This window comes from Streptomyces sp. NPDC003300 (assembly GCF_040610915.1).
In the GTDB taxonomy this organism is placed as follows: Bacteria; Actinomycetota; Actinomycetes; order Streptomycetales; family Streptomycetaceae; genus Actinacidiphila.
On sequence record NZ_JBEXNE010000015.1, the window covers coordinates 1 to 56481 of the forward strand.

Genomic DNA, 56481 nt, shown 5'->3' on the forward strand with positions numbered 1-56481 from the left:
GGAAATGCGCGACGGCCGCCAACGGGCGGTGGCCGCACGGGAGATGTGCACAGGAGCGAGTAGCTGACACCGGGGTCGGCCGCCGCCGTGGGTTGCGGGGGCGGCGTGCGCGGGCCGGCCCCGGATGTGACGGGCGCGGTACGGCGGAGCGGTCCCGACATGGCCGCGAGCGGTACGGCGGTACGGTCCCGGCATGGCCGCGCCGCCCTCGCCGCGGGTGGTCCGTGGCGAGGGCGGCGCGGTCGACAGCGGCCGGGCGGAACGGTGTCAGGCCGGGGTCAACTCCGGGGTCGGCTCCTGGACCGGGGTCAGTCCGTGGGCCAGGCCCGACAGCGGCCGGGTGCCGCCGAGTTGGTTCAGATCGGCGCCCTCCCAGCCGCGGGCGCGCAGCTCGGTCAGGACCCGCGGCGCGCGCAGCATCCGGCCGCCCGCCACCGTGTAGGAGGCGTCGAGGTCCACGGCGGCCAGTCCGTTGACCTTGGCGACGACGGCGGCCAGCGCGTCCGCGGCCACCGCTTCCGTACGCGCCGCGCGGGCGCCCTCCCCGGCCGTCACCCGGAAGAGGTCGGGGCGGCGCGCACCGGGCAGCGCGGAGCCGGTGTCCAGGCAGTGCAGCCGCAACTCCCGCTCGTCCAGGGGCCGTTCCGTGGTGACCTCGGCGAGCAGCCGGCCGTCTTCCACGGACACCCGCGCGGACCGTACCGCCGGATGCGCCAGCAGCACGCGCTCGGTCGCGTCCAGGTCCACCGCGTCGGGTCCGAGCCGGGCCAGGCGACGCGGGGCGGGGGCGGCGAAGTCGAAGAGCGCGGCGGCCTCGTCGAGCCGCAGGTCGACGGCCGCGTCGCGGTGCGCCTCCAGCAGCCGCCCGTACCCGCGCAGGAAGTGCTCGACGGCCGCCGCGTCCATCACGTCCGCCCGCGCGTTGAGGCCGACGGTGACCCCGTCGTCCCACTCCCCGACCCGCAGATAGGTGTCGGTCTCGGACAGCGCCCACGCGGTCGGCTCCGGTGTCCGCAGGAGGCGTTCCTTGCGGGTGCCGCAGCTCTTGGTCCCGTGGTTGAGGAAGTTGACCTCGGAGGAGGTCCTGATCGGCGCGCCGCGCCGGAAGGCGTCCTGGGCGACCAGCTCCACGATCTCGTCGTACGGCGCGTACGCGTGCTCCTGCGCCGTCTCCAGCGCGGCGGCGACCCGCGCGACCACCTCGGCGAATCCGGGGTCGCCGCCGAGGTCGACCGAGACGAGCGCCGGCGAGAACATGCACGTCAGCACGGACATCCGGGGTCCGTCCTGGCGGTGGCTGGTCAGCCAGCGGTGGGTGACCGTCCGCTCCCCGGTGTACGTGGCCATGGCCACCGCGTACGCCGCCAGGTGCACCGCGGAGGGCCACACCCGCAGCCGGGCGGCGATCTCGCGGACGGCGGGGAGCAGCGCGGGTGAGGTGAGCGTCGCCCCGAAGGCGGCGACGCCGTCGGGCGCGGCCGGCTCACGGCGCCGTACGAACATGTCGGCGGGCAGCTCGGGTACCGCCCGCCGCCAATAGCGCAGCATCTGCGCCCGCTCCGGCGACGGCCGCGCCTCGATGGCGGCGAGGTCGGCGGGCTGGTACGCGACCGGCCCCAACTGCGCCCGGCGGCCGGTGGCGAGCGTGCCGAGCAGTGCCTCGAAGTCGCGCTGGAAGAGCTGCATGCTCCAGTCGTCGAACGCCGTGTGGTTGAGGACGAGCGCCAGCGTGCGCGGCACTCCGCCCGTGGTGACCGCGCAGGCCCTGATCGGCCACTCGCGTTCCGGGTCGAACTCGGTGGTGGACATCTCGGCGATGACCGCCGCGGGTCCCGGCGTACCGTCCTGCTCGGTGGCGGCGACCAGCAGCGGCATCGGCCCCGGCGGCTCGACCCGCTGTCTCGGGCCCGGCCTGGCGTGTGCGTCGAAGACCGTGCGCAGCCCCTCGTGCCTGCGCACCAGATAGGCCAGCGCGGACCGCAGGCCCGTCAGGGAGAGTCCCTGCGGCAGCGGGTAGTTGGTGACGATGTGCGCGTCGTGACGAGCGCCCGCGGGCACCTGCTGGTACCTCAGCCAGTGGTACCGCTGCCCCCAGCAGAGGTCCGCGCTTCTCACCTCGGGCATCCCGCCCTCCTTCCAAACCGTGAGTGGGACCGGCCCGGCCGCATTCGCGCGGGCCCGTGAATCACCTCCCAGCATCGGGCCCGAACGGGAATAACGGCAGCGTTTCACGGTGGCCGCTTGTTGACGGCAAAAAGCTGCCATCGGGATTCGACCCGGTGCAACCCGGCAAGGGTTGACGGGAGTTGCGCCGTCCGGGAATCTCATGGTGTCGGAGAAACCAGATCCGGCATCCGGGGCCCACTCGGGTCCCGAATTTCCTTACATGGAAGGTGTGGTTCCTTTGTCCAAGACCGCCGTGAAGGCCGCCGTCAAGGCCGCGTCCAAGGCCGCCAGCAAGGCTGCCGTCAAGGCCGCTGACAAGTCGGCGACCAAGGCCGCGTCCAAGGCGGCCAGCAAGGCTGCGAGCAAGGCCGCGTCGAAGGCGGCCGTCAAGGCCGCGGTGAAGGCCGCGTCCAAGGCCGCCTGATCTCGGACCTGCAACATGTCTGAGCTCACGGCCGTGTGACGTCCGTCGCCGGCAAGGCGCCGCGTCCGCCATCAGGCGGCCGGCGCCCTGCCGGCGGGCAGCCCTCCCCCAGGGCCGGACGGCCGACCGCTCGGGCCCACTTCTCCCAGGGAAGGGGAAAGTCCGGTGGAACACGCCGAGATTATCGAGCACCTTCAGCATTCCCTCTCCGTGATCCTGGACCGGCCGCTCCCCGAATTCAGCGCGGATACCAGGATTCTCGAAGACCTGGAGATCGACTCCATGCGTTTTGTCGAACTCCTCATGAGCCTTGAGGACACCATCGGCCTCGAAGTCGACCCCGACACTCTCGAACCCGAGGTATTCCAGTCCGCAGGCTCCTTTGCCGACTACATCAAAATCCGGCTGGACCTCACGCGGGTCGCCGGTTAGCCGAACACGGCACGGCCCAACGGAGGATTCGATGAGGGACACGCTCGTGGCGTGTGAAGCGGCGGCCCATGACGGCGGGTTCACGCCCGGCCTGGAGCTGGCGCTGCGCACGGTGGAGGTCGGCGCTCCCGCGGGACGCGTCGCCGCTTTCCCGGCGGGCCGGGTGCCCACGGGCGCCGAGGTCGTGCCGCACCGCCTCGCGGAAATGGAGGGCGTCGCCTTCGTGGCGTGGCCCCACCGGCCCGCAGAATCCGCCGCACCGGCCTCGTACGACGGGCCCGACGACCGCCGCACCGTATTCGCCGCGCTGCTCGGCGCGGTACGGGTGGGCGTGTCCCGCAGGCTCCTCGACGACGCGGTCGCCCACCTGTCCGGACGGGTGGGCGGCGGCGAGCCCCTGATCCGCAAACAACTCGTGCTCGGCACCGTCGCCGACGTCATGACCGCACTCGACGCCGTACGCCAACTCCTGCTCGTCGCCCACCGCGTCCCCGCGGCCGTGGCCGACGCGCACGACCGGATCACCGCGCTCGACTGGGACACCGCCAAGCTCTTCGGGGCCTCCGGTTACCTCGCCGACGGACCGGTGCGCGCCGCGTACGTCGGCCGGCTCGCGGCGGACTGCTGGACCGACCGGGAGGACGTACAGCCATGATCCCCCTCGACACCCCGCTGCGGGAGCTGCGCGAACAGTGCCGGGAAGCGGGCCGGGAACTGCGCGCCCACGCCCTGGCCGTCGACGCCGACCCGGCCGGCACGGCCCACCTCGACCTGCCCGTCATGGCGCTGGTCAGGTCCGCCTCCACCCCCAAGGACTACCGCACCGGCTCCGCCGTGGACGACGGCGGCTACTCCGACACCTGCCTGTCCCGCGTGGTCGCCAGCGTCGAACTGGCCCGCGGCGACGCGGGGGTGCTCAGCGCCAACACCGGTCCCTCCCTGGCCGGCGTCGCTGTCGACACCCTGGGCAACGAGGCACAGCGCGAACTGTTCTACGACACCATCGCCGACGGTCGCGCCTGGACCTTCTTCGGCATGACGGAACCGGAGCACGGCACCGACGCCACGGCGATGGAGAGCAGGTTCGACGCGGCGGGCGACCCCGCCGACGGTTACCTGCTCTCCGGCTCCAAGCGCTATGTCGGCAACGCCTCCCGGGGCGCGATCGGCGTGGTCTTCGCCAGGACCGGCCGCAGCCCGCTCTCCATCCGCGGCGCGCTGATCCGGCAGCCCGCGCCCGGCTTCCACGGCGAGCCGCTGGACATGATCGGTCTGCGCGGCGCGCGGATCTGCCGGCTGGACCTCGACGAGGTGCCCGTGCCGCGCGAGATGCTGCTCGGCGCCCACCTGCCCGCCTCCCGGCGCGGTCTGTGGGGGATCAGCAGGACCTTCAACGCGATGCGGCTCCAGATCGCCGCGCTGGCCCTGGGCACCGCTCTCGGCACCCGCGACTACGTGACCGAGCAGCGTCCCGGCTGGTCGGGGCACGAGGTGGTCTCCGCCCGGCTCGACGCGGCCACGGCGCTGCTGTACGAGTCCGCGGCGGCCGTCGACCTCCAGCCCGACGTCGTACGGCCGCCGTCCATGGCGAAGCTGCACACCACCGATCTGGCGGTGCGCACCACGCACTGGGCGGCCCGGGCGCTCGGCCCCGGCGCGCTGATCGAGCACCCGCTGCTGGAGAAGTGGAGCCGGGACGTGCTCGCCTTCGAGTTCATGGAGGGCACCAGCAACATCCAGCGGCTGCACATCACCCACGACCTGGCTGCGCGGAAGGGACGGACATGACCGCCACGGACCTGACGGCGCGCCCGGCCACGGCGTCCGTCCCCGCTCCCGTGACAGCTCCCGCGCCCACGTCCTTCGCGTGGTCCGCCCGGCCGGTCACGGAGGCCGACCACGACGCCGTACTCGACCTCTTCACCGAGTCCGACTTCTACTTCCGCACCGCCCGCCCCGCCACCCGCCCGCAGTGGGAGATCCTCGCCCTGCTGGACGAGGACACCCGGCTGCTGAGCGCCGACGGACGGCCCGTGGGCCTGTACGCCCTGGAGGCGATGGGCGCCGAGCACGCCTGCCACTACGTGCTGCACCTGCGGCTGACCTCACGGCTGCGCACGGACGCCTGGGCGTCGGCGTACCGCGAGCTGGTCCGGGCGCTGCGCTGGCAGCGCGAGGTGGTCCGACTGGCCGTCGTCGTCCACGAGTTCGACGACCGGGGCCTGACCGCCGCCCGCCTGGCGGGCTTCACCGAGGAAGGCGTCCTGACCGGACACGTCGTCCACGACGGACACCGCCGCGGTTCCGTCTTCCTCTCCCGGATCTGGGAGCCCACGTCATGATGCTGCGCGGATACCGGGGCGCCGACCTGCCCCTGCTCACCGGCCACTGGCTGCCGGGCGAGCTGCTCGGCCTGTCCGTGCCCGGCAGGCCCGTCCTGGCGGAACCGGCCCGGGTGCCGGCGCCGGAAGGTCCCGGCGAGGACGGAGCGCCGGGCCAGGACGACGAGTTGTGCGTCGTGCCCGGCACCGGCTTCGTCCGGCTCGCCGCCCTGGACTGGGTGCACCGCAGGGCGCGGCTGGAGATCGGTCTGCGCTCCGGCGCGGAGACCAGCGCGGAGCCGCTGCTGAAGGCCGCCCTCGACCACGCTTTCCGGGTGCTCGGCCTGAGCCGGGTCTTCGGCTGGGTCACCCCGGCCGTGCCGCTGCCCGACGGGCTCCCGCGCGACGCCCTGCTGCGTGACGCGGGGCTGAGCCCGGAGGCCGACATCCCGCGGGCGCTGTGGCTGGACGGCCGCCCGGTGGCCCGACAGATCTGGGGAGCGACCCGCCATGGCTGACCTGACCCTGCTCGGCACCGCCGAGGCCGCCGCACGGCTGAGCGCCGCGCCGCAGGCCGCCCGCGGCTTCCTCGGCCTCGACCCGGTCACCCAGAACGGCCCGCTGCTCGCCCGCGAGCTGGCCCGTACCGGAGCGCAGGTGCTCCAGGCCGGGGACGTGCTGCTGGGATACGTGCCCAACCCCGCGCAGCCGCGCCAGGGTTGGGTCGCGACCACGTCCGCCGACCCGGAGCCGCTGGCCGCCCTGCTCGCCTTCCTGCGCACCTACCGCCGGTGCACGTCGTATGTCGCCGAGGTCCCCGACGGCTCACCGGCCGTGCCCGCGCTCGAAGCCTGCGGCTTCACCGGCGCCGGCCGGCTGCCCGGCCATGTCTTCCACACCGGCGGCTACCACGACGTGCTGGTCTACTGCGCCACCGAGGAGGGCTGACCCATGCCGTTCGTGACCGTCCGGCATTTCACCGAGGACGACATCCCCACGCGTACCGCCCTGTTGCGCGAGTCGCGCTTCCAGGCGAATCTCACCGACTTCGCGGTCGTCAGCGACGACGACGCGCTCACCGCCAACCAGCGCCGCACCCTCACGCGTGAGCACGACGTCAAGCGGATGTTCACCATGTGCGACTCCCGCGGCGCGACCGTCGGCTTCGCCTGGATCACCTCGATCGACTGGCCCGGCCAGACCTGTGAGCTGTCCTTCGGCGTGCTGCCGGAGTGCCGGGGCCCGTACGGCGCGACCGCCGTGACCGCCGCGCACGCGTACATCCGCGCGGAGTTGAACATGCGGGTGGTCGTCAACCAGGTCCTGGAGCACAACACGATGCTGGTGTCGTCCGGTGAACTCACCGAGCAGCGGCGGGTGCGCTGCGCGTACGACTCCTACACCGTCGGCGAGTGGCGCACCGCCTGCTACTGGACCGAGAGCGAACAGGACGTGCACCGCCGGCGCGAGCAGGTCGCCGACCGGCGCCGTGCGATCGCCGCCCGTATCCGCTCCACGTCGTCCCAGCCGTCATGAGCGCCCGCGCCGCGGAAGGCGGCTATCTGCACCACGCGACGATCGTGGGCGACACCGTGGTCTTCGTGTGCGAGGACGACCTGTGGACGGTGTCCGCCGAAGGCGGCACCGCGCGGCGGCTCACCGCGGGCACGACCGCGTGCGCGGGCCCCCGGCTCTCGCCCGACGGCCGCCAGGTCGCCTTCACCGGCTCCCCCGACGGCCTCACCGAGGTCTGCCTGACCTCGGTCTCCGGCGGCCCCGTCCGCCGGCTGACCCACCAGGCGGGCCGGTGCACGGTCACCGGCTGGCACCCGCTGACCGGCGAGATCCTGTACGCGAGCACCGCGGGCCAGCCCGAGGGCTTCGGCTTCCGGCTGTTCGCCGTGCACCCCGACGGCGGCCCGCCGCGGCTGGTCGAGGCGGGCCCCGCCGCGTCCGTGTCGTACGGGCCCGGCGGCGGTTCGGTGATCGGCCGGAGCATCGCCGACCCGGCGCGCCGCAAGCGCTACCGCGGCGGCGCGGCCGGTGAACTCTGGGTGGACGACGACGGATCCGGCGCGTACCGGCGGCTCGCGCTGCCCGCGGGCAATCCGGCGGACCCCTGCTGGGTCGGCAACCGGATCTACTTCATCAGCGACCACGAGGGCACCGGCAACGTCTACTCCTGCCACTCCGACGGCACGGGTCTGACCCGGCACACCGACCACGACGAGTACTACGCGCGCGGTCTGTCCAGCGACGGCCGCCGGCTGGTCTACCACAGCGGCGCGGTCCTGCACGTGCTGGACCCGGCGCGCGGCGGCACCCGGCGGCTGCGGGTGGAGCTGGGCCCCTCGGGCGTCCAGCACCAGCGCCGTATCGTGTCGGCCACCGGTTTCCTGGACGGCGCGCGGATCGGCCCCGACGGGCAGACCCTCGCGGTCACCGCCCGCGGCAAGGCGTTCACGCTCGCGCCCTGGTCGGGTCCGGTACGGCGGCACGGGCGCCCGGACGGTGTCCGCTACCGGCTGCTGAACTGGCTCGCCGACGGCGAGCGGCTGGTCGCGGTCGCGGGCGACTCGGGGCCCGGTGAGCGGCTGGTGCTGCTGCCCGCGGAGGGCGGCGCGGAGCTGCTCGGCGTGCCGCTGGCCGACCTGGGCTATGTCACCGCGCTGGCCGCCTCGCCCGCCACCGGGCAGGTCGCCTTCGCCACCAACCGGCAGGAGCTGTGGAGCGTCGACACCGACCGGCCGAAGCTGGAGCCGCGGCTGCTCGACACCAGCGCCCATGAGCGGATCGAGGATCTGGCCTGGTCGCCCGACGGCCGCTGGCTCGCCTACACCTATCCGGACACGCCCAGGAGCACGGCCATCAAGGTCGCCGAGGTGGACACCGGACGCACCTCGCGGATCACCCGACCGGTGCTGCGGGACGCGCTGCCGTCCTTCGACCCGGCGGGCCGCTATCTGTACTTCGTCGGACAGCGCGACCTGACGCCCGAGCACGACCAGGTCCAGTTCGAGATCGGCTTCCCCTTCGGCGCCCGGCCGTACGCGGTGCCGCTGACCGCCGACCGGCAGCCGCCGTTCGCTCCGCCGCAGCAGTCGGCGGGCGGCGCGTACTCCCCCGACGGGTACGACGAGGGCGATCCGGAAGGGCCGGTCGCCATCGACTTCACCGGTATCGAACGGCGCCTGGTCCCACTGCCGGTCCCCGAAGGCCGGTACGCGGCGGTGCTGGGTCTGCCCGACTGCGTGCTGCTGCTGTCGGTACCGCTCAGCGCGCCCGAGCCGGACGACCCGCAGCAGCAACAGGAGGGCAGCGTCACCCTGGTGGACCTGGCGACCGGCGACGTGACCGAGGACTATCTCGGGCCGGTCGACGAGATCAGCACCGACCGCACCGGCACGGCGCTGCTCTACCGGCACAACCACCGGCTGCGCGTGGTGCCCGCGGGCGCGCCCAAGGAGGCCGTGGAGGACTTCGACTCGCCCATCGCCCCGCCGGGGCGGCCCACCGGCTGGGTCGACCTGGACCGGGTCAAGATCCCGTTCGTCCCTGCCGCGGAGTGGCGGCAGATGTTCCGGGAGGCGTGGCGGCTCCAGCGCGAGAGCTTCTGGAACGCCGACATGTCGGGGATCGACTGGGACGCGGTGCACCGGTGCTATCTGCCGCTGCTCGACCGGGTCGCGACCCGCGCCGAACTCTCGGACCTGGTCTGGGAGTTGCACGGCGAACTGGCGACCTCGCACGCGTACGAGCGCGGCGGCGACTACGGCGCGCCGAGCGGTGAGGCGCAGGGTTTCCTCGGTGTGGACTGGGAGCCCGCGCCGCAGGCCGAGGGCCGGTGGCGGATCGCGCACGTGCTGCGCGGCGACCCGTGGAACCCCGACGCCACCTCGCCCTGCGACCGGCCGGGCGTCGACATCCGGCCGGGCGACGAGATCGCCGCGGTCGACGGGCACCTCGTGGGGCCCGGCGGCCCGGCGGAACTGCTCACCGGTCTCGCGGGCCGCGAGGTCGAACTGACCGTGCTGCGCGGCGGCGCCGTCCCGCGCCGGGTGGTGGTCCGCGCCGCCCGCAGCGAGGCCCGCGCCCGCTACCTGGACTGGGTGGCCCGCAACAGCGCGTACGTGGACACCGTCTCCGACGGCAGGCTCGCGTATCTGCACGTGCCGGACATGTTCAGGACCGGATACGCGGACTTCGTACGGCAGTTCCTCGGCGGTCTGGACCGGGAGGGGCTGGTGGTCGACGTGCGGTTCAACGGCGGCGGCCATGTCTCTCCGCTGCTCCTCGACCGGCTCGCGCGCAGCCGCACGGGTACCGAGCACGGCCGGTGGAGCGGCGCGGTGCCGTATCCGCTGGAGTCGCCGCGCGGTCCGATGGCGGCGCTGATCAACGAACAGACCGGCTCCGACGGCGAGATCTTCGGCCATATGTTCCGCGAGCGCGGCCTGGGCACGCTGGTGGGCACGCGGACGTGGGGCGGCACGATCGCCACCTGGCCGCGGCACGGGCTGGTCGACGGCACGGTGACCACCCAGCCCGAATTCTGCTACTACTTCCGCGGGGTCGGGGCGGGGCTGGAGAACCGCGGGGTCGAGCCGGACATCACGGTCGCCGTGGTCCCGGCGGGGCCGCAGCCCGGCCTGGACGCGCAGTTGGCGACGGCGGTGACGCATCTGCTGACGGTGCTGCCGGCACCGGCGTCGACGGACGGGTCCGGCATGGGCCTCGCACCGGCCGACGCCGGGGCCGTCGGCGCCGCGACGGGACGGAGCGGCGGATGAGCCGGCCGGAGGCGGCGGGGCGGGCCGCGGCCGGACCGCTCGTCCCCACGCCTCTGGCGGCGAGCCCCTTTGCGGCCGGGCCGGTCGCGGCCGGAGGGGCCCTCGCTGCGCCCGTCGCCGGGACCTGCGAGGTGTGGCTGGTGCCGGTGCGGCGGCACGCGGCGTGGGCCGGTCTGCTCGGCGCCGAGGAGCGGGAGCGGTGGCAGGTGCTCGGCGAGGGCGCGGCGGCCGATACGCTGCTGACCTCGCGGGCGGCCCAACGGCTCGTCGTAGGACGCTACTTGGGCGTGCCACCGGCCGAGGTGGCCGTCGAGCGGGGTTGCGGGCTGTGCGGCGCGCCCCGGCACGGCCGCCCCCGAGTGGCGGACGCCGCCTTCGACTTCTCCGTCTCGCACACCCGCGAGTGGCTGCTGATCGCGGTCGTCGGCAGCGGCCTGATCGGCGCGGATCTCGACCAACTCGACGCGGACCGTGACGCGGACGGCCTCGCGGCGCTCACCCTGACCCCCGCCGAGCGCGCCGCGTACGACCAACTCCCGCCCGGCGCGCGCCCGGAGGCGTTCCTCGACGCCTGGGTGCGCAAGGAGGCGGCGATGAAGCTGACCGGCCACGGCCTGTCGGCTCCTCCCGCGGCGATCGACGTCAGCACCGCGCTGGCCACGGCGCCGACCGTGCGGGACTGGCCCCGCGCCCCGCTCCACCTCACCCCCCTCGCGGCCCCGCCCGCCCATCGCGCGGCCCTGGCCACGACGGTTCCGGTGACCCACGTCCGGCGGCGCACGCTCCCGGAGTGACGGCGGCCACGCACGGCGGCCACGCACGGCGCCTACGCACGGTGCCCACGGACGGCAGCCACGCCGAACGGCCGCACCCGACCGCGTACCGATGCGTTTCGGACGGCGCCGGGCGGCGGTCGGCGCGACGCGCGCGGGTGCGCGACGGCACGGCGCGGCGTCGCCGGTCGGGGCCGCGGCGCCGACCTCAAGCGGGCGCCCTGTTCGGGGCGTGACGTCCCGTCACCGAAGGCGTGACCACCGGGTCGCATCGGCGTGAAACGGCCCGAATCCGCCCTACCGGCGAGTGCGGAGAGCGAACTAGCCTCGACACCAAGTTAGTTGCCTACGGCACTTAGTGCTACAGGCACTGACCTCTGCTGCCCCTGGCACCGCTCTGGCACCTTCCGCACCGGCAAGACAGGAGTGTCCGTCATGGCCACCGCCGCGCACCCGCCCGTTGCCGTCACCGCCCCCGCCGCCCGAGGGACGTGCCCCTTCGCCCCACCGCCCGCCTACGAACAGGCCCGAGGCGAGGAGGGGTTGAGCCGCGTCCGGCTGTGGGACGGCACGTCGTGCTGGATGGTGACCCGGCACGCGGACATCCGCTCCGTGCTGCGGGACCGGAGCTTCAGCTCGGACGCGAGGCGGCCCGGCTTCCCGTTCCTCTCGGCCGGCCTGCGGACGCTCGCCACCGACCGGCCGACCTTCATCCGGATGGACGACCCGGACCACGCCCGGCTGCGCCGCATGCTCACCGCCGACTTCATGATCCGCAAGGTCGCCGAGATGCGACCGGCCGTACGCCAGGTCACCGACGACCTGCTGGACCGGATGGCCGCCCGCGCCGACCGCACCGCGGACCTGGTCGCCGACTTCGCGCTGCCGCTGCCCTCCATGGTCATCTGCCTGCTGCTGGGCGTCCCCTACGCCGACCACGCCTTCTTCCAGCAGTGCAGCAGCACGATGCTGCGCACCGACGCGCCGCCGCAGGAGGTCGCCGCGGCGCAGGACGAACTGGGCGCCTATCTCGCCGGGTTGGCGCGCGCCAAGCGGGCCGCGCCGGACGACAGCATCATCAGCCGCCTCGCCGAGCAGGACGTCCTGGACGACGACGAGATCGCGTCGATGGGCCGGCTGCTGCTGGTGGCCGGGCACGAGACCACCGCCAACATGACCTCCCTGTCGGTCCTCGCCCTGCTGCGCGAGCCCGCCCAGGCCGCGCGGCTGCACGAGGCGGCCCGGCTCGACGAGGACGGCGACGGCTCCGCCCTCGACACCGCCGTCGAGGAGCTGCTGCGCTACATGACGGTGGTCCACAACGGGATCGGCCGGGCCGCCGTCGAGGACGTGGAGGTCAGCGGCACGCGGATACGGGCGGGCGAGGGCGTCCTGTGCATGATCGGCGCCGCCAACCGGGACGAGGACGCCTTCCCCGAGGGCGGCCTGCTCGACCTCGGCCGCCCCGGCGCCCGCCGCCACCTTGCCTTCGGCTTCGGCGTCCACCAGTGCCTCGGCCAGCCGCTCGCCCGCCTCGAACTGCGCGTCGCGCTGCCCGCCGTACTCCAGAGGTTCCCCGGCCTGCGTCTGGCCGTCCCCTTCGAAGAGCTGCGCTTCCGCCACGAGATGGCCGTCTACGGGCTGCACGCGCTCCCGCTCGCCTGGTGAACCCCGCCGCTCCGCAACGAAAGGAACGCCTCATGCGTGTCCACGTCGACACCGACAAGTGCTGCGGCTCCGGCATGTGCGTCCTGACCGCGCCCGGCGTCTTCGACCAGCGCGACGAGGACGGCATCGTGCGGCTGCTGGCCGACGAGCCGCCCGAGGCGACGTGGGACGACGTCCGCGAGGCCGAAGTGGGCTGCCCGGCGCAGGCGATCGAGACGGTCGAGCCGTAGGCCGCAGCCGCAGCCGTAGAGCCGTACAGCCGCGGTGATCCGGGGGCGCTCCGCAGAGAGCGCCCCCGGATCACCGGCCGCCCGGCAGTTCCCGCCGCCGGTCGCAGAAGGGGCACAGCCGGTGCGGCGCGACGCGCAGGTCCATCGCGATGTCCTGTCCCGGTCCGCCGCGCCTCGTACGCTGCCCGGCTCAGGCGATGTAGCGGGCGAGTGAGGTGACGACCGCGGCCGGGCGCCGTGACCCTTCGATCTCGATGGTGCTCTCCAGCCTCACCTGGACGGCCGCGTCCAGGCGTGCGGCCTCCGCGAGCCGCGCCGTGGCGCGGATGCGGGAGCCTTCGAGCACGGGCGTGACGAACCGGACGCGGTCCAGGCCGTAGTTGACCGCGAAGGAGACGTTGTCGACGCGGTAGAGCCGGGTGGTGAGTTCGGCGAGCAGCGACAGGGTCAGGTAGCCGTGGGCGACCGTCCGCCCGAAGGGGCCGGAGGCCGCGCGGTCCGGGTCGACGTGGATCCACTGGTGGTCCCCGGTCACGTCGGCGAAGGCGTCGATGCGCTTCTGGTCGACCGCGATCCAGTCGCTGGCCCCCAGATCCTCGCCTTCGGAGTCGGCCAGATCCGTCAGGCCGTCGAAGATCCGCACGCGCCTCGTCCCTTCTGGTTGTCGTCCCGGCCGCTCCCCCGGCGCCGGTGCCGGGAGTCGTCGCCGGGCTGCCGCCGCGTGATCGTCCGGGAGTCGAACCGCCACCGGCCGTCCACGCGGCGGAACCGGTCGGCGTAGGTGTTGCGGGTGACGAGCAGGGCCCGCTCACCGGGGAACCGCTGGGTGACCTCGATGCCGCAGGTCCCGTACGCCTCGTCCCGCGAACGGCCGGGTGCCAGGCTGATGTCGTGCACGCGGTGCCGGGTGTGCGTGGCGCCGTCGTAGGTGAGGACGTTCTCCCGCATCCAGTCCTCGACGTCGGCGCCGGGCATTCCCAGCCAGGTGCCGTCGCGGAAGAGGCGGGCGAAGCGCGCGAAGTCACCGGTGTCCACGCTGTCGCAGTACGCGGTGAGCAGGGCGGTGATCCGCCGGACGTCCTGGGCGTCGAGCGCCGGGCCCCGGGGTGTGGGGCCCGGCGCGTCGACCGGGTCGCGCCGGGTCACGAGGGCTGCTTCGCCAGTTCCTTGGGCTTGCCGCCGACGAACTGGAAGGCCACGAGCGACTTGCTGAATCCGTCGCGCCCGTCACCGAAGTTGATCAGCGAGCCGTCCTTGCCCGCGGCGCCCGCGAAGGGCGTGATCGCGTCGATCGCCTTGGCGAGCTTGTCCCCGTCGGTGTCGCCGTTGGTGGCGTCGAGCCCCTTCTTCAGGACGGTGAAGGCGTCCCAGGTGGCGCCCGCCTGCTCCGCCAGGCCCAGCGCGAGCGCGTCCGCGCTGCCGCCGTACTCGGTGGCGTACGCCTTGACGAAGTCCTGGTACTCCGGCTTGGACGGCTGCTGGTTGGCCAGCGTGTAGATCGCCGGGAGCTTGGTGTACGCGTCGCCGCCGATCTTCAGGGCGTCCGGCGCGATGAGCGAGCCGAAGCCGACGACGGGCACGTTGACCCCGGCCTCCGCCATCGTCTTGAGCATGAGTCCCGCGTCGGCCGCCGCGGAGCCGATGTGGACGACGGCGTCCGGGTGCTCGCCCTTCAGCTTGGTCACGGCCGAGGTCAGGTCGGTCGCGCCCAGCGTGTAGTGCACGGTGTCGCCCGGGTCCATGCCCGCCTGCTTCGCCTGGTCGACGATCGGCTTCCACAGCGTCGATCCGGTCGGGCCGTCGTCCGCGGTCACCACCGGGTGCTTGTAGCCGAGCGACTTGAGCAGGTCGATCATCTGGACCGGGTAGTCGCTCTGGTCGACGGTGGTGCGGAAGGTGTACTTCGCGCCGTCCATCAGGGCGGGTGAGATCGTCGAGGAGTTGATGAAGACGATCTTGCGCGGCTCGACGATCTTGCGGATCGCCAGTCCCTCGATGCTGGTGTAGCCGCCCATCATGACCCCGGCCTTGTCGACCGTGATGGCCCGCTGGGCGACCTTGGCCGACTCGTCGGCGGTGAGCTTGTCGTCGTAGACCTTGAGGGAGAGCTTCCGGCCGCCCGCGCCGCCGTCCGCGTTGATCGTCTTCACGGCCAGTTTGGCCGTGTTGACCATCTGCTCGGCCACTGCCGCGTTGCCGCTGGTGAGCGGGGCGGCGAAACCGATGACGAGGGTCTTGCCGCCGCCACCGCCGGAGGTGCTGCCCCCGCCGTTGGAGCCGCAGGCGGCGAGCGACATCGTGGCGGCGAGCGCCAGGACGCCGACGCCGAAGAGGGATCTGTGCACAACAGGCTCCTTAACGAAGTGAAATGATGGATCGCCGGCGACGGCGCGTACGCGCGTCACGGGGAGGGTGGGCGGGCTCAGCCGCGAGCGGGCTCAGCCGGAGGTGCTCTCGGTCGGGGGCGGCCTCGGCCGGACCCGGCCTCGGTCGCGTGGCGCGGTCTCAGCCGGAGGTGGCCTCGGGCCGCCACTGGGGCAGGCCGATCCCGTCGGCGATCCGCAACTGATACGCCTGGACGCGCTGGCCGACGCGGACCTCGTCCACGGGGCAGTCGGTGATGTTCCCCATCATGCGCGGCCCCTCGTCGAGGTCGACCAGCGCGATCACGTACGGCGCGTCCTCGTCGAATCCGGGCATGCCCGCCTGCCGGACAACGGTGTAGGTGTAGACGGTGCCCCGCCCGCTCGCCGCCTCCCACTCGGGCGTCGCCGCACAGACGCGGCAGATCAGCCGCGGGTAGTGCTGCGTGGCGTGGCAGGACGGGCAGCGCTGGATCAGCAGCGTGCCTTCCTGGGCGGCGCGGAAGTAGGTGGCGCTGACCGGGTCGAGTTCGGGGACCGGCTTCGCCCAGGTGTCGGCCACGTCGATGACGTCGAGGGTCCCCTGTGGGCCGCGGATGTTCTCGGTTGCCATCTGCCTCATCTGCCTTTCCCGAGGATGGTGACGCCGATCGTGGAGAACCAGCCGCCGGAGCCGGCCGCGAGCGCCACCTCGCAGTCCGGCACCTGCACCTCACCGGCCTGGCCGCGCAGTTGTCTGACCGCCTCGATCAGCAGGAAGATCCCGCGCAGTCCCGGATGGCAGGCGGACAGGCCGCCGCCGTCGGTGTTGACGGGCAGCTTCCCGCCGAGCCGGAGGTTGCCCTCCTCGGCGAAGGGGCCGCCCTCGCCCGGCTCGCAGAAGCCCAGGCTCTCCAGCAGCAGGATGACCGTGATGGTGAAGCTGTCGTAGAGCATGGCCATGTCCACGTCGGCCGGGGTCAGTCCGGCGCGCGCGAAGGCGTCGGGGCCGGAGCGGGCGCCCGCCGTGGTGGTCACGTCCGGCGCCTGCGAGATGTTCCAGTGGTTCTGGCGGGCGGCCGTGCCCAGGATCGAGACGTACGGCTGCCTGAGGTCGCGGGCGCGCTCCTCGGTGGTGACGATGACGGCGCCGCCGCCGTCGGTGATCGCGCAGCAGTCGAACAGGTGCAGCGGGTCGGCGATCATCCGGGAGTCGAGGACGTCGTCCACGGTCAGCGGCTTGCGGTATATGGCCTGCGGATTGTGGGCCGCGTGTTCGCGGACCGCGACGGCGACGCTGGCGAGCTGTTCCGGCGTGGTGCCGTACTCGTGCATGTGGCGCCGCGCGGCCATCGCGTACGCGGCGACCGTCGTCTTGCCGTACGGCTCCTCGTACGCCGCGCCGCCGACGGGCCTGCGGCCGTACGCCGTGCCGAGGCTCCGTCCCATCCGGGTCAGCAGGTCGCTGCCGTAGGTGAGGAGGATGGTGTCCGCCATGCCGGACCGGATCGCGGCCTCGGCGTGCTGGATCTGGAACTCGTAGGCCGATCCTCCGGTGTACGTGCCCTCGATCCACCGCGGGTCGAGGCCCAGGTACTCCGCGGTCTCGGGGAGGTCGACGCCGGGGACGCCGGGGATCCACGCCTCGGCGCAGCCGAAGCCGTCGATGTCGTCCTTGCGCAGGCCGGAGTCGGCCAGCGCGCGTTGCATCGCCTGGGCCTGGTGGCCGAGCGCGTCGAGATGGGGCGCCTTGGGCCCGTCGGACAGTCCGACGGCGGCGATGACCGGGGTGCGGTCGGGGCGGGTCACGGCTCAGCTCCTCCTGTTCGTCGTGGAGTTCGTGTGGCGCAGTTCGTGTTTCTGGATCTTGCCCGAGGCGGTTCTGGGCAGCTCGGGGAGCACCTGCCACGAGGTGGGGATCTTCTGCTTGGCGAGCTTGGCCCGGTCCAGGTACGCCGTCATCTCGGCGTCGCCCGGCCACTTCTGGCCCGCGGCGAGGGTGACGAAGGCGCCGACGACCTCGCCGAGCCGCGGGTCGGGCAGTCCGACCACGGCCGCCATGTCGACGGCCGGGTGCCGCTGGATGAGTTCCTCGATGTCGCGGGCGGAGAACTTCTCGCCCGCGCGGTTGATGATGTCCTTGGTACGGCCGGTGATGCGGACCAGGCCGCGCGCGTCGACCCGGCCGAGGTCGCCGGTGTAGAACCAGCCCTCCTCGTCGAGCTGTTCGCGGGTGAGGGCCGGGTCGGTGTAGCCGATGAGGGCCTGCGGACCCCTGATCCGCAGTTCGCCCTCCGCGCCGGGCGGGAGCGGCCGGCGCTCGGCGTCGACAGCCTGGATCTCGCTGCCGGGGACGACGGCGCCGTCGTACTCGGCCCTGATGTCGAGCGGTTCGGTGGGGGCGACCCAGGAGACTCCCCCGCCGGTCTCCGTCATGCCGTAGCCGCGCAGCGCGGTGATCCCGACCTCGCCCGCCTCCCGGATCAGGTCGGGTACGGTCGCCGCGCCGCCGGACATGAACACCGAGATCGGGTGGCCGGCGCCGATGCCCTCGCGGTGGGCCGCGACCAGGTCGTGGAGGAACACCGAGGCGGCGGTGGTGAAGGTGCACCGTTCGCGTTCGATGATCCGGGCCGCCTCCGCGCCGTTCCAGACCGGCATCACGACGATCTTGGCGCCCATGGACGCGGGCCAGACGACCCCGGCGTTGAAACCGGCCAGGTGGGACAGGGGCGAGGCGCAGAAGAAGACGTCCTTGGCGCTCAGCGACATGGTGTGCCGGATGCTGCGCGCGTTGGACACGAATCCCTGGCCCGTCAGCTCGACGCCCTTGGGCGCGGAGGTCGTCCCCGAGGTGTAGAGCATCAGGCAGCACCGGTCGGGTTCGAGCGGGTCGGGGAGCGAGACGGCGGGCCGCCGGTCGTCCCGGCCGGGGAAGGCGCGCCAGCCGGGCCGCGGCTCCTCCAGGTCCACGCAGAAGCGGGCGACCGGCCCCCAGGTGGCGCCCTCCAGGATGCCGTCCAGCTCCTCGGCGGGGCGCCTGCCGCGGTTCTCCGCGATCGAGATCACCGCGCGCGGCTTGCAGTCGTTGACGATGTGCGCCATCTCGTGTTCGCGGTAGATCGGCACGACCGGGACGTTGACCGCGCCGATCCGGAAGGCGGCGACCTGGCCCAGCAGCGCCTCCGCCAGATTCGGCAGCTGGATCATGACGCGGTCGCCGCGTACGACTCCCGCCTCGACCAAGTGCGCGGCGAGCACGTCGGCCCACGCGGCGAATTCGCCGTACGTCAGCCGAAGGTCGCCGATCACCAGGAATTCGCGGTCCGGGGTGCGCTCGGCGACGTCGAACACCCACCATCCGAGACGCTCGGAGGTCCAGTATCCGTGCTCGCGGTAGTACGCCTCACGGTCGGTCCTCGTCGTCGCCGCGGGAGCAGCGGCCATGCTCTTTCCTCTCGTCGCGAACTGTGCGGACGGCGAAGCGGAGGCCGTTCACGGGAAGTGGTTAGCCATGTGTAACATCGTCTTAAACCGAGCGCAATGGATCGCGTCAATCTCTTTACCTGGCTAAGCAAATGTGTTTCAGTGCCTCCTGATCACGCTGTTCACGCTGATCACCCGGGGGCACATCTCGCGGACCGAGCCGCACGAGCACGGAGGAGAAGGGCGAGAAATGGACGAGCTGAAGGGGAAGGTCGCCGTCGTCACGGGGGCCGGCCAGGGCATCGGGCGCGCCGAGGCGCGGGCGCTCGCACGGGCGGGCGCGCATGTGGTGGTCAACGACGTGGGCCGTACGCCGGAGGGCCGGCCGGCCGCCGACGAGGCCGTCGAGGAGATCCGCGCGGCCGGGGGCAGCGCCGAGGCCAACGGGGACGACATCTCCACCTGGGACGGCGCGGAGCGGCTGATCGCCCAGGCGGCCGGCGTCCGGGGAAAGCTCGACTTCCTCGTCTGCAACGCGGGCATCATCCGGGACCGCACCATCGTCAACATCTCCGAGGCCGAGTGGGACGCGGTGATGGCCGTCCACCTCAAGGGCCACGCCGGTCCCCTGCACTTCGCCGCCGCCCACTGGAAGGCGCTGCACCAGGCGTCCGGCGAGCCGGTCGACGCCGCCGTGGTGACCACGTCCTCGGAGGCCGGGCTCTACGGCAATTTCGGGCAGGTCAACTACTCGGCCGCCAAGGCGGGCATCGTCGCCCTCACCCAGGTCGCGGCGCGCGAGCTGGCACGCTACGGCGTACGCGCCAACTCCATCTGCCCGCGCGCCCGGACCGGCATGACCGAGGGCGTCGTCGAGGGCATGGCGCCCGCAGAGGGCGCGGCCGACGAGTGGGACCCCGAGAGCGTCGCCGCGCTCACGGCCTTCCTCGGCTGCGCGCACTCGCGGGGGATCACCGGCCAGGTCTTCGTCGTCCACGGCCCGACGGTGTCCCGCATGCGGGAGTGGACGCCCGCGGACGAGATCACCGGGAGCACGGCGCTGCGGCTGGACGACATCATCGCCCAGCGGGACCGTCTCGGCTCGGTCCGGGACACGACCGTCGTGGACTTCGCCGAGGCGTCCGCGCGATCGGGCCGCGTGGCCGCGATCTGACCGTACGTCAGCCGCGTACGACGGTGGCCGGGCCCTCGGGGCCCGGCCACCTTTTCGCTGTCCGCGTCGTCAGTCCTCCACGATGATCGCGGCGGCCGGACACCCGGCCGCCGCCGCGTCCGCCGCGGCGCGGTCGGCGGCGCCGATCCGCTCCCGCAGCACGGCCACGGCCCCGTCGTCGTCCAGGCCGAAGACCGAGGGCGCCACCAGGACGCAGTTCCCCGCGCCCACGCAGGCGTCCGCGTCCGCGCTGACGGTGGCGGTGGCCGGAGCCGGGGCGGCCTCTTTGGCCGGGGCCACCACGGCGTTGAGCGGGCTGAACGAGCGCGGCATGTAGCCGCGGTAGCGCGCCGGTTCCGCGTCGCGGTCCCAGCGCAGCGTCCCGTAGCGGTCGAGCAACTGCGAGATCACCTCGACCTCCTCGCCGCGCGAGAGCGCCGCGCCGACGCAGTAGCGCGGGCCGACGTTGAACGCGACGTGCGTCTTGAGATTGCCGCGGTCCAGGTCGACGGTCTCGGGGTGGTGGAACTGCCGGGGGTCCCGGTTCGCGGCCCCGTTGACCGGGTGCACCCGGTCGCCCTTGGCGATCAGCCGTCCCGCCACCTCCACGTCACGGGTCGCCACGCGCACCCGGAACTGCACGGGCGCCAGGTAGCGCAGCACCTCCTCGCCGAAGGCCACGATCTGGCGCTCGTCCCCGCGGATGCGGTCCTGCAACTCGGGGTGGTTCAGCAGCGTGTGGATGGCGTTCTTCAGGAAGTGCGCGGTGGTGTCGGTACCGGCGAAGAACAGCACCCGCGCCTGCGCCAGGATCTCCTCCTCGCCCCACTGTTCCAGCACGCCCTGCCCCTGCTCCCACAGCACCGAGATCAGGTCGTCGCGCGGCTCGTCCCGGCGCGCCCTGATGACCGGGAGCAGCACCTCGTTGAGGGCGGAGGCCGCGGCGGCCGCCTCCGCGTACGCCTCCTCGTCCTCGCCGAAGGTCTCGGTCCAGCGGAACATCGTGGAGTTCCAGCGACGGCACTTGGCCATCAACTCCTCGTCACGCCAGTCGAGTCCGAGCAGCGCGGCGATGACGTCGCTGGGCACCACCGAGGCGAACTCGACGGCGAGGTCGACATGGGTGCGCCCCTCGATCGCGTCGAGCCGGGTGCTCACCAGCTCCGCGATGAAGGCGGTGCGGTACTTGCGGACCGTCGTCGGCGTGAAGTGCTGGAGGAGGAAGTTGTGGACGCGGTGGTGCTGCTCGCCCTGGAGGAGCAGCACTCCCTTGGGTCCCCCGTAGACGTCCGCCGCGCCCTTGAGTTCGAAGTACGGGTGGGCGAAGAGATCCTCGTTGAGCTGGATGTACCGGCACTCCTCGTAGCCGACGACGATCCAGGCGTTCATGCCCTCGTCCCAGTGGACGGGACCGCGGGCGAGTCGGTCGGCGAAGAAGGGATACGGGTCTTGGTCGCGTGCTTCCTTCAGGCTCTCCATGGCGGGTTGGGCCTCCGAGGTGGATGGGGTCAGGCGCCGCCCGACGACGCCGGGCGGTGGGACACCAGAGCGGTGTCGACACCGGTGGGTCCGAGGTCGGCCGAGCCGCCGGGGTGGCCCAGCGGCTCGTCGCGCCCCGGAAGGGGTTCGAGGAAGAAGCGGGCGTTGTCCTCCACGAAGTCGGCCTGGCCCTCGGGTACTTCGTCGCGGTACTTGATGGCCGTGACGGGACAGACCGGCTCGCAGGCACCGCAGTCCACGCACTCGTCGGGGTGGATGTACGCCTTGCGCGAGCCCTCGTAGATGCAGTCGACCGGGCAGACCTCGACGCAGCTCCGGTCGAGCACGTCGATGCAGGCGCCGTGGATGACGTAGGCCATGGGAATGCCGACTTCCTGGTTGAGAGGGACAGTGGTGAACGCCCGCCGGTTCGGGCGGTGATGAACGGCTCCCGGTGGGGGCGGGGTTCGGGCGGTGGTGAACGCTTCCGGTGCGCCCGGGGTTCGGGCGGTGGTGAACGCTTCCGGTGCGCCCGGGGTTCGGGCGGTCGTGGGCGCCCGCGCGTCAGGCCGCGCCACGGTCCGGCCGGTCGGCGTCCGCGGCGGCGACGTGCCGCAGGGTCTCCCAGTCGGGGATCTTGGTACGCGCCCGGCCGAGGTTCCGGCCGCGGCTCTCCTCCTCCGCGTCGATCGACAGCCAGCCGTCGTACGTGACGGGCCTGACGCCGCGCTCGGCGAGCACCCGGTCGACCTCGTCGGGCCCGGCGCCGCGGGGCGGCCGGGCCGCCAGGTCCGCGACGACACCGGCCACCGTGTCGGCGGCGCAGGCCCGGTTCGTGCCGACGACCCCGGACGGCCCGCGTTTGGCCCACCCGGCGACGTAGTGACCGTCGAGCGCCCGGCCGTCGGGGCCCAGCACCCGGCCCGCGTCGTGCGGGACGCGGCCCAGGTCCTCGTCGAACGGCAGGGCGCCGACCGGTGCGCTGTGGTAGCCGACCGACCGGACGACCATGCCGGCCGTGAGATCGGTGACCTCGCCGGTCGCCACGACCGCGCCGTCGGCCTCCCGCGTCCTTTCCAGGCGCACGGCGGTGACGGCGCCGCCGTCGCCCAACAGCTCCACGGGGCGGGACCAGAAGTGGAAGCGCAGGGTGCGCCGGACGGCGGGCACCTCACGGGAGGCGAGGTCGGCGAAGACCTTGAGGTTGGCCGCGGTCAGCGGGTCCTGCGACCCGGCGGGCAGCAGCCCGGCGTCCAACTCGGTCGCGACATCGTGGAGTTCGAGCAGTTCACGCAGTTCCTTCGCGGTGAACTTCGCGTGCTCCGGCCCGCGGCGGCAGACGAGGTGGACGTCGCGGACACGGCTGCGCGCGAGCCGGTCCAGGACGTGCGGCGGCATGTCGGTCCGCGCCAGGTCCGCCGCCGACTTCACCAGCAGGCGCGCCACGTCGAGCGCCACATTGCCCGCGCCGACGACGGCCACCGACTCCGCCTCCAGCGGGAAGGACTCCCCCGCGCGGGCGTGGTCGGGATGGCCGCTGTACCAGGCGACGAAGTCGGTGGCCGAGCAGACCCCGGCCAGCTCCTCCCCCGGTACGGCGAGCCTGCGGCCGACGGAGGCGCCGGTCGCGAACACCACCGCGTCGTACAGCTCCGCGAGTTCCCGCGTCGTCACGTCGCGGCCGACGTGGACGTCACCGAGAAAGCGGACCCCGTCGCGTTCGAGCACCTTCCGCAGGGCGACCACGATGGACTTGATCCTCGGGTGGTCGGGCGCGACGCCGTACCGCACCAGGCCGTACGGCGTGGGCAGCCGGTCGTAGACGTCGACCGACACATCGAGCGCGCCGCGCACGAGAGCGTCGGTCGCGTAGACGCCCGCCGGTCCCGAACCGACGACGGCGACACGGTAAGGGTTCATCTGCTCCTCATCCCCACCATTACTTAGCCATGTGTACTTAACCAGGCGAAGCAATACGTGTCAACGGTCACACCACGGGTCGTTTCAGAGGGTTCGCGGCGCGGACGCGACGACCGCGCGCGTGGCGTCCGCCGCCCGCCGCGCCACCTCGGACGTCGGCCGCGACCGCAGCGCGTCGCAGTAGACCTCGACCGAGAACGGCGCCTCGACGCCCGGCCGGTCGAGGGCCGCCACGAACGCGCGCAGGTCGAAGTCGCCCTCGCCGGGCAGGACCCGGTGGTGGACGGCGTCCACCATGCGGTCGGGGTCGACCGGCGGCACCGGGCCGTCGTTGAACTGCACCATGAACACGCGCTCCGGCGGCGCCGTACGCAGCAGCCCCAGGTCCGGGTCACCGCGGAAGAAGTGCCAACTGTCCACGCACAGACCGCCGTTGCCACGGTCCGCCCCGGCCACGACGGCCAGCCCGGACGCCAGGTCGGGGATGCTGCTGTAGGGCACGAATTCCAGCGCCACCCTCAGCCCGTGCGCCGCCGCCCGGTCGCACAACTCCCCGAAGGCGTCGACCACTTCGGGCCCGACCGGCCGGGCGTCCGCGACCGGCCGGGCGTCGAAGGTGCCGACGGTCTGCACGAAGGGCACCCCGAAGGTGTCGGCCAGATGGAAGGCGGTCCTCTCCAGCTCCGGGTCGGCGTAGACCAGACCAGGACGGCCGGCGACACCCGCCGGTCGGCCCGGCGCGCCGTGGAAGCCGAACAGCACCTCGACCTCGTTGATCCGCACGTCCCACTCGGCGAGCACCGCGGCGAGGTCGCGGTCCTTCCACCCCCGCGCGAGCAGGTCCCGGTAGTACGGGATCGCGAGCCCGATCCCCTCGTACCCGGCCCGGCGGGCCGCGGCGACACGGTCGGGGAACGACGCGTCGCGCACGGTGCCCCAGGCCAGGACCAGCCGGGGCTCGCGCGCCGCGGGCGGCGCGTTCACCCGGCGGCTCCCGTCAGGTCGGGCAGCACGCGGCGCTCGACCAGCGTCCGCAGCGCGTCGCGGAAGGTCGCCTCGGTGTCGTGGACGCGGGTGTAGCCGGCCTGTTTCACCTTGACCGTGCTGACGAGCGCGGGCGGCGGCATCGTCGTCAGGCCGTAACCGAAGGTGTAGTCGGCGTACTGATGCGACCGGCCGAGGACGTCGAGCAGGGAGAGCGGGCGCAGCCGGTGCTTGGTCACGATGTCCTGCCAGACCCCGGCCAGCCGGGGCAGCTCCTCGGTCAGACTCATCGGACGGGGCGGCGCGCACGGCACGCCCATCGCGTCGGCCAGGGACGGCCAGAGCTCCTGCCAGGAGAACACCTCGCCGTTCGTCAGGTTGAAGTGCTCGCCCCGAGCCGCGGGCGAGGTCGCCGCCCACACCAGGGCGCCCGCGACCAGCCGCGCGTCCACCACCTGGCGGACCGGGTGGACCGTGCCGCCGGGGAAGCCGAACGGGATGCCCGTCGCGGCACTGAGCGCGGCGAAGGCGCCGATCACCGGCGGTGTGCAGTAGGAGACGCCGTACGCCGGTCCCACGACCTGGACCGGCCGCAGAATGGTCCAGTCGAACGCGTGGCGGTCGGCCAGCTCCCTGAGCAGGTCCTCCTGGCGCCAGTAGAAGTTCTCGTGGTCGTCGCGCGGCGCCCGCTCCCGCGCCGGGACCGGGATCGGGTGCAGGTGGGCGCCGTACGCCTTCGTCCCCTGCATGACGGTGGCGTGCCGCAGCGCGCCCTCCTCGGCCAGCGGCCCGAGGACACTGCCGAGCATCGCCTCGTTGGTCGCCATCTGCCGCGGGTCGGACCACCCGGCGACCAGGTCCGGTTTTTCGTACGCCGCCGCGTAGACCAGGTGGGTCGGCCGGGGTGCCAGCGCGGCGACGGCCGCGCGGGTCGCGGACCCGTCCGTGAGGTCCACCGGCACGTGCCGGCACCGTACGGATCCGTCCGCCTCGGGCGGGCGTCGTGAGAAGGCGACCACGTCCCACCCCTCGGCGGCGAAGGCGGTGATCGCCGCGGCCCCTATGAGCCCGCTGGCCCCGGCCACCAGCACTCGTCCAGCACTCATCTCGTCTCCTTGACGATGGGGCCCGTGTCGGCGGCCCTGCGGTCAGAAGGGCGGAAGCAGTTCGACGTCCTGCGGCGCGCTCACGAAGTAGCGCTCGACCAGGCGCCGGGCGAGCTTCCAGGCGCCCGCGCGGCGCTCGTAGATGTCGTGGTAGGTGCAGCTCACCCAACTGATCCTGCCGTCCGGGTGGACGCAGACGGCGATGGCGTCGCTGCGGCCGGTCGCGCGGTCGGGGGTCTCGAAGCGGGCCGTGTGGTTGGTGGTCCAGTGATAGGTCTCCTTCCACACCTTCCCGATGACCTCCTGCGAGCGGCGGATCTCGTCCGTGCCGTGGAAGTCGCCGCGCCCGCCGGGGATCAGGTACTCGGCGTCGTCGTGCCAGATGCTCATGAAGCGGTCGATGTCGCGGCGGTCGGTGCCCTCGCAGTAGCCCGCGACGATGTCGGCGAACTCCGCCCGGCCCTCCAGCTCGTCGATCCGCTGCTCCACCGACCGGCCCTCGGTGCGTGTCGTCATGTGCTCAGACCTCGGCCTTCGGCGCGGTGCGGAACTTGTCGGGGTAGTCGTCCGGCAGGTCCTCCTCGGCCAGCGGGACGATGTGGTGGTCCAGGACGTAGCGGTCCTCGCCCTTGGCCTTGTCGTTCTCGTCGAACTCCCAGAAGACGACGGTCCTGGCCGACAGCACGTAGAAGGGGCTCGCGGGCGAGGTGTCGTCCACGAAGCCCATCTTGCGGGCGACCGCGGCGGTCAGGATCTGCCGGAAGGTGCCCTCGGTGACGATGTCGTAGTCGCCGACCACCACACGGGTCTTCTTCGACTCGATGACGTACGAGCCGTTGTTCACCATCTCGGTGTAGTTGGCTCGAACCTGCTCGATGCCCTTCGGGCCGGTGTCCCCCTTGACGTTCCCCAGGACGCCGTACTCGTGGTACTGCGGGTCGTCCGAGAGCGTCGGCAGGACCATGTCGAGGTCGGCCAGCACCTCGCCCTTCGAGTGGTGGACAACCGTCTCGAGATGCTTGAGCTGCAGAGGTGTTTTGGCCTTGTGCATGTGCGCCTCGAAGCTGGTGTACGTCAGCTCCGGCCTGAAGTCCTTCATTTTCCCTCCTCAGGGATACGGGATCTCCGTGTGACGGTCGCCACAATTTATCTAACCATGTAAACTAATGGCTGAATCCGACACCCGCAAGGGTGTTCGGCGAATCAGCGCAGATGTACGCAAACCCCCGATGAAACGGGGTTTCTGGACATGGCCCTGACAGATCTACGGCGTGGGCACGTGGCGTCGGGAAGCCCGCCGGGCGCATACTTAGCAGCGCGAAGTTGATGAGGCGAACGCCCAGATTCGGGGTAAGGATGACCACGACCACTAACGGCTCTGTCGACCGCGTCAAGCACGAGCACGCCATCCGGCGCGAGGATCTGACGCGCCTGCGGATGACGCTCGGTCGCCTCGGACGGGTATTGCGGCAGCAGAATGACGACGGTCTGAGCTATGCCCTCATTTCGCTGCTCTTCAACATCGGCCGCAACCAGCCCGTCTCCGCGGGCGAGCTGGCGGCGTCGGAAAGGGTCTCCCCGCCGTCGGTGACCAGGTCGCTCAACCGCCTCATCGAACTCGGCTACGTCTCCCGTACCGCCGACCCCGCCGACCGCAGGGCGGCGCTGATCGAGCTGACGCCCAGCGGCGCCGACGAGCGGGAGCAGGTGCTCAAGAGCCGCGAGGTCTGGCTGGAGGAGCACCTGGGACGGCTGGACGACACGGAGCTGGAGAGCCTGCTCACCGCGCTGCCCGCCCTGGAGCGGCTCTGCGACCCCGAGCTGCCGCGCCGCCCCTGACGTCCCCCGGCCCGCGGCGGCCGGCGGGCACCGGCCGTAGGTGGCGGTCAGCGGATCTCGACCTCCTCGCGTGAGCGCGCCAGGGCCGCCTCGGCGCCCTCGCGACGCACCTCCCGCAGGAAGTTGAACTCGCCCGGCTGGAAGTGGATGTTGCTCAGCGAGGCGCCGACGACGGTGGTCGCGGCGAACGCGAGCCCGACGCCCAGCTTCTCCAGCGAGGCGAAGACGGCGTACTTCTCGGTGACGATGCCGTCCCGCATGATCGACGCGCACATGGCGGCGAGTTCGGCCGCCCCCCGTGGCGCGTCCTCGGCGACGCGGTCGACCAGACCGTAGTCGAGCGCGGTCCGCGCCGACCAGGCCACGTTGCAGTACATCAACTCCTTGGCCCGCTTGAGGCCGACCGTCGCGAACAGCAGCGACATGTCGCCGTCCACCCCGACGTTGTGCCACCGGGGGGAACCGAAGGTCGCGTCCTCGCCCGCGACCACCAGGTCCGCGCAGAGCGCCAGGTAGAGGCCGGTGTCCCAGCAGCGGCCACGCGCCTCGACGACCGTCACCTTCCGGCAGTGCAGCAGCCGGCTGTACAGGCCCGTACTCCCCCACCACGCCTCGTCCAGCGCGATCAGCCGCGCCCGCTGGCTCGGGTGCTTGCGCACCGATCCGCCGGGCGCCTGCACGTACTGGTCCCAGGCGTCGGCCGGGTCCCAGCCCGCGCACAGGTCGTCGCCCTCGCCGCGGATCAGGACGGCCTTCACGTCGTCGTCCCGGTCGACGTCCGCGAGGTGGGCCGCGAACTGCTCGGCCATGGCGCGGGTCATGAGGTTGCCCGTCGCGGGACGCCGTACGGTGACGGTCGCGATGTGGTTCTCGTGGTCCTTGCCCAGTTCGACCCGGCCCACGCTCATGCGCTCTCCTCCGTGAGACCGGACCCGACCGCCGCGCGGTGGATCGCGTAGTGGTCGGCCAGGTCGAACTCCCGGCCCACGCCGTGCGCGTCGTAGACGGCCTGCTGGAGCATCTTCGACATCGTCATGCCGTCCAGCGGCATGCCGATGACGGCGGCGGTCATCGACACGACCTCCGCGCGGAGCCGGCCGACCGGGACGACCCGGTTGACCAGCCCGATCCGCCCGGCGGTGGCCGCGTCGTGGACGGTCCCCCTGAGCAGCCACGACTTGGCGCGGTTGAGCCGGACCGTCAGCGCGGCCAGGACGAAATTCGCCTCGGGCACGTCGAGGAAGGGCGAGCCGAACACGGCGTCCTCGCTCGCGACGGCCAGGTCGGTACAGAGCAGGAGCGCGGTGCCCGCCCCGTGGCACGCCCCGCGCACCTCGGCGATCACGACCTTCTTCGCGAAGCAGGTCGCCTGGTAGACCGCGGTCGACGCGGCGAAGGCGCGGTGCCAGGTGGTCGGCGCCTCGGCCGCGGACGGGAATCCGGTGGCCGCCTCCGGCGCGAAGTCGGGCCCCGTGGTGCGCAGCACGATCGCCTTGACGTGGTCGTCGTCCGACGCCTCGACGACGGCCGCGGCCAACTCGGCGGCGAAGGCGGGGTCATGGGCCGTCAGCGGGGCGAAGCTCTCCACCTCGATGTACGCGCGGCCGTCGGCCACGCGGAGGTCGACGGCGCTCATCCCTTCACCCCCAGGCGGGGGTCGGCCGCTCCTTTGCGTTTCTTGTCGGCGTCGAGCGCGCCGCCGACGCCGACGTCTCTCGCGGTCTTCCAGAAGTCCATCTCGTCCGGGCCCGATTGGAGGAAGTGCGAGACCAACAGCCCTGTAATGGAAGGGACGCTGGTGTCCATCGCGCCCTCGGCGGCGCGCAGCCGCGACTTCAGGTACAGCAGGTGGCCGGGGGGCCGGGCGGCGAGGTCGGCCGCGATCGTCCGTGTGGCCGCGGCGAGTTCGGCGGCCGGGGTGACGGTGTCGACGAGGCCGAGGTGGTGCGCCTCGGTCCCGCTCATCGGCATCGCGGTGAAGCCGGTGCGGCGGGCGGCCTTCATGCCCAGGATGCGGTTGATGTGCACGCTGGCGACCGCGCCCGCCGGGCCCAGGAAGCGCGCTTCGAGCGCGCCGATCCTGCTGTCCTCGGCGGCCGTCACCACGTCGGCCTTGCACGCGATCATGAAGTAGGCCGCCGCGGCGCAGTAGCCGTGCAGTTGGGCGACGGTGACCTTCGGCGAGCGGGAGATCGCCTGGCTGAAGCCCAGTCGGCCCCACGCCATGTCCGCGCCGTACCGGTAGCCGACCGTCAGGGTGCGGCGCCGCTCGTGCGGGCGCTTCTGGCCCCACTGCTCATTGATCTCGTTGCCGCTGCAGAACGACTTCCCGTTGCCCCGGATCACGATGACCCGCACCGTCGGGTCGTCCCCGGCAAGCGCCATCAGCTCGATGATTCGGTCGCGCATGGGCACGCTCATGGCATTGTGCTTCTCCGGCCGGTTCAGCGTCAGATACGCGATGCCGGACGCCGGGTCGGCCTCGTACAGCACCTGTCGCGCCGCGGCGGCGATGCTCTCCGGGGTTCCGTACTTCACGCCTTGCCCACCTCTTCCGTTGCTCGGGGTGATTCCGACGGCGCGTGCGCGGGCCGCGCCTGCTCGACCACGCCGTCCGCGACGAGCGCGTCGATACGGTCCTGCGGGACGCCGAGGCGCGCGAGTACGTCGCGGGTGTCGGCGCCCAGCTCCGGTGTCCAGTCGCCGACCCGCGCGGGGGTGGCGCTGAGCAGGAACGGGCTGCCCACGGTGCGGACGGTCCCCCAGGTCGCGTCCGGCTGCTCGACGACGAAGCCGTTCGCGAGGACGTCGGGGTCGCGGGCGGCCTCGACGAAGGTGTTGACGGGAGCCACGGGTACGCCGTTGTCCCGCATCCGCTCGACCCAGGTGTCCCGGTCGGCGGTCAGGAAGATCTCCTCCAGGACCGGCTCCAGGACGTCGCGGTGCCGCTCGCGGATCCTGCTCTTCTCGAACCGCGGATCGTCGCGCAGGTCGGGCCGGCCAAGGGCCGCGGTCAGCCCGTGCCACACCTTCTGGTCGGTGGCGCCGATGACGATCCAGCGGTCGTCCCCGCAGCGGAACGCGCCCGAGGTCGACGTCACACGGCCCTGGGTGCGCTTCACCTCGTCGCCGTGCAGCGCGATGGTCACCTCGGCGGTGTGCATGGCCAGGCAGGAGCCGACGAGCGAGCCGTCCACGCGCTGGCCGCGCCCGGTGCGCTCCTTGGCCAGGAGCGCGGTCAGGATGCCCATCGCGAGGAAGACGGCGCCGGCGGAGTCGGCCATGCCGCGGCTGGCGAGCCGGGGCGCCCCGTCCGGGGTGCGGACGAAGTCCGAGAGGCCGGAGACGGCCTGCGCGACCATGTCGAACATCGGCTCCTTGGCGCGCGGGCCCAGCGGGCCGTAGCCGGACGCGGCGGCGTAGACGATGCCCGGATTCTCCTGGCGCAGGGTGTCGTAGCCCAGGCCCAGCTTCTCCATGACGCCGAGCCGGAAGTTCTCCACGACGACGTCGCACTCGCGGGCGAGGGCCTTGACGATGTCGCGGCCCTCGGGGGTGGTGATGTCGACGGCGATCGACTTCTTGCCGCGGTTGAGGCCGGTGAAGAACCCGGCGTATCCGTCCGGGGCCTGGCGCAGCCGCCGGTCCCACTCGCCGCCCGGCCGTTCCACCTTGACGACCTCCGCGCCGAGGTCGGCGAGGATGCGGGTCGCGTAGGGGCCCTGGAGGAAGCGGGTGAGGTCGAGGACCTTGATCCCGTCGAGCGCTCCGGCGAGGAATTCGGGCGCGCCGGGCGCGGGCTGGGGCACGGTGTCCGGAGTGACCACAGGCGCGGTCGCGCGCTCGACGCCGGTTCCGTCCTCAGGCGCGGTCGTACGCTCGACGCCGGTTCCGTCCTCACGCGCGGTCGCGCGCTCGATGCCGGGCGCGGTCATGCGTCCTCCCCCACCGTGGCCGTGACGAGTACGTCGAGCGCTTCGACCCGACTGCCGTTGACGCGCAGGGGGTTGACCTCCAGGGTGTCCAGGCTGGGTCCGACCGACAGGGCGGCCCGGCTGATCGCCACGATCGCCTCGCTCAGCGCGTCGAGGTCGGCGGCCGTGCTGCCGCGTGCGCCGCGCAGCAGGGCGGCGCCCTTCAACTCCCCCAGCATCCGGCGCACTTCGCGGGCGTCGACGGGCAGCACCCGCAGGCTGGTGTCCTTCATGACCTCCACCCAGATGCCGCCGAGGCCCACCGCGAGCACCGGTCCGAAGGTCGAGTCGACGGTGACGCCTACGAGGAGTTCCTGTCCCGGCTCCCGCATCGGCGAGACGAGCACACCGCGCAGGTCGGCGCCGGGGACGTTCCGCGCCACCGTCGCCGTGATCGAGTCGTACGCCGCCGCCGCGGCCCCGGCGCCCTCGACGCCGAGGACGACTCCGCCGACGTCGGACTTGTGCGCGACGGCCCGCGAGCAGATCTTCATCGCCACCGGGCCGCCGGCCTTGGCCGCCGCGCCCGCCGCCTCGGCCGCGGAGTGGACGAGCACGGCCGGGACGATCGGCACACCGGCCGCCTCCAGCAGGGCCCGCCCCTCGTCCTCCGCCCAGGTGCCGACCGTCGGCCCGTCGCCGACCGCGGCGGGCGGCACTTCCCCGGTCCCGCTCGCCGTCACCCGAAGCGCGTCGCGCTGCTCGACCCACCGGGCCACATGCCCGAGGGAGGTGATCGCGAGGTCGACGCCGGGCAGCAGGAACAGCTTGTTCTCGGAGAGCAGCGACAGGGCGTACGGCGAGATGTCCAGGCAGGTGTTGGACGAGAGGAAGACCGGTACGGGCGAGGCGGCCACGATCTCGCCGATGATCTTCATCCGGCTCTCGATGAACGTCGGGTCCTCGGGGCGCTCGTCCGGCAGCGGCGTCATCATCGAGAACATGAAGTCGATCCCGGAGTCCTCGACCGCGATCTCCATGAGGTCGTCCTCGGCCTTCGTCGGCCGGGGTCTGGCGCGGGCGTGGCCGAAACCGGTGGTGTCGAGGGGGTTGAGGATCGAGGCGAACTCCGGCAGGTGCGCGGCCAGTTTGGCGCCGGTGTCCTCCTGCCAGCCGGGCAGGGCCAGGCCGTTGACCGAGGCGAGGTCGGCGATGATGTTGCAGCCGCCGCCCGACGAGGTCACGACACCCATGCGGCGGCCGTCCGGGAGCCGCGGGCTGTAGCCGAACACCCCGGCGGTCGCGACCAGTTCCTCGACGCTCTCGACGCGGACCATGCCCGCCTGCCGGAACGCCGCGTCCACGACGGCGTCGTCGGTGGCCATGGCGCCGGTGTGCGCCATGGCGGAGCGCATGCCCTCCTCGCTCCGCCCGGCCTTGTAGACCACGATCGGCTTGCCCGCCCGCAGCGCCTTCGTGCCGAGTTCGAAGAGCCGGTCCGGCTCGCGCACGGTCTCCAGGAACAGGGCGATGGCTCGGGTGCTCTCGTCCTCGATCAGGTAGTCGAGGACGTCCAGGCTGGTCAGCACGGCCGAGTTGCCCACCGACGCCCACAGCGTGGAGCCCACGCCGTGGGCCTGGGCGAACTGATATGTCGCCCGCGCCATCGAACCGCTCTCGAAGACGGCGCCGACCGGACCGGCCACGGGTGCGGACTCGGTGGCGACGGCCCAGGGCACCACCCCGTCCACCGCGTTGATGAATCCGATGGTGTTCGGGCCCATGAGCGTCAGGTCGAGATCGACCGCGCTCCGCGCCAGCCGCCGCTGCCGGTCGCGTCCGTCGGCTCCGGACTCCCCGTATCCGGAGGCGAGGATGACCGCGTTCTTGATACCCGCCGCGGCGGCGTCCTCGAGGATGGCGTCGACCCGGCTCGGGCCGACCATGATGTAGGCCATGTCGACGGGCTTTTCGAGGTCCCGCAGCGTCGGGACGGTCGGTTTGCCGAACACCTCGTCGTACTTGGGGTGAACGAAGTGCACATCCCGCACCCCGCCGCCGAGTTCGAGGGCGTTGAGGAGATTGCGCGCCCAACTGGAGCTCGGCGATGCTCCCACGACCGCGATACTGCGGGCGCCGAAGAAGCGGCGCAGCCTGTCCGGCTCGACGATCGAGCGTCGTGCCGCGTAGTCAACGGTGAGCATGGGGCGTAACTCCTCGGGAGTCGGGCGATGGAGATCGGACCGTGGGATTCGGGCGGGGAAGGTCGGGCGAAGGGACGTCGCGCGAAGGACGTGGGGCGAAGGACATGGGGCAATTTATTTAGCTACGTAAAGTATCGCCCATGGTCCTGCGGCCGGACACCTGGGCGCCCCGGCCGCTCAGCCGAAATAGGCGGCGTTGAGCTCGGCCCCCTGGAGGGAGGACGGCGTGCCGGTGGCGGCGATCCGGCCGTCGCGCAGGACGATCAGCCGTTCGCTGGCCCTGGCCAGGCGGTCGCTGTTCTGCTCGACGACCAGCATCGAGATGCCCTCGGCCTGGAGGGCCCGCAGGGACGCGTAGATCTTCTCGATCACGACCGGGGCGAGCCCCAGCGACGGCTCGTCCAGGAGCAGCAGTCTGGGCCGCTGGATGACGGCGCGGGCCAGGGAGAGCATCTGCTGCTCCCCGCCCGAGAGCAGGCCCGCGAGCTGCGTGCGGCGCTCCGCCAGGATCGGGAACAACTCGTAGACCAGGGCCTGCTTCTCGGCGATCGCGCGCCGCACGGCGCGCCTGCTCAGCCGCATCGCGGAGATCTGCAGATTCTCCTCGACCGTGAGCGGGCGCAGGACGCGGTGCCCCTCCGGCACGATCACGATCCCCTTGCGGACGCTGGCGGCCGTCGAGAATCCGTTCATCCGCTCGCCCTGGAAGGAGACCTCCCCCGACCGGGGCTTGAGGCCGCCGCTGAGGGCGCGCATCAGGGTCGTCTTGCCCGCGCCGTTCATCCCGACCAGGCCGAGCAGTTCGCCCTCGGCGAGGGTGAAGGAGACGTCGTGGAGTACGGGTTGGTGGTCGCCGTAGCCGGCCGTCAGGCCGGTGACGTCGAGAAGCGGCGTGCTCATCCGGGAACCCCCAGGTAGGCGGAGATGACCTCTTGCTGTGCGAAGACCTCGTCGGGCGGGCCCTCCGCGATGACCTGGCCGTGGTCCAGGACGTAGACGCGGTCGCAGGCGCTGGTGATCAGCGGAAGATTGTGGTCGACCAGGACCACCCCGAGGTCGCGGGCGCCGAGCGCGCGGACGGTCGCGGCGATCTCCTGGCGTTCGAACTCGGTGAGTCCCGCGCCGGGTTCGTCCAGCAGCAGGAACGCCGGGTCGAGCATCAGATTGCGGGCGATCTCGACCAGGCGGAGCACGCCGTACGGCTGGTCCGCGGCCAGGCTCCTGGCGCGGTCGGCGAGGGCGAGGTCGGTGAGCAGGGTCATCGCCCGGTCGCGTCCGGCCAGCGCCTGCTTGCGGGCGGCCGGGCTAAGCAGCGACTGGCGGAGCCAGCCGACCCTGCCGATGCCGTCCCCGGCGAGCATGACGTTCTCCAGCAGGGTCAGTTCGGGGATGACCTTCGGGCTCTGGAACGTCCGGCCGATGCCCGCCCGTACGAGGTTCTGCGCGGGCGTGCCGAGGATCTCGTCGTCGCCGAGGCGCACGGAGCCGGTCGCCCGGACGTCCCCGGTGATCGCGTTCAGGAGCGTGGTCTTGCCCGCGCCGTTGGGGCCGATGAGTCCGATGACCTCACCGGTCGCGAAGGAGAGCGAGACATCGTTGACCGCGGTGTTGCCGCCGAAGGCGACCGACACTCCGCGCACCTCGACCCGTGCGTCCCGGTGCACGGCCCTGACCGAGTCCGCGAGGCGGTGGGTCACCTGGGTCACCGTCTCGGCGACGGCGAGGCCCGGTTCCCGCGGCTCCAACTCGCCGGTGGGTTCTGCCGCTTCGTCCGGCCGTCGGCGCCTGAGCAGCCACTTCACGAGGTTGTCCAGGCCGCCCGCGATGCCGCCGCGGGTGAGCACGACGAGCACCAGGATGCCCACGCCGTAGACCAGGTCCTGCGCCTGGCTGGTGGCCAGCGACAGCTCGTCCATCACGAGGATGGCGACGACGCCGAACACCGGGCCGAGGAAGTAGCCGCTTCCGCCGAGGATCGCGGCGAGCAGCAGCGCGACCAGGCGGGTGAAGCTGAAGGTCTCCAGGTCGATCACGAGCTGGAAGTGGGCGAAGAGCACCCCGGCGAGTCCGGCGAGGCCGCCGGAGATCGCGAAGGCGACCAGCCGCGTCGAGTCGGGCGAGACCCCCACCGAGGCGAGCACGCGCGGCCCCTCGCGCAGCGCGGTCAGTTTGCGCCGCATCGCCGACAGGTGGATGCGCAGGACGAGTTCGTACGTGAGCCACGCGAAGAACGCGGCGAGCCAGTAGTACGAGAGATAGCCGCTGATGAGCTGGTGGCCGAAGAACGTGGGCAGCGGAATCGAGTAGATGCCGATCGTGCCGCCGCTGAACTCGTGCCAGTTCACCATGACTTCGGCGAGCGCGAGCGCGAAGGCGAGCGTCTGGATGGCGAGGAACAGCTCGTTGAGCCCTCGGGTGGGAACCGCCACGAGAACGGAGAGCACGGTGGTGACCGCGACGGAGATCAGCAGCGCGGGCCAGAACGGCATTCCGAACCGGACTTCGAGATAGACGCTGGTGAAGGCCCCGACGCCGTAGGTGATGACGACCGAGAGATTGAAGATGCCCGCGTAGCCGTAGACGATGTTGAAGGCCGTCGTGAGGATGTACGCGATGACTCCGGCGGACGCCAGGTGGACGTAGTAGTCGTTGCCGCTGGCGACGAGTCCGACGATCACCAGGACCAGTGGGCCCGCGACGTGTTTGGCCCAGACCGAGGTCAGTGCCCTGCGTATTCCTTCGGGTTTCTTCGGGGCGCCGCTCACCTCGCGCGGTGCGGCCTTGTCCAGTCCGATGGTGCTCATACGCGCTCAGCCGTTCCGCGGAAGGTGAACAGCCCTGTCGGCCGCACGAGCAGCACCAGGGACAGGATCACGAAGAGTGAGGTCAGGTGGTAACTGGCGGCGATGTGCTGGTCGGTGAAGGTCATCACGAAGCCGGCCACGACGGCGCCGCCCACCGCGCCGAAGAGACTTCCGAGGCCGCCGATGACGGCGCCGACCAGGCTCAGGACGAGGAGGGTGGGCGCGACGTCGACCGAGACGCTGCCGAGCGAGGCCTGGAAGATGCCGCCGATGACCAGGCAGGCACCCGAGACCACCCAGGCGAGCAGTTCGAACCGCATCGTGCGGACGCCGTAGACCTGCGCCAGTTCGTGGTCGAAGGAGACGGCGGACAGGTGGTGCCCGATGAGCGTCCGGTCGAACAGGAACCACATCACGAGCAGCAGGAGGAGCGACAGGCCGATGACCAGCAGCCGTTGCTTGGAGGTCTCGTAACTGCCGATCGAGACCGAGCCGTGGATCCAGGGCTGCACGATCGAGGGCTCGCCGCCGAACCACGTGCGGGTCAGGAAGTTGAGCAGGAGTCCGAAGCCGAGGGTGGCGAGGGTCAGGCCGATGACCGGCACCTTCTTGCGCTGCGCGGGCACGATCGCGATCGCGTAGCAGGCGGCGCCCAGGACACCGCCGACCACGATCGTCAGGACGACGCCGAGACCGCTGTTGCCGGCCCCCCAGGAGGCGCACGCGGCACCGGCGAAGACGCAGAAGTTCCCGGCGCCGAAGTTGACGACTCCGCTCACACGGAACACCAGACTCACCGCCAGGACCAGCGGAATCAGCACCGCCGCCTGCGAGAGGCCGGTCACGACCAGCGAGATCATTGCGCACTCCCTTGTGCCCAGGAACGGTCCGCACCAGAATCTTTCACATGGCTAACTGCTATGAGACTGAGGTCGCGGATCACCCCTGTCAAGGGGTCGTCGGAAACCTTCCGCGTCGGCTCGCGTCGGCCCGCGTCGGCACTGCCGGATTTACTTAGCATGATGTAACGTTCGTCGCCCGACCACAGAGAGGGGCCCTTCATGAGCACCGAGCCGCTGCTCCGGCTGTACCACACCGGCATGATCGTGGACAGCCTCGACAAGGCGATGGCGGCCATGGGCGACGCCCTGCGCCTGGACTGGGCACCGCCGCTGACCTCGACCGTTCCGCTGGAGTGCCCCGACGGCGTCGTCGGGCGCGAGGTCCGCTTCACCTACTCGCTCCAGGGCCCGCACTTCATCGAGCTGCTGGAGCAGATCGACCCGGCGCCGTACCTCAACGTGACGGGCGGGCGCAGGGTCCACCACCTCGGCTACTACACCGACGACCTGCGCGCCGCGGCGGCGGCGCTGGAGGCCAGGGGATACCGGCGCGAGCTGAACGGCGTCGCCGAGGACGGCGGCATCGGCCGCGCCACCTTCCACTACAACCCCGAATCCCCCGGCATGTGGATCGAGTTGGTCTCGCACGAGGTGGCCGAGCAGATCGACGGCTGGATCGCCGAGGCCGCCGCCGCCAAGAACATCCCGTACGTCTCCCCGTTCGCATGAGCGGGCCGCTGACCGGACTCCACGTCCTCGACCTGTCGACGTACGTGGCGGGCCCGTCCGCGACGATGACGCTCGCCCAACTCGGCGCGGACGTCGTACGGGTGGACCCCGTCGGCGGCGCCACGGACACCCGGCGGCTGCCGCGCGGCGCGGACGGCACCAGCCTGTACTGGGCAGGGCTCAACAAGGGCAAGCGCTCGGTCGAGGTCGATCTGCGGTCGGAGTCCGGGCGCGACGTGGTGCGCGAGCTGCTGGCCGCACCGGGCGGCGGCCACGGCCTGCTGGTCACCAACGCGGTCGGCCAGTCGTGGCTGGACTACCAGGAACTGCGCCGCGTCAGGCCCGATGTCATCGTCGCCCACATCGGGGGGCGCGGCGACGGACGCCCGGCGGTCGACTACACGATCAACTCCGAGGTGGGCCTGCCCTGGCTCACCGGGCCCGTGGACTCCTCGCTCCCGGTCAACCACGTCCTGCCCGCCTGGGACCTGCTCACCGGTCTGCACGTGGCGCTGGCCCTGCTCGCGGCGCACACCGAACGCGCCGCCACCGGCCGCGGCCGGCTCGTCGAGGTCAGCCTCGCCGACGTCGCCGCCGCGACCATGGCCCACCTCGGCTTCGTCGCCGACGCGGTGGTGAACGGCGCGGGACGGCTGCGCGACGGCAACTACCTCTACGGCAGCTACGGTTGCGACTTCGCGACCGGCGACGGCCGCCGGGTGATGGTCGTCGCCCTGACCGCCAGGCACTGGGACAAGCTCGTCGGACTGACCGGCACACGTACCGTCCTCGACAGCCTTCAGCGCACGCTCGGCGTGGACTTCGGCGACGAGGCGGCGCGGTACGAGCACCGGGACCTGATCTCGGCGATCCTCGCGCCGTGGTTCTCCGCGCACACCCACACCGAGGCCGTCGCCGCGCTCGACGCCGGGCACGTCCTGTGGGGCGACTACCGGACCGTCGGCGAATTCGTCCGCGATCCGCTGGTGACCGCCAACGGCCTGTTCCACCAGGTGGATCAGCCGGGCGTCGGCGTGTTCCCCGTACCGGGTCCGGTCACGCGGTCGGCCGGATGGGGGCAGGACACGCCCGCCCCCGCGCCCCGGCTCGGCGCCGACAACGACGCGGTCCTGCGCGAGTGGTCGCGGGCACCTGCCGAGAACCCGCGGGCCGAAAGCCGCCCGATATGAGCACCGACCGGCTCTTCCTCACCTTCACGCACCTCAACGACGCCACCCGGCACGCCGAGTACAACGCGTGGCACCAGCTCGACCACCTGCCGGAGAACGCGCTGCTCCCCGGCGTCGCCTGGGGGGACCGCTGGGTCCGCACCCCGCGGTGCGCGGCGGCCGGCCATGTCGGCGACGACGCCTACGCACCCGTCCAGTACGCCGTCGCCTACGGGTTCCGTGCCCCGCTGGAGTCCGCGCTGCGGGAGTGGACCGACCTCAACCAGCGCGCCCTGTGGTGGGGCCGCCGCCCCGAACTGCCCTGGACCGAACGACGCCCGGTCGGCTTCTTCCACCCGGTCAAGGAGTACGCGGCCCCGCGCGTCCTCGTCGCGGCGGCGGCGCTCCCGCACCGCCCGCACCGGGGCGTCCACCTCACGCTGTCCAGGACGGCCGCTCCCGCCGAGCCCGCGGGCGCGGCCCGTTTCGCCGCGCTGGACCGGGAGTTGATTCCGGAGGTGCTCGCGGTGCCCGGTGTCGCGGGCGCGGCGACGTACCGGTTCGCCGAGGGCGCGGGCGGGTTCGGGTCACCGGCCGGGAGCGCCGACGACGGTCTGACGGTGCGCGTGCTGTACCTCGACGGCGACGTCCTGGAGACAAGCGCTCGCGTCGAGGACGCGCGGCCCGACTGGATCGGGCGGGACAGCGCGCCCGGCGACGCGGAGCACGTCCTGCTGAGCACGCCGATGCTGTCAATCCGCCCGTGGGAGTGGGACTGGTTCGACGGCGGCCGGCCGCGGCTCTGACCGGCGCGCGCGGCGGCTCGGCACACAGCAGCTGACCACGACCGAGGCCGCGCAGGTGGCGGCGCAGGCGAGCGCGGCCCAGGTCAGCCCGGTCGTCGTCGCCTCCCCCGCCGGTCCGTGGGCCGCGCCGATCAGCGCTGCGGTGACCGCGCTGCCCACCGCGCCGCCGACCGCCCGCAGCAGGATGTTGACGCTGGTGGCGCTGCCGGTCTCGCCCGGTTCGACCGAGTCGACGATGAGGCCGGGCAGCGTGCCGAAGGTCGCCCCCGCTCCCCAGGACGTCAGGACGACCGCGGCCACCAGCAGCGCCAGGTGCCCGTCGACCTCGATCAGCATCAGCGGCCCGAGCGCGCCGACGACGCCTCCCGACGCCAGCGCGACCCGTCGGCCCCTGGCCCGCGCCAGCGCCGTCGCGGTGCGGCTGCTCAGGTAGTTGCACAGCGCGATGGGGACCATCACCACACCGATCGCGCTGAGGCTGAGCCCCACGCCGTACCGCGTGTCGCGGGAGGCGAGACCGATGCGGGTGATGAGGACGGGCGTGTTGTACAGGCTCACGCCCATCAGCAGGCCGGTGAGGTGCGCGGCGAGGACGTCGCGCCGGGCGAAGAGCCGCAGTTGCACCAAGGGGTGGGGGGCGCGCAGTTCCAGCCGGATCCACCACAGCGACAGGCAGAGGGCCGCTGCGCCGAGGACGAGCACCCCGGCGCTCGACCAGCCCCAGGAGTTGCCCTGGCTGACGGCCAGCAGCGCGCACGCCGTGGCGGCGATCAGGACCACCGCGCCCGGCACGTCCAGCGGCGCGTCGCGGCCCACCGGCACCGTTCGCGGCAGACCGGCGGCCACCGCGAGCGTGACGAGCAGCGCGAGCACCGTGGCGCCGCCGTACGCCGCCCGCAGGCCGAAGTGGTCGGCCACGAACGTCGTGAGCGGGTAGGCCGCCCCGGCGCCGAGCGCCGTGGTGATCGACAGCAGCGCGACCAGGCGGGCCGTCGCGGGACCGGAGTACAGGTCGCGGGCGCACGCGATGGTCATCGCCACCAGCGCCACCGCGACGCCCTGGAGCGCGCGTCCCGCCAGGAAGACCCCGAAGTGGGTCCCGGCGGCGGAGACCGCGCATCCGAGGGTGACCAGCGCGCACACCACGACCATCGCGGGTCTTCGCCGCCGTCCGTCGGCGAGCCGGCCGAGCAGCGGGGTCAGGGTGGCGCCGACGAGCAGGGTGATCGTGTACGACCACTGGGACGCCTCGGTGCCGACGCCGAAGGTCTGCTGGACCCGCGGCACGAGCGGGGCGCCGAGGGTGACGACCGCCGCCGAGACCAGGGCGGCGGACACCAGCAGTGCCGACAGGGCACGCCCGCTCGCCCCCGGCCCCGGCGGCCGGTCGTTCAGAGGGTCACCGTCAGCCTGTCCACCGACCGCATCTTCAGGCCCGACCACGCGGGCTCGAACCCCTCGGCCAGGCGCATGCCGGGGAACCGGTCGAGCAGGACGTTCGAGGCCATCTCCAGCTCGGACTTGGCGAGCATCGCGCCGAGGCAGAAGTGCCGCCCCGAGCCGAAGGCGAAGGTGTCACCGGCCGCGGTGAACGTCTTGGCGTGGTCGAGGTCGGGCCGGTGGAAGTCGAAGGTGTCCGGGTCGGAGAACCGGTCCTCGTCGCGGTTGGCCGAGGCCATGAGGAGCATCACCAGGGTGCCCGCGGGCAGCAGGGTGCCCTTGACCTCGACGTCCTGGGTGACCTTGCGGCCGTTCATCTGGGACGGCGGGCTGATCCGCAGGGTCTCGCTGATCGCGGGGATGACCTGCGAGCGGTCGTCCCGTACCTCCTCGAACAGCGTCCGCTCGCGCAGCAGATAGGCGAACATACTGGCCAGCGCCTTTCCGGTGGTCTCGGACCCGGCGTTGAGCAACTGCGTGACGTGGGTGAGGATTTCGAGGTCGTCCAGGCGCTCGCCGTCGATCTCGGCGGTGATCAGCCCGGAGATGAGGTCCTCGCCGAGGTGCGAGCGGCGGTCCTCGATCACGGGGGCGAGGTACTCCCAGAGTTCCTTGGTGGCCCGGCGGCCGAGTTCGTCGATCTCCGGGTCGCGGGCGAGGTTGCCGAGGAAGGCCACGTGCCTGCTGTACCAGTCGAAGAACCGGTCGTAGTCGCTGTGCGGCAGGCCGAGCATGTCGGTGATCACGTAGACCGGCAGGTAGTAGCCGAAGTCGGCCAGCAGGTCGACGGTGTCGCCCGGCCGGAAGCCGCGGGTGAGGTGCGCGGACGCCGACGCGACGGAGCGGTCCAGGATCGTCGCGACATTGCGCGCGATGACCGGCGCCCACTTCTCCAGGCCCTTGCCGCGGAAGTACGGGGTGACCAGGGCCTTCTTGCGGCTGTGTTCGGCGCCGTCCATCTGGAGCATCGAGCGGCCGAAGACGGGCTGGAGGCTGACCTCGTAGTTCTGGGTGGAGAACAGCGGGTTGCGGTAGGCGGCTCCGACGTCGGCGTGCTTGCTGATCAGGTAGCCGCGGTAGCCGTCGTCCCAGTGCACGGGGGCCTCGGCCCGCAGCCGCCGGTAGAAGGCGTCGGGGTCGGCCGCGACCTCGGAGGAGAGGAATCCGGGCAGCGTCCCAGCGGTGGTGTCGGTCATCACGACGTCGCCTCCTGCGCGATCTCGTCGAGTCGGTATCCGGGTGTGCCCCCCGTGAGCGGCATGACGGTCAGCGACAGGCCGCCGTCGACGGGCAGGTCCACGCCGGTGACATGCCCGGCGCGCGGACCCGCGAGGTAGAGCACGGCCTCGGCGATGTCCTCGGCGCGCGCGATCTTCCGCATGGGGGAGACCGCTTCGCGGTAGCGCCGGTTCGCCGCGGCGGCCGTGTCCTCCGCGTCGCCGAACGATTTACGGGTCAGGCCGGTGTCCGTCGGGCCGGGCGAGACGCAGTTGGCCCGGATTCCGTACCGGCCCCATTCCACCGCCATCTGCTGGACCATCATCTTCAGCGCCGCCTTGCTCGCGCTGTACATGCCGAGCGGCGGTGTCGGATGCGTCGCGGAGATCGACGCGGTGGCGACGATCGCACCCCGCGACGCGCGGAGCGCCGGGAAGGCCGCCCGTGCCAGCAGGAAGGTCGCGCGGGTGTTGACGTCGAACGTGCGCTGGAAGGTCTCCAGGCTGAGGTCTTCGAGCGGGTCGGCCGAGCTGATCCCGGCGTTGCTCACGAGGGCGTCGAGGCCGCCGAAGGCGGAGACGGCCTCTTCCACCGCCTTGCCGACCGCCGCCGGGTCGCTCAGGTCGACGGCCAGCGGCACGCATTCGGCGCCGGTCCCCCGGAGTTCGGCGGCGACCGCCTCGATGGCCCCGGCGTCGCGGTCGAGCAGCGCGAGCCGCGCCTGCCCGGCTCCTTCGCTCCCGGCCGCGCGCGCGGCCAGGGTCGCCACCGCACGTCCGATCCCACTGCCCGCGCCCGTGATGAGGTAGCGCACCGGAACCTCCCGATCATTCATTTAGCGATGTGAAATAACACGATAGGAGTGCTGCCCGCCACCGTCAAGGCACGGGATCGGCCGCCGTCACGGCATCCGATCAGCCCAGCAGTCGGACCGGCATGGCCAGTGGCGTACGCAGTGAACGGCCGCCCCAGCGCAGGTCGGCCTCGACCGGCCGCGCGCCGGGGAACCTGCGCGCGATCGTGCCGAACAGCGCCGTCGCCTCCATCCGCGCCAGACCGGCCCCCAGGCAGAAGTGCGGCCCGAGGCCGAGCGAGACGTGCGCGCGGCTGTCGGCGCGGGCGATGTCCAGCTCGTCCGGCCGCGCGAAGACCGCGGGGTCCCGGTTGGCCGCGGCGAGCACGCCGATGACGGTGTCGCCCGCCTCGACCGCGACGCCGTCGACCTCCCGCCCCTCCTTCGCGACGTACGGCAGGAAGTGCGCGGGCGTGACGAAGCGCAGCAGCTCCTCCACCGCCGCCGGGACCCGCTCGGGCTCCGCGACGAGCAGATCCCACTGGTCCGGGTGGCGCAGCAGTTCGAGCAGCCCGATGGCCAGCAGATTGCTGGTCGTCTCGTGTCCCGCGAAGATCATCAGCGCCATCATGGCCATCGCCTCCTCGTGGGAGACCACGCCGCTGTCCTCCGATTCCAACAGCGCGGCCACGAAGCCGGTCTCGGAGCCGCTCGCCCGCTGGCGCGCCACGAGCACGTCGATGTACGTCATCAGGTGCCGGTACGCCTCGTCGGCCTCGACCGCCGCCCTCTCCGAGTCGGAGTTGAACTTGTTCTCGGCGATCTTCTGGGCCCACGAGTGGACCATGTCGAGGTCGTCGATCGGGATGCCCAGGAGGTCGCCGAGCACCTGGAGGGGAAGGGAGTACGCGAACTTCTTGAAGTCGGCCTCGCCGCCGCCCGCCGCCAGCGCGGTCAGATTGCGGTCGACCCGTTCGCTGACCTTGTCCTGCATCTCACGGGCCAGATTGCGCGCCGAGAACGGCGGCTGGACCGCCCGCCGCACTCGCGGGTGGTCCGGCGGGTCCATCCGCACCAACTGGTGGAACTCCTGGTCGAGGACCCGGCCGAAGGCGGCGCTGCCGTGCGGGCTGAACTCCCGCTTGGCGCGCTCGTAGCGCGCGGAGGTCTTCGTGCCCTGACGGCTGTAGAGGATGTTGTTGTCCCCGAGCAGTTGGTGCACGTGCTCGTGCCGGCTCAGGATCACCACGTCGCCCTGCTTCCAGACGGGGATCTCCTCGCGCAGCCGGTTCCAGGTGGGGTACGGGTCCGCGAGTCTGTCGCCGTCCCCGTCCAGCAGGGCGAGTACGTCGTCCCGCAGGGCGTCCGCGCCCGCGCTCGTACCGCTGCTCATGCCCGTACCTCCGCTCGGTCCCGCACCGCCGCTTGATCCCGCACTGTCACTGACTCCCGCACCGCTGCTTGATCCCGCACCGTCGCTCACTCCCGCACCGCTACGACGAGCTTGCCGACGACGTGGCCGGTGAGCAGGTCGGCGAAGGCCGGGCCCGCGGCGGCCAGGCCGGGCGCCAGGTGGATCTCCTGGTCGAGGGCGCCCGAGGCGATCATGTCCGCGAGCGCCCGGCGCGCGTCGGCGCTCTCCGCGGCGAAGTCGGCCGCGCGGAAACCCTGGACGGTCAGCGAACGGGTCACCAGCCGGAACCAGTTGTCCAGCGGCAGCGGCGGGACCACCGCCTCGCCGATGCCGGACATCTGCCCGCACAGGGCGACGCGGCCGAGCGGTCGCAGCCGCTCGACCAGCCGCGCGGACGTCTCGCCCCACACGTTGTCGAAGACCGCGTGCAGCCCTTCGGGCGCCCAGCGGTCGACCTCGGCGGTCCAGTCCGGAGCCCGGTGGTCGACGGCGGTGATGCCGAGCCGCTTGAGGCCGTGCGCCTTGTCGGGGCCGCCCACGACGCCGAGGACGTCGGCGCCGCTCGCGGCGATGAGCTGCGCGGCGACCTGGCCCACTCCCCCGAAGGCGCCGGTCACGACGATCTTCTCGCCGCGACGCGGGCGGAGCACCCGCCGTACCCCGAAGTAGGCGGTCAGACCGGTCAGTCCGAGCAGACCGACCGCGTGGTGGAGGGCCACACCCTCCGGGGCGTCGTACCGCTCGGCGCTCGCGGCCGGGACGCGGACCGCGGTGGCCCAGGCGCCCGGCGCGGTCACCGTGTCCCCGACATCGAACGCGTCGCTCCGGGACTCCACGACGGTGCCGACGACTCCGGCGGGCGGGACGAAACCGGCGCCCTCCGACCGGAGCCGGATCCGCTGCGAGGGATCGAGGGAGGCGTACCGGACCTCGACGAGGATCTCGCCGTCGACCGCCGGGGCCAGTTCCCGTTCGGCCACCTCGAACGAACCGGCGGTGAGGGGTTCCGCGCCGTCGTGGGTGAGCCGGGCTTCGTGTGTGGTGACCGACCCTGCCATGGGGGCCCCTTTCGGATTGCGCAATAAATTAGCATGGTTAATGGATTATCGACAGAATCCACCGGCTCATCGGACGACTCGTCCGCCGGCTCGTTCGTCAGCTCGTTCGGCGGCTCGTTCGTCAGCTCCTGCGGCGGCCGGGCGCCGGCTATTGCAGCGGATTCACGGCCCGGTGGTCGCCGACCGCCGCCGCCAGACGGGAGAGGTGGTGGCGCCGGTCGCCCAGCAGGTGCTCGATGGTGGTGAGCCGCATCGCGTAGTGCCCGACCTGGTACTCCATCGTCATGCCGATCCCGCCGTGCAACTGGATCACCTCCTGGCCGATGTGCCGCCCGGACTCGGCGGCCCGGAGCTTGGCGCGCGACGCCGCCTCGATGCCTTCGGCCGCGCCGCTCTCCGCCTGACCGCCCTCCCGCTCCCTCTCGTCGCTTTCCGCGAGCACCATCGACGCCCACAGCACCGTGCTGCGCGCGAGTTCGAGCGAGACGTACATGTCGGAGGCGCGGAAGGTGAGGTTCTGGAAGGCGCTCAGCGGTTTCCCGAACTGGCGGCGGTCGCGCAGGTAGTCGCGGGTGATCTCCAGCGCGCGCTCCATGGCGCCGAGCGCCTCGTGGGCGTACGCCACCTGCGCGCGGGCCCGGGCGTACGCGATCACGCCGGTCGCGTCGGCGGCCGGATCGCCCAGCGGCTCGGCGGCGGTCGCGTCGAAGGTCACCCGGGCGGCGCGTCCCCCGTCGTACGTACCGAACGGGGTCCGCTCGCCCCCGGCCGTCGTGAAGAGCGCCGGTGTTCCGCCGACGTCGGCGACCACCACGAGCAGGTCGGCACGGGCTCCGTTGAGTACGGGCGAGGCGCCGCCGTCCAGCATCCAGCGCTCGCCGTCGCGCCGGGCCGTGACGCCGGGACCGCCGACGTACGCCGGAAGGAGGGTGCCGTCCGCGATGCCGGACACGTCGCCGCCCGCCCGCGTGAGGAGACCGCCGCACAGGACGACGGCCTCGACGAAGGGCTCGGGGGCCAGTACGCGCCCGATCTCCTCGGCCACCACGCCGACTTCGACCGGGCCCGCGCCCATGCCGCCGGCCTCTTCCGCGAACGGCAGTCCGAGGACGCCCATCGCGGCCAGCCGGGACCACATGGTCTCGTCGTATCCCGGCTCCTCGGCCGTGGCGTCACGGCGGCCCTGGACCGTGGCGTAGGCCGTGCCCAACAGACCGCGTACGGCGTCCCGCAGGGCGCGCTGCTCGTCGGTGCGGTCGAAGTCCATGTCTCACAGCCCCAGGATCGTGCCGGCGATGATCTGTCGTTGCACCTCGTTGGAGCCGCCGTAGATGCTCGCGGCCCGCAGGTGGAGATAGGCCGCGGCGGCCGGGCGGGTCCACGGCGGCGCGCCCGCGGCCGGGTCGCCGGAGAGCCCCTGCTCGCCCGCGAGGCCGAGGACGAGTTCGGTGACGGCCTGCTGGAGTTCGGATCCGGCGAGCTTGAGGACGGACGAGGCGGGCTGCGCCTTGCCGTCCGCCGAGTCGGCGGCGACCCGGATCGAGGTCAGTTCGACCGCCAGCAGGTCGTTCTCCAGCCGCGCGAAGTCCGCCGCGAGCAGCGGATCCTCGCGCAGCCGGTCCCCGGCCCATGTCTTGGCCTGCGCCAGCAGCCACTTGGTCCCGCCCACGCCCGCGATCCCCACCCGCTCGTTGCCGAGGAGGAATTTGGCGTAGTCCCACCCGTGGTTCTCCTGGCCGACGAGGTTGTCGACGGGGACGCGCACGTCCTCGAAGAAGACCTCGTTGACCAGGCTCCCGCCGTCGATGAGCTGGATCGGCCGGACGGTGACGCCCGGCGAGGCCATGTCGATCAGGAGGAAGGAGATGCCGGCCTGCTTGCGCGGGGCGTCCGGATCGGTGCGCACCAGTGTGAAGATCCAGTCGCCGTACTGGGCGTAGGAGGTCCAGGTCTTCTGGCCGTTGACGACATAGTGCGCGCCGTCGCGTACGGCCGAGGTGCGCAGAGCGGCCAGGTCGGAACCGGCGTCGGGCTCGGAGAAGCCCTGCGACCACCAGATGTCGACGTTCCGGGTGGCCGGCAGGAAGCGCTCCTTGAGCTCCCGCGAGCCGAACGCGGCGATGACCGGGCCGACCATCGAGGCGTTGAAGGTGACCGGCGGCGGAACGCAGGCCGCCTGCATCTCCTCGTGCCAGATGTGCCGTCGCAGCGGCGTCCAGTCCCTCCCGCCCCATTCGACCGGCCAGTTGGGCACTGCGATCCCGGCCGCGTCGAGCGTCCGCATCGACTCGACCATCTGCTCCTTGGTCAACTCCTCGCGCGCCGCCACCGTCTCCCGAATGTGCCCCGGCACCCGCGTGGTGAAGAACCGCCGCAACCCGTCACGGAAGGCCGCGTCCTCGGGCGACAACCTCAGCTTCATACGGCTCCTCGAGGAATCACTTAACATCCCTAAGTAATATCCTCACCGTGGCACGCCACCCGAACCCCCGTCAAGAAGCGCGAACGCCCCGGTGCCCGGCCCAGCCGCCGAGGACCGGGACTCCGCGACGGTCAGGTGCGCCGGGATGGGCCGGTCAGGGCGGTCAGGGCCGCGCGGGCCTTGGGGGCGGCCAGGGGGCTGAAGTGGGGGTTGACGGACAGGGCTGTCGCGAGGTCGGTGCGGGCCGCCGCGGTGTCGCCGAGGGACCGTTCGATCATGCCGCGGTGGTAGCGGAACAGGGCGTTGCGGGTGCCCTGGGCGAGGGCCAGGTCGCTCTCGGCGAGGGCTTCGCGGTCGCGGCCGTTGGCGTGCAGGGCCCAGGCCAGGGCGTCGTGGGTGTCCATGAAGGGGCGGGACTCGATGCCCCGGCGGGCGATGGCGAGGGCCTGCGCGGCGTCGCCGTGGTCGGCTTCGAAGAGGGCCGCGTCGGAGTCGAGGGCGACGCCGTTGGCGGCGAAGAGCTTCTGCTCGGCGCGGAAGAGCTGGTACTGCTCGTCGGCCTGCGCGGTGCGGCCGAGGGACTGGTACAGCTCGCCGAGTTGGAGCACGTACTCGGGCTGCGGGACCCGCTGGACGGCCCGGTTGAGGTCGGCGAGGGCGGCGTCGGTCCTGCCGAGCGCGGCCTCGGCCCTGGCCTTGGCCTGGAACAGCGAGGTGTACGTCGGCGCGACGCGCAGACCGGCGGCGGCCTCGGTCAGCTCGGTGGCCGGATCACCGTTGTTGAAGGCGAGTTCGCCGAGGTAGTAGTGGGCGAACGCCTGGTCGGCCGGGCCCGCGGAGTCCTGGAGGGCGCGGCGCATGTCGGTTCTGGCCGTGTCGATGTCGCCGCGCAGTTCGGCGACGTACGACGCGCGCGCCAGCGAGGGCGCGCCGGGCCTGAGGTCGACCATGCGCTGTACGGCGTCGGCGGCCTCGTCGTAACGGCCGAGCTGGGTGAGGGCGTCGGCGAGGGTGCCGTACAGGGACGAGTTGTACGGATTGACGGCCACCGCCTTGCGCGACCAGGTGAGCGCCTGGCGGAAATCGTGCCGCCCGGCTTCCAGGGCGGCCATGCCGCCCATCGCGGTGAAGTTGTCCGTGGCGTCCACCGACAGCGAGCGCTTCAGGACGGCTTCCGCCTTGGGGTAGTACGTCGGGTCGGCGGTGTTCTTGGCCTGCTGGACGTAGTCGAGGCCGAGGGTGCCGAGCGCGACGGCGTCGCGCGGGCTCTGCCGCAGGTGGGCCTGGATGCCGTTGATGTCCTGGGCGAGCGGGTCCGCGCCGGCCGCCGGAGCCCCGGCCTCGCCCGTGGGACCCGCGGCGCGGTCGGCGCCCGTCACCGGCCAGGGGGCGAGGCCGAGGCCGCCGGCGAGGAAGAGGCCCACGCCGAGGACGGTGGTGACGGCGGCGGACAGCAGATGACGCCGGGGGCTCCGGCGGACGGACGTAGTCAATTCCCGCTCCGATGGGGGGTCTTGGGGGTGGCGTGGGGGGACGGGCGCGGCGGCTTCGGGTCGGCGGGCGTGGCGTAAACGACGACGTTGTCGAGATAGCCGCCGCCCTCGGGTCCCGCGTACGCGCCGCCGCAGGTGATCAGCCGCAGCGTGGGCGGACCGGCGGTCGCGTAGACCTGGTCGTCGGGGAACGCGTCCTTCTCGTACTGCCGCAGCGCCCGCACGGTGAAGTCCAGGTGGCTGTGGTCGGCGCGGTCGACGGTGATCCGGTCGCCGGGGCGCAGCGTGGACAGTCCGTAGAAGGCGGCCGGGCCGGTGAGGGAGTCGACGTGGCCGACGACGATGGCGGCGCCCGGGTCGCCGGGGCGCGGGCCGTCGCTCCACCAGCCGACCTGGCCGGGGTCCTCGGGCACGCCGAGGTGGCCGTCCTGCTGGACCTGGAGGCCGATCAGGGGGTGGTCGAGGCCGATGCCGGGGATACGGATCCGGACCGGCCGTGCGGCGGGCGCCGCGGGGGCGACGGGGGCGGCGTGGCCCCCGGCGGTCGCGGGGACCGGCAGCGTGCCGACGTCGACCTGCGTGGTCTTCGGCGGCCGGGCGGTGAGCAGCGCGCAGCCGCCGGCCGTCATCATGCCCAGACCGGCGAGGACGCCCAGCGCGGTGATCAGGCGCCAGGGCCGGGCGGGGCGGAATCTGAGGGCGCGCCGCAGCCGCCCGGCCTCCGGTGCGGAGGCCGGGCGGCCCGAGGTGGCGGGGGCGGTCACACCCGGTCGGCGCGCCTGCGGCGCAGCGCCAGGAGTCCGGCGGTGGCCAGCAGGGCGCCGCCGCCCAGGGCAGTCACCGGAACGGCGGGGAAGCCGCCGTGGAACGCTGTGCCGCCGAAGCCGGCGCCCACGCCGCCGTCGGGGTGCAGCGAGTCGGCCTGGTTGACCGCGGCGGTGTTGGGGAGCGCCACGTACGGGAAGGTCGAACCGGGCTGGCGGTAGGGGGTGTCGACGGCGTCGCCCGCGGCCAGCGCGGGCACGATCTTTCCGGTCTCCGCCGCGCCTTCCAGCGCCTGGAGCTCGATGTCGACGACGTCGTCGTTGAGCCGCCGGCCGTTGGGGAAGCCGGCCAGGTCCTGGCCGAGGACGCCGAGCCGGTTGGGGTTGGCGGAGGGCGCGACGGCCATGTTCAGCCGCAGTTCCTCGGACGGTGTGAACTTCGCCTTGTCCACGTCGGCGTTGAGCAACTGCGAGTTGAGGTCGGCCTGGACCGGTCCGCACGCCTTGCAGATTCCGGACAGGAAGATCTCGGCGAGGTCCTTGCGCGGGGTGGCGGGCGCCGGGACGCCGTAGATGCTCTGGATGAGCTTGGGCACGATCGGGTCCAGGACCTTGTCGACGACCGGCTGCACGGTGTGGTCCTGGTCCGGGTTGAGGGTGTTGAAGGCGTCCTTGTACTTCAGCGGGACGACGACCTCGTTGACCAGCGGGTTGCCGAGGCGCGAGACCTGGTGCCAGCCCGTCTCGCCGCCCTTGTCGGGCATCGGCGGGCCGCCCTTGCCCTCGTCCTGCGAGTCCGCGGCGCCCGCGGTTTCCCCGGCACTCCCGGCGCCCCCGGCACCCTCCGCGCCGTGGGACGCCATGCCCTCGTCGCCCTTGCCGGACGGCGCGGCGACCGCCGCGCCCTGCCGGTCGGTGGTGGACCAGACGCCGATGACGGGGTTGCGGGTGGCGTCCCCCTTCAGTGCCAGCGCGGACTTTGGCACCTGGAGGGCGATGGTGTTGACGTTGTAACCGGCGAGCGTGTTGTGGCCGGTCTCCTTGAGGTTGCCGCCGTACAGCAGGTCGAAGACCCGCAGGTCGAGGAAGAACGGGTCGGACGCCTGCCCGGCGTAGGTCTGGCCGCCGTCGGGGAGGGCGACGGTGGCCTCCTTGCGCAGTGAGGCGTAGTCCGGCATCGACGCCTTGCCGACGTTGGAGGGGGCCGCGGGCGCGTCCTTGAGGAGCGTCTTGGTGTTGCCCTCCGCGTCGGTCACCGTCAGCGTGTACGTCTGACGGAAGTTCAAGGTGGTGTCGTCCAGCGACTTCACGACCCCGGTGTTGTACAGGAACTGGTTGGCTTCGTCCCGGTAGTGGTCGGTGAAGGACCAGGTGTACGTGGTGTCGGCCTTGCCGTCGCCGTCCGCGTCGATCTTGATGTTGTAGTGGGCGTCGTTGGCGAACGGGTAGAAGTTCGGGCCGCCGTTGGGCTCCTCGAACGGGATCCAGTTCGCCACCAGGGTCACGGTGTCGGGGTTGTCCGGGCTGGTGAAGGCGTAGACGTCGGTGTTGTCCGCCTTGGGGTCCCCGGCGATCAGCGGCGCCTCGCGGTGGCTGGAGGCGGAGCTGACACCGGGCGTCAGACCGGTCAGGACGACGGAGGACACCAGGGCCAGCAGGCCGGCGGTGGCGAGTGAACGTTCGGCGGCGCGGGCCGCCGTGCGGCGGGGCGGGTGGGAAGACTGCATGGACCATCCGTTTCCAGGCGGGGCCGCCGCCCCCCGGCTGGGGGCGGGACGGCGCAGAGCGGGGACGGCTCAGCCCTGAACGGAACCTCGATGACCGCGCCGTACGGTGACGGCGACCGCAGCGAGCAAGTCCGATATGAGGCTTAAGCTACGCATAAAGCACCATGCGCCGAGGGGGCCTGCAACGCGCCAGGTCCGAAATGCGGCAGAAGGGTTCTCGCTGTGGGCCACCACGGTCAACAAACCTGGATCCGCCGGTACTCGGGCCAGGGGCGGCGGTGGTGACGGGGCGACAGCGGGCTCAGGAGCCGGGGCTGCCTCCCTCCGCGCCCGGCCCTGTGCGCCACCCCGGTGGCAGCGGTGAGCCGCCCGAGTGAGTGCGCGCCCGTGACAGGTGCGGGGTCGGCCCATCGGGTACGCGCGCGGCCCCGCCCGCGCCGCCGGGCCGGGATTCGGCCTCCCCGTAGGCCCCGCGCCGGGCCTCCCCACAGGCCCGCGCCGGGCCTCTGCTTGCCCCGTTGGGGGATGCCCTGGTAGGACTGTGACGCGCCGTCACCGTCACATGTTCGATAACGCGGGGGTTCATGTGGTCGCCACGGCCTTCACGTCGTCGTCGCGACGACGCCCGGGAGTCCCGGGACCGGCCCGACGGCGGCTCCCCACGGTGGTGCGGCAGGCCACGCAGCACGGGCTGGTGCTGGCCGCCGTCGCCGTGACCGTCCTGCTGTGCGCGACGGCGCTGGCCGCACTGGCGGCGCTGGCCGGGAGTTCGGTACAGGCGGGCGCCGTACGGCGGTTGGCCGCCGACCTCGACGCGCAGGTGACCGTCAACGCGCCCTTCCGCGCCGGAGGCATGGCCGTCGCCGACCGGGATGTACGGGCCGCCGCCGACCGGACGTTCGCCGGGGTGCCGCAGCACACCTATATGGGGCTGCTGGGGTCTTCACCGATCTCGGTGACGGGGATCGACGGGGTCACGGGCCCGCCGCCCGGCCCCGGGGGAACCGGATTGCACCCGGTCGCCGTCCAGGACGCGGGCAGATTCGGGCAGTTGGTCGCCGGACGGTGGCCGGTCGGCACAGCGGACGCGACGGCGGACGCCTTCACCTCGCTGCCCGACGTACGGATCGCCGCCGGGTCCACCGCCCCGGTCGACGCGGCGCTGCCGGACGCGCTGGCCAGGCGGCTGGGAGTCACCGCCGGTTCCCGCCTCCAGGTGCGCGACGGCTTCAGGCACTCCATGACGCTGCGGATCACCGGCGTCTTCCGGCCGACCGGCCCCGTCGGATTCTGGCCCGCGATGGCCGGCGACGTGACGGCGGACGAGACCGCCAGCCAGGACCTGCTCGTGGTCTCGGCGTCGGCTCTCAACGGGAGCGTCGTCCTGAACAGCCATCTGACGGCCCACTGGAGTATGCAGCCGGACTTCGCCCGGATCGACGCCGACAGCCTCCCCGGACTGCACGACCGGATGCGCGCCTTCTCCGGCAGCGCGAGCCGCGTGTCGGTGTTCGGCGGACGGCAGCCCGCTCTGGACGACCTGACGGTGGCCTCGGGGCTGCCGGGCGCGATCGACGGCCTGGCGGTGCCGATGGTGGCGGCCCGGTCCTCGCTGTACCTGCCGAGCGTGCTGCTGGCGGTCCTCGCCCTGGCCACCCTGGTACTGGCCGCCCGCCAGCTCACCGAGCACCGGCGCGACGAACTGGCACTCCAGCAGGCCAGGGGCGCGGGCACCCCGCGACTGCTGCGCGCGGCGGCGGCCGAGTGGGCGGTCACCGGCGTTCCGGCCGCGGCCGTCGCGCCGTTTCTGGCCGGGCTGCTGCGTCCGGGCAGCCGGGGAACCGCCGCGTGGGCGGCGGTGGGTCTGACCCTGCTGGTGCACGCGGCGGCGGTGCTGCTGCCCGTCCTGCGCTCGACGCGGTTCCGGCCGGCCCGCGGTGTACGCGCCGCCGCCCAGCGGCTGGGCGCCGACCTGGCGCTGCTGGCCGTCGCGGCCCTGGGCTATCTGGAGCTGCGGCGGCACCATTCGCTGATCGCCGACGTCGGCACGGGCGGCGCGGGCGCGGACCCGGTGCTGGTCCTGGTGCCCGCCCTGGTGGCCGGGGCCGCCGCCCTCCTGCTGCTGCGCCTGCTGCCGCTGACCTCCCTGCTCCTGGACGCGTTCGGCCGTCGCAGCCGGGGCCTGGCCCTCGCGCTGGCGGGCTGGCAGTTGAGCCGCCGGGCCGCGCGCAACGCGGGACCGGTCGTCCTGATGTGCCTGGCCGTGTCCGTGAGCGCCTTCGCGACCACCGCGCTGGCCTGTTTGGGCGGACTGGCGTCCGAGCAGGCCGCGTTCACCGTCGGCGCGGACGTACGCGTCCAGCCGTCGGCGGACGGCGGCTACCCCTCGTCCGTACTGGGCGCCGCCTATCGCGCGCTGCCCGCGGTGACCGCCGTGACCCCAGTGACGCAGTCGACGGTGAATCTGCCGGGCGACGCCACCGAGGGCCTGGTCGGCACGGTGGGCGGGCCCGCTCCCCCCACCCCGTCACCGGCCGTCTTCGGGGTGCCGCTCCCCGGCCGTCCGACCGCGCTGCTGCTGGACGAGCGGCTGCGCAGCGACGGCAGCCGCGCGGCGCCGAATCTGGAGTTGACCGTGCAGGACGCGTCCGGCCTCGTCAGTACGCTGGCGACCCGCCTGCCCGCCGCCGACGGCGCCCGGCACACCGTCGTGGTCCCCCTCGACGTGGCGCTGAGCGACGGCCACCCGCGGGCGTATCCGCTGACGGTGACCGCCGTGAACGTCCTGCCGCAGCCGAACGCGCGGCCCGCGCGGCTCGACCTGGAGCTGATCCGGGTCGGCGCGCGGGACAGCGCGGACACGTGGGTCACCGGCCTTCCCGGCGGCCAGGTCTGGGCCGACGGTACGACCCACGCCTCCGACGCCACCGCCGGGGCCTGCGAAGGCAAACCGGCGGGCGACTACAGTCCGGGCACTCCCGGGGTGTGCGCGATCGCCCCCGGCCGCTCCGAGGTGCTCAGGACCACCGTCAGCACCGGCGTCAGGGCCTCGACCGCGACCGGAGACGCCTTCGGCGGCCTGGCCGACAGCGACTACGAGACCCGGCCCGGCAGCCAGGTGCGCCTCGTGGCGGGCCCGGCCGGCCGTCCTGCGCCGCTCCCGGTACGCGCCGACGCCGCGGCCCTGCGCGACACGCGCCTGAGCGTGGGCAGCACCACCACACTGGATCTGGGCGGCGGCCGGATCACCGCGACGATCGTGGGCCTGGTCGACTCGCTGCCGGGACTGGGCCGCGGGCAGGGGCATCTGATCGCCGATCAGCGCCAGCTCGCCGCCGCGATGACCGTGGCCGGAGTCGACCAGGAGGATCCCGCGTTCTGGTGGATCAGCAGCACCGACAGCGCGCGTACGGCCGCGGCCGCCGAGGCGCGGCCCGCGCTGGGCCGGGTCACGACAGCGGAACGGACCGCGGCGGCACTGCGCGACGACCCGTTCCGCGCCGGGCTGCGCCGGGTGCTGGAACTCGTCCGCTACCTGGCCCCCGCTTTCGCGGTCATCGCCTTCACCGTGCACGCGGTGGTCTCCACCCGGCAGCGCCGCAAGGAATTCGCGCTGCTGCGGGCGATCGGCGTCCGGTCCACGGGCCTGTACGCGCTGTTGGGCGCCGAGCAGCTGAGTCTGGCGCTGTTCGCGGTGGTGCCGGGCGCGCTGATGGGCATGGCCCTGGCCTCGGCGGTGCTGCCGCTGGTCACCGTGGACGACAGCGGCCACGCCCCGTATCCCCCGCTGCCGAACGTCACTCCGTGGGGCACCGTGACGCTGACGGCGGTGGCGACCGCTGTGGCCATCAGCGCGATCGTGCTGGCGCTCGCCCGGCTGCTGGCCCGGGTGGACCTCGTACGCGTGCTGCGAGCGGGTGAGGACCGATGAGCCGGGCCGGACGCGACCGCGCGGGGCGGCGGACACCAGCCGAGGGAACGGGCGCGGGGGACAACGGACGTGGGGCAACGGACGGGGCGGAGACGCGAGCCGAACGAACGGGCATGACCGGAAAGGGACGTGGGGCAACGGGCACGACAGAGACGGGATCGGCGGGAGCGGACACGGCGGTGAGGCGGCCGGGCGGTACGGGCGCCTCGGTGACACTGCGCCTGATACGTCAGGAGACCCGCGGCGACCTCCCGCTGCTGGTCTGCCTGACGGTCATGGTGATCGTGGTGACGGCGCTGTGCGCCTGGGCCCCGGCCGTCGTGGGCCGCCAGGAGGACCGGGCGCTGCGGCAGCGCGTCGCGGCGGCGCAGGCCGAGGCGCCGCTGATCAGCGTCAGCGCCACCCCCGAGGTCTTCGACACCGACCCGCCCGCGGTGGACATGGCCACCCTGCTGGGCGCGGGAAGCACCTTCACCGAGCAGCTCAGCGGCACCGGCGCGCGCCGCCTGACCTCCGTCGGCGGCGGTTACGACTACAACCCGGCGTCCCTGGTCGCACCGCCGCCTCCCGGCCCCGCGAACACCGCCACCAAGCTGGCGCTCAGCTACCTGCCGTCCGCGCGGGCCCATCTGCGCTACGTCAGTGGCCGCGCCCCGGCCGACCGCACACCGCTGGGCAC

At 72.6% G+C, this 56481-nt stretch carries 51 protein-coding genes (1 of these 51 only partly in view); 19 read left to right on the forward strand and 32 right to left on the reverse strand.

The window, feature by feature from the left end; translation table 11 throughout:
• Positions 1 to 267: 267 nt before the first annotated feature.
• Positions 268 to 2124 (reverse strand): condensation domain-containing protein, encoded by a 1857-nt coding sequence (locus tag ABZX65_RS21805; RefSeq protein WP_355342373.1) that lies wholly within the window; start codon positions 2122 to 2124, stop codon positions 268 to 270.
• Positions 2125 to 2404: 280 nt separating this feature from the next.
• Here ABZX65_RS21805 and ABZX65_RS21810 point away from each other — a divergent pair, with 280 nt between their 5' ends.
• The 12 genes from ABZX65_RS21810 to ABZX65_RS21865 all read left to right on the forward strand — a co-directional run bounded on the left by ABZX65_RS21810 (position 2405) and on the right by ABZX65_RS21865 (position 12804).
• Entirely contained in the window at positions 2405 to 2590 is a 186-nt protein-coding gene (locus ABZX65_RS21810; RefSeq protein ID WP_355342376.1) for a hypothetical protein, read from the forward strand.
• A gap of 165 nt (positions 2591 to 2755) precedes the next feature.
• The gene (locus ABZX65_RS21815) at positions 2756 to 3022 is read left to right on the forward strand and encodes a phosphopantetheine-binding protein (protein WP_188284224.1); all 267 of its coding nucleotides are present in this window, start codon (positions 2756 to 2758) and stop codon (positions 3020 to 3022) included.
• 31 nt (positions 3023 to 3053) lie between these two features.
• Positions 3054 to 3677, forward strand: coding sequence for an acyl-CoA dehydrogenase family protein (locus tag ABZX65_RS21820; RefSeq protein WP_355342379.1), 624 nt, complete (start codon positions 3054 to 3056; stop codon positions 3675 to 3677).
• Positions 3674 to 4810, forward strand: coding sequence for an acyl-CoA dehydrogenase family protein (locus ABZX65_RS21825; protein ID WP_355342382.1), 1137 nt, complete (start codon positions 3674 to 3676; stop codon positions 4808 to 4810). Before ABZX65_RS21820 ends, ABZX65_RS21825 begins: the two co-directional genes overlap by 4 nt.
• Complete coding sequence (locus ABZX65_RS21830) at positions 4807 to 5364, forward strand: hypothetical protein (protein WP_355342385.1); 558 nt, start codon at positions 4807 to 4809, stop codon at positions 5362 to 5364. Before ABZX65_RS21825 ends, ABZX65_RS21830 begins: the two co-directional genes overlap by 4 nt.
• The gene (locus ABZX65_RS21835; RefSeq protein ID WP_355342388.1) at positions 5361 to 5861 is read left to right on the forward strand and encodes a hypothetical protein; all 501 of its coding nucleotides are present in this window, start codon (positions 5361 to 5363) and stop codon (positions 5859 to 5861) included. The genes ABZX65_RS21830 and ABZX65_RS21835 overlap by 4 nt, the downstream gene beginning before the upstream one ends.
• Entirely contained in the window at positions 5854 to 6291 is a 438-nt protein-coding gene (locus ABZX65_RS21840) for a GNAT family protein (RefSeq protein ID WP_355342391.1), read from the forward strand. Before ABZX65_RS21835 ends, ABZX65_RS21840 begins: the two co-directional genes overlap by 8 nt.
• Before the next feature lie 3 nt (positions 6292 to 6294).
• Positions 6295 to 6879 (forward strand): GNAT family N-acetyltransferase, encoded by a 585-nt coding sequence (locus tag ABZX65_RS21845; RefSeq protein WP_355342394.1) that lies wholly within the window; start codon positions 6295 to 6297, stop codon positions 6877 to 6879.
• Positions 6876 to 10133, forward strand: coding sequence for a S41 family peptidase (locus ABZX65_RS21850; protein WP_355342397.1), 3258 nt, complete (start codon positions 6876 to 6878; stop codon positions 10131 to 10133). Before ABZX65_RS21845 ends, ABZX65_RS21850 begins: the two co-directional genes overlap by 4 nt.
• Positions 10130 to 10927: a 4'-phosphopantetheinyl transferase superfamily protein gene (locus ABZX65_RS21855; protein WP_355342400.1), complete on the forward strand. Its 798-nt coding sequence runs from the start codon at positions 10130 to 10132 to the stop codon at positions 10925 to 10927. The genes ABZX65_RS21850 and ABZX65_RS21855 overlap by 4 nt, the downstream gene beginning before the upstream one ends.
• A gap of 414 nt (positions 10928 to 11341) precedes the next feature.
• On the forward strand, positions 11342 to 12574 hold the full coding sequence (locus ABZX65_RS21860) for a cytochrome P450 (protein ID WP_355342403.1): 1233 nt from the start codon (positions 11342 to 11344) through the stop codon (positions 12572 to 12574).
• A gap of 32 nt (positions 12575 to 12606) precedes the next feature.
• Positions 12607 to 12804, forward strand: a complete 198-nt coding sequence (locus ABZX65_RS21865) for a ferredoxin (protein ID WP_188284234.1) — start codon at positions 12607 to 12609, stop codon at positions 12802 to 12804.
• 190 nt (positions 12805 to 12994) lie between these two features.
• Here the strand turns inward: ABZX65_RS21865 and ABZX65_RS21870 are convergent, their stop codons facing one another.
• From ABZX65_RS21870 to ABZX65_RS21895, 6 genes are all read right to left on the reverse strand, one after another.
• Positions 12995 to 13447, reverse strand: coding sequence for a MaoC family dehydratase (locus ABZX65_RS21870; protein ID WP_355342406.1), 453 nt, complete (start codon positions 13445 to 13447; stop codon positions 12995 to 12997).
• Entirely contained in the window at positions 13426 to 13950 is a 525-nt protein-coding gene (locus ABZX65_RS21875; RefSeq protein ID WP_355342409.1) for a nuclear transport factor 2 family protein, read from the reverse strand. The genes ABZX65_RS21870 and ABZX65_RS21875 overlap by 22 nt, the downstream gene beginning before the upstream one ends.
• A complete protein-coding gene (locus ABZX65_RS21880; RefSeq protein WP_355342412.1) occupies positions 13947 to 15149 on the reverse strand; it encodes an ABC transporter substrate-binding protein in 1203 nt (400 codons plus the stop codon). Before ABZX65_RS21880 ends, ABZX65_RS21875 begins: the two co-directional genes overlap by 4 nt.
• Before the next feature lie 160 nt (positions 15150 to 15309).
• Positions 15310 to 15789 (reverse strand): Zn-ribbon domain-containing OB-fold protein, encoded by a 480-nt coding sequence (locus ABZX65_RS21885; protein WP_355342415.1) that lies wholly within the window; start codon positions 15787 to 15789, stop codon positions 15310 to 15312.
• The gene (locus ABZX65_RS21890; RefSeq protein WP_355342418.1) at positions 15786 to 16955 is read right to left on the reverse strand and encodes an acetyl-CoA acetyltransferase; all 1170 of its coding nucleotides are present in this window, start codon (positions 16953 to 16955) and stop codon (positions 15786 to 15788) included. Before ABZX65_RS21890 ends, ABZX65_RS21885 begins: the two co-directional genes overlap by 4 nt.
• Before the next feature lie 3 nt (positions 16956 to 16958).
• Positions 16959 to 18593 (reverse strand): AMP-binding protein, encoded by a 1635-nt coding sequence (locus tag ABZX65_RS21895; RefSeq protein WP_355342421.1) that lies wholly within the window; start codon positions 18591 to 18593, stop codon positions 16959 to 16961.
• A gap of 229 nt (positions 18594 to 18822) precedes the next feature.
• Here ABZX65_RS21895 and ABZX65_RS21900 point away from each other — a divergent pair, with 229 nt between their 5' ends.
• The gene (locus ABZX65_RS21900; protein ID WP_355342424.1) at positions 18823 to 19746 is read left to right on the forward strand and encodes an SDR family NAD(P)-dependent oxidoreductase; all 924 of its coding nucleotides are present in this window, start codon (positions 18823 to 18825) and stop codon (positions 19744 to 19746) included.
• 69 nt (positions 19747 to 19815) lie between these two features.
• Here the strand turns inward: ABZX65_RS21900 and ABZX65_RS21905 are convergent, their stop codons facing one another.
• The 7 genes from ABZX65_RS21905 to ABZX65_RS21935 form a co-directional block, all read right to left on the reverse strand.
• Positions 19816 to 21225, reverse strand: coding sequence for a cytochrome P450 (locus ABZX65_RS21905; RefSeq protein WP_355342427.1), 1410 nt, complete (start codon positions 21223 to 21225; stop codon positions 19816 to 19818).
• A 29-nt stretch (positions 21226 to 21254) separates the two neighbouring features.
• A complete protein-coding gene (gene fdxA, locus ABZX65_RS21910; protein WP_355342430.1) occupies positions 21255 to 21605 on the reverse strand; it encodes a ferredoxin in 351 nt (116 codons plus the stop codon).
• A gap of 184 nt (positions 21606 to 21789) precedes the next feature.
• Positions 21790 to 23145, reverse strand: a complete 1356-nt coding sequence (locus tag ABZX65_RS21915) for an FAD-dependent oxidoreductase (protein WP_355342433.1) — start codon at positions 23143 to 23145, stop codon at positions 21790 to 21792.
• Positions 23146 to 23229: 84 nt separating this feature from the next.
• Positions 23230 to 24129 carry a sugar phosphate isomerase/epimerase gene (locus tag ABZX65_RS21920; RefSeq protein WP_355342436.1) on the reverse strand — a complete coding sequence of 300 codons (900 nt, stop codon included), beginning with the start codon at positions 24127 to 24129 and terminating at the stop codon, positions 23230 to 23232.
• Positions 24126 to 25235: an NAD-dependent epimerase/dehydratase family protein gene (locus tag ABZX65_RS21925; RefSeq protein WP_355342439.1), complete on the reverse strand. Its 1110-nt coding sequence runs from the start codon at positions 25233 to 25235 to the stop codon at positions 24126 to 24128. Before ABZX65_RS21925 ends, ABZX65_RS21920 begins: the two co-directional genes overlap by 4 nt.
• A 42-nt stretch (positions 25236 to 25277) precedes the next feature.
• Positions 25278 to 25751 (reverse strand): nuclear transport factor 2 family protein, encoded by a 474-nt coding sequence (locus tag ABZX65_RS21930; protein WP_355342441.1) that lies wholly within the window; start codon positions 25749 to 25751, stop codon positions 25278 to 25280.
• 4 nt (positions 25752 to 25755) lie between these two features.
• Entirely contained in the window at positions 25756 to 26334 is a 579-nt protein-coding gene (locus tag ABZX65_RS21935) for a hypothetical protein (protein WP_355342444.1), read from the reverse strand.
• A gap of 257 nt (positions 26335 to 26591) precedes the next feature.
• Between ABZX65_RS21935 and ABZX65_RS21940 the strand changes: the two genes are divergently transcribed.
• Positions 26592 to 27074 carry a MarR family transcriptional regulator gene (locus tag ABZX65_RS21940; protein ID WP_355342447.1) on the forward strand — a complete coding sequence of 161 codons (483 nt, stop codon included), beginning with the start codon at positions 26592 to 26594 and terminating at the stop codon, positions 27072 to 27074.
• Positions 27075 to 27121: 47 nt separating this feature from the next.
• Here ABZX65_RS21940 and ABZX65_RS21945 read toward each other — a convergent pair whose 3' ends face one another.
• The 8 genes from ABZX65_RS21945 to ABZX65_RS21980 all read right to left on the reverse strand — a co-directional run bounded on the left by ABZX65_RS21945 (position 27122) and on the right by ABZX65_RS21980 (position 36856).
• Entirely contained in the window at positions 27122 to 27982 is an 861-nt protein-coding gene (locus ABZX65_RS21945) for an enoyl-CoA hydratase/isomerase family protein (protein WP_355342450.1), read from the reverse strand.
• Positions 27979 to 28710 (reverse strand): enoyl-CoA hydratase/isomerase family protein, encoded by a 732-nt coding sequence (locus tag ABZX65_RS21950; protein ID WP_355342453.1) that lies wholly within the window; start codon positions 28708 to 28710, stop codon positions 27979 to 27981. Before ABZX65_RS21950 ends, ABZX65_RS21945 begins: the two co-directional genes overlap by 4 nt.
• Entirely contained in the window at positions 28707 to 29612 is a 906-nt protein-coding gene (locus tag ABZX65_RS21955; RefSeq protein ID WP_355342456.1) for an enoyl-CoA hydratase/isomerase family protein, read from the reverse strand. Before ABZX65_RS21955 ends, ABZX65_RS21950 begins: the two co-directional genes overlap by 4 nt.
• Entirely contained in the window at positions 29609 to 31009 is a 1401-nt protein-coding gene (locus tag ABZX65_RS21960) for a CoA transferase (protein WP_355342459.1), read from the reverse strand. The genes ABZX65_RS21955 and ABZX65_RS21960 overlap by 4 nt, the downstream gene beginning before the upstream one ends.
• Positions 31006 to 33192: an acetate--CoA ligase family protein gene (locus ABZX65_RS21965; RefSeq protein ID WP_355342462.1), complete on the reverse strand. Its 2187-nt coding sequence runs from the start codon at positions 33190 to 33192 to the stop codon at positions 31006 to 31008. The genes ABZX65_RS21960 and ABZX65_RS21965 overlap by 4 nt, the downstream gene beginning before the upstream one ends.
• A 177-nt stretch (positions 33193 to 33369) precedes the next feature.
• Positions 33370 to 34092: an ABC transporter ATP-binding protein gene (locus ABZX65_RS21970; protein WP_355342465.1), complete on the reverse strand. Its 723-nt coding sequence runs from the start codon at positions 34090 to 34092 to the stop codon at positions 33370 to 33372.
• The gene (locus ABZX65_RS21975) at positions 34089 to 35996 is read right to left on the reverse strand and encodes a branched-chain amino acid ABC transporter ATP-binding protein/permease (protein WP_355342468.1); all 1908 of its coding nucleotides are present in this window, start codon (positions 35994 to 35996) and stop codon (positions 34089 to 34091) included. The genes ABZX65_RS21970 and ABZX65_RS21975 overlap by 4 nt, the downstream gene beginning before the upstream one ends.
• The gene (locus ABZX65_RS21980; RefSeq protein WP_355342471.1) at positions 35993 to 36856 is read right to left on the reverse strand and encodes a branched-chain amino acid ABC transporter permease; all 864 of its coding nucleotides are present in this window, start codon (positions 36854 to 36856) and stop codon (positions 35993 to 35995) included. Before ABZX65_RS21980 ends, ABZX65_RS21975 begins: the two co-directional genes overlap by 4 nt.
• 201 nt (positions 36857 to 37057) lie before the next feature.
• On the opposite strand from ABZX65_RS21980, the gene ABZX65_RS21985 reads away from it, so the two are divergent.
• From ABZX65_RS21985 to ABZX65_RS21995, 3 genes are read left to right on the forward strand one after another with little or no spacing between them, the layout of a single operon-like run.
• A complete protein-coding gene (locus ABZX65_RS21985; RefSeq protein WP_188284259.1) occupies positions 37058 to 37567 on the forward strand; it encodes a VOC family protein in 510 nt (169 codons plus the stop codon).
• Positions 37564 to 38757 (forward strand): CoA transferase, encoded by a 1194-nt coding sequence (locus tag ABZX65_RS21990; RefSeq protein ID WP_355342475.1) that lies wholly within the window; start codon positions 37564 to 37566, stop codon positions 38755 to 38757. Before ABZX65_RS21985 ends, ABZX65_RS21990 begins: the two co-directional genes overlap by 4 nt.
• Positions 38754 to 39542: a hypothetical protein gene (locus tag ABZX65_RS21995; RefSeq protein ID WP_355342478.1), complete on the forward strand. Its 789-nt coding sequence runs from the start codon at positions 38754 to 38756 to the stop codon at positions 39540 to 39542. The genes ABZX65_RS21990 and ABZX65_RS21995 overlap by 4 nt, the downstream gene beginning before the upstream one ends.
• On the opposite strand, the gene ABZX65_RS22000 is transcribed toward ABZX65_RS21995, so the two are convergent.
• The 10 genes from ABZX65_RS22000 to ABZX65_RS22045 form a co-directional block, all read right to left on the reverse strand.
• Positions 39489 to 40880: an MFS transporter gene (locus tag ABZX65_RS22000; protein WP_355342481.1), complete on the reverse strand. Its 1392-nt coding sequence runs from the start codon at positions 40878 to 40880 to the stop codon at positions 39489 to 39491. The genes ABZX65_RS21995 and ABZX65_RS22000 overlap by 54 nt on opposite strands.
• Positions 40881 to 40933: 53 nt before the next feature.
• Positions 40934 to 42178, reverse strand: coding sequence for a cytochrome P450 (locus ABZX65_RS22005; RefSeq protein WP_355342484.1), 1245 nt, complete (start codon positions 42176 to 42178; stop codon positions 40934 to 40936).
• Positions 42178 to 43035 (reverse strand): SDR family oxidoreductase, encoded by an 858-nt coding sequence (locus tag ABZX65_RS22010; protein WP_355342487.1) that lies wholly within the window; start codon positions 43033 to 43035, stop codon positions 42178 to 42180. Before ABZX65_RS22010 ends, ABZX65_RS22005 begins: the two co-directional genes overlap by 1 nt.
• 79 nt (positions 43036 to 43114) lie before the next feature.
• Positions 43115 to 44386, reverse strand: a complete 1272-nt coding sequence (locus tag ABZX65_RS22015) for a cytochrome P450 (RefSeq protein WP_355342490.1) — start codon at positions 44384 to 44386, stop codon at positions 43115 to 43117.
• Between the two features lie 86 nt (positions 44387 to 44472).
• Positions 44473 to 45465 (reverse strand): NADP-dependent oxidoreductase, encoded by a 993-nt coding sequence (locus ABZX65_RS22020; protein WP_355342492.1) that lies wholly within the window; start codon positions 45463 to 45465, stop codon positions 44473 to 44475.
• 148 nt (positions 45466 to 45613) lie between these two features.
• Positions 45614 to 46732 (reverse strand): acyl-CoA dehydrogenase family protein, encoded by a 1119-nt coding sequence (locus tag ABZX65_RS22025; protein ID WP_355342495.1) that lies wholly within the window; start codon positions 46730 to 46732, stop codon positions 45614 to 45616.
• A gap of 3 nt (positions 46733 to 46735) precedes the next feature.
• The gene (locus tag ABZX65_RS22030) at positions 46736 to 47887 is read right to left on the reverse strand and encodes an acyl-CoA dehydrogenase family protein (RefSeq protein WP_355342498.1); all 1152 of its coding nucleotides are present in this window, start codon (positions 47885 to 47887) and stop codon (positions 46736 to 46738) included.
• 131 nt (positions 47888 to 48018) lie between these two features.
• Positions 48019 to 49380 carry a tetratricopeptide repeat protein gene (locus ABZX65_RS22035; RefSeq protein ID WP_355342501.1) on the reverse strand — a complete coding sequence of 454 codons (1362 nt, stop codon included), beginning with the start codon at positions 49378 to 49380 and terminating at the stop codon, positions 48019 to 48021.
• Positions 49377 to 50144, reverse strand: coding sequence for a class F sortase (locus ABZX65_RS22040; RefSeq protein ID WP_355342504.1), 768 nt, complete (start codon positions 50142 to 50144; stop codon positions 49377 to 49379). Before ABZX65_RS22040 ends, ABZX65_RS22035 begins: the two co-directional genes overlap by 4 nt.
• Complete coding sequence (locus ABZX65_RS22045; RefSeq protein ID WP_355342507.1) at positions 50141 to 51871, reverse strand: DUF4331 domain-containing protein; 1731 nt, start codon at positions 51869 to 51871, stop codon at positions 50141 to 50143. The genes ABZX65_RS22040 and ABZX65_RS22045 overlap by 4 nt, the downstream gene beginning before the upstream one ends.
• A gap of 667 nt (positions 51872 to 52538) precedes the next feature.
• On the opposite strand from ABZX65_RS22045, the gene ABZX65_RS22050 reads away from it, so the two are divergent.
• Together ABZX65_RS22050 and ABZX65_RS22055 are read left to right on the forward strand one after the other, a co-directional pair.
• Positions 52539 to 55802 (forward strand): ABC transporter permease, encoded by a 3264-nt coding sequence (locus tag ABZX65_RS22050; RefSeq protein ID WP_355342510.1) that lies wholly within the window; start codon positions 52539 to 52541, stop codon positions 55800 to 55802.
• Between the two features lie 209 nt (positions 55803 to 56011).
• On the forward strand, positions 56012 to 56481 hold the beginning of the coding sequence (locus ABZX65_RS22055) for a hypothetical protein (protein WP_355342513.1). Its footprint extends 2365 nt past the window's final position; only the first 470 of its 2835 coding nucleotides appear in the window; it begins with the start codon at positions 56012 to 56014; the stop codon falls past the right edge of the window.

Bases quoted from the DNA above. Each gene is read 5' to 3' on its own strand.
- ABZX65_RS21980 (WP_355342471.1), bottom strand. From the start codon at position 36,856: ATGATCTCGCTGGTCGTGACCGGCCTCTCGCAGGCGGCGGTGCTGATT.
- ABZX65_RS21970 (WP_355342465.1), bottom strand. From the start codon at position 34,092: ATGAGCACGCCGCTTCTCGACGTCACCGGCCTGACGGCCGGCTACGGC.
- ABZX65_RS21960 (WP_355342459.1), bottom strand. From the start codon at position 31,009: ATGACCGCGCCCGGCATCGAGCGCGCGACCGCGCGTGAGGACGGAACC.
- ABZX65_RS21895 (WP_355342421.1), bottom strand. From the start codon at position 18,593: ATGGCCGCTGCTCCCGCGGCGACGACGAGGACCGACCGTGAGGCGTAC.
- ABZX65_RS21905 (WP_355342427.1), bottom strand. From the start codon at position 21,225: ATGGAGAGCCTGAAGGAAGCACGCGACCAAGACCCGTATCCCTTCTTC.
- ABZX65_RS21885 (WP_355342415.1), bottom strand. From the start codon at position 15,789: ATGAGGCAGATGGCAACCGAGAACATCCGCGGCCCACAGGGGACCCTC.
- ABZX65_RS21835 (WP_355342388.1), top strand. From the start codon at position 5,361: ATGATGCTGCGCGGATACCGGGGCGCCGACCTGCCCCTGCTCACCGGC.
- ABZX65_RS21935 (WP_355342444.1), bottom strand. From the start codon at position 26,334: ATGAAGGACTTCAGGCCGGAGCTGACGTACACCAGCTTCGAGGCGCAC.
- ABZX65_RS21990 (WP_355342475.1), top strand. From the start codon at position 37,564: ATGAGCGGGCCGCTGACCGGACTCCACGTCCTCGACCTGTCGACGTAC.
- ABZX65_RS21915 (WP_355342433.1), bottom strand. From the start codon at position 23,145: ATGAACCCTTACCGTGTCGCCGTCGTCGGTTCGGGACCGGCGGGCGTC.
- ABZX65_RS22030 (WP_355342498.1), bottom strand. From the start codon at position 47,887: ATGAAGCTGAGGTTGTCGCCCGAGGACGCGGCCTTCCGTGACGGGTTG.
- ABZX65_RS21930 (WP_355342441.1), bottom strand. From the start codon at position 25,751: ATGACGACACGCACCGAGGGCCGGTCGGTGGAGCAGCGGATCGACGAG.
- ABZX65_RS22020 (WP_355342492.1), bottom strand. From the start codon at position 45,465: ATGGCAGGGTCGGTCACCACACACGAAGCCCGGCTCACCCACGACGGC.
- ABZX65_RS21900 (WP_355342424.1), top strand. From the start codon at position 18,823: ATGGACGAGCTGAAGGGGAAGGTCGCCGTCGTCACGGGGGCCGGCCAG.
- ABZX65_RS22005 (WP_355342484.1), bottom strand. From the start codon at position 42,178: ATGACCGACACCACCGCTGGGACGCTGCCCGGATTCCTCTCCTCCGAG.
- ABZX65_RS21985 (WP_188284259.1), top strand. From the start codon at position 37,058: ATGAGCACCGAGCCGCTGCTCCGGCTGTACCACACCGGCATGATCGTG.
- ABZX65_RS21925 (WP_355342439.1), bottom strand. From the start codon at position 25,235: ATGAGTGCTGGACGAGTGCTGGTGGCCGGGGCCAGCGGGCTCATAGGG.
- ABZX65_RS21830 (WP_355342385.1), top strand. From the start codon at position 4,807: ATGACCGCCACGGACCTGACGGCGCGCCCGGCCACGGCGTCCGTCCCC.
- ABZX65_RS21995 (WP_355342478.1), top strand. From the start codon at position 38,754: ATGAGCACCGACCGGCTCTTCCTCACCTTCACGCACCTCAACGACGCC.
- ABZX65_RS21860 (WP_355342403.1), top strand. From the start codon at position 11,342: ATGGCCACCGCCGCGCACCCGCCCGTTGCCGTCACCGCCCCCGCCGCC.
- ABZX65_RS21855 (WP_355342400.1), top strand. From the start codon at position 10,130: ATGAGCCGGCCGGAGGCGGCGGGGCGGGCCGCGGCCGGACCGCTCGTC.
- ABZX65_RS21840 (WP_355342391.1), top strand. From the start codon at position 5,854: ATGGCTGACCTGACCCTGCTCGGCACCGCCGAGGCCGCCGCACGGCTG.
- fdxA (WP_355342430.1), bottom strand. From the start codon at position 21,605: ATGGCCTACGTCATCCACGGCGCCTGCATCGACGTGCTCGACCGGAGC.
- ABZX65_RS22025 (WP_355342495.1), bottom strand. From the start codon at position 46,732: ATGGACTTCGACCGCACCGACGAGCAGCGCGCCCTGCGGGACGCCGTA.
- ABZX65_RS21945 (WP_355342450.1), bottom strand. From the start codon at position 27,982: ATGAGCGTGGGCCGGGTCGAACTGGGCAAGGACCACGAGAACCACATC.
- ABZX65_RS21825 (WP_355342382.1), top strand. From the start codon at position 3,674: ATGATCCCCCTCGACACCCCGCTGCGGGAGCTGCGCGAACAGTGCCGG.
- ABZX65_RS22045 (WP_355342507.1), bottom strand. From the start codon at position 51,871: ATGCAGTCTTCCCACCCGCCCCGCCGCACGGCGGCCCGCGCCGCCGAA.
- ABZX65_RS21850 (WP_355342397.1), top strand. From the start codon at position 6,876: ATGAGCGCCCGCGCCGCGGAAGGCGGCTATCTGCACCACGCGACGATC.
- ABZX65_RS22010 (WP_355342487.1), bottom strand. From the start codon at position 43,035: ATGAATGATCGGGAGGTTCCGGTGCGCTACCTCATCACGGGCGCGGGC.
- ABZX65_RS21940 (WP_355342447.1), top strand. From the start codon at position 26,592: ATGACCACGACCACTAACGGCTCTGTCGACCGCGTCAAGCACGAGCAC.
- ABZX65_RS21950 (WP_355342453.1), bottom strand. From the start codon at position 28,710: ATGAGCGCCGTCGACCTCCGCGTGGCCGACGGCCGCGCGTACATCGAG.
- ABZX65_RS21965 (WP_355342462.1), bottom strand. From the start codon at position 33,192: ATGCTCACCGTTGACTACGCGGCACGACGCTCGATCGTCGAGCCGGAC.
- ABZX65_RS21805 (WP_355342373.1), bottom strand. From the start codon at position 2,124: ATGCCCGAGGTGAGAAGCGCGGACCTCTGCTGGGGGCAGCGGTACCAC.
- ABZX65_RS21820 (WP_355342379.1), top strand. From the start codon at position 3,054: ATGAGGGACACGCTCGTGGCGTGTGAAGCGGCGGCCCATGACGGCGGG.
- ABZX65_RS21975 (WP_355342468.1), bottom strand. From the start codon at position 35,996: ATGAGCACCATCGGACTGGACAAGGCCGCACCGCGCGAGGTGAGCGGC.
- ABZX65_RS22015 (WP_355342490.1), bottom strand. From the start codon at position 44,386: ATGAGCAGCGGTACGAGCGCGGGCGCGGACGCCCTGCGGGACGACGTA.
- ABZX65_RS21845 (WP_355342394.1), top strand. From the start codon at position 6,295: ATGCCGTTCGTGACCGTCCGGCATTTCACCGAGGACGACATCCCCACG.
- ABZX65_RS21865 (WP_188284234.1), top strand. From the start codon at position 12,607: ATGCGTGTCCACGTCGACACCGACAAGTGCTGCGGCTCCGGCATGTGC.